This is a genomic window from Microbacterium sp. bgisy203 (assembly GCF_057706945.1).
Genome location: NZ_JBYIPF010000007.1, coordinates 57163 through 111815, shown reverse-complemented (window position 1 = coordinate 111815; position 54653 = coordinate 57163). Strand labels below are relative to the sequence as shown.

Genomic DNA, 54653 nt, shown 5'->3' with positions numbered 1-54653 from the left:
AGCACCACGACGGCGGCGACCGTTTCGGGATCGAGCAGCTCGGCGAGCTCCTCGATGTCTTCGTCGCCCGCCATTCCGGGCGAGTGGAGCTCGAGCTCGCCGTCGTACTCGGCGGTCGTGTACGACCCGTCGGCGGCGGTCCGGACGATCACGAAGTCGAGCACCCGCACGGTCCCCGACGCGACGTCGTCGGCGAGCGCTTCGAGCACCGCCGCGGGCGGCCCGTCGTCCGGAAGGGTGACGAGGTAGAACTCGACGGGTCCGTACTCGAAGGCGCTCATGGCGTTCCTCTCGGTGGTGGGGCTCGGTGCTGATCCGACGCCCTCTGTCGCCAGGCTAGACCTTGCTGCGGCGGCCCGCGGACACAGTGCGGCCGGGGAAATGCCGTGAAAAGGATGCCGCGCACAGCGCCCCCGTTCCGGGGTCGTCGCCGACCCCTCGGGTAGACTCGGGGCGGTCCGACGCACCCGTCGGCGACGCCGCACAGATAGGCAGCCACCCACCTGTGACTCCCCCCGCGCATGAGCCGCTGACGATCGTCATGGCGGCCGACACGTTCGCCCCCGACGTCAACGGCGCCGCCCGTTTCGCCGAGCGGCTCTCCGCCGGTCTCGCCGCCCGCGGTCACGATGTCCACGTCGTCACCCCGAGCGTGGGCCACCGCAACCACGGCGTGTTCACCGAGAACATCGAAGGTCAAGACATCACCGTCCACCGGCTGCCCGGCGTCCGCTGGCCTCCGCACGACTGGCTGCGCTTCGTGTGGCCATGGCGCGCCAAGCACTACGCCCGGAAGATCCTCACCGACGTCCAGCCCGACGTCGTGCACAGCCAGTCGCACATCGTGATCGGGCGGGGACTCACCCGGATCGCCCGACAGCGCGGCATTCCCGTCGTCGCCACGAACCACGTGATGGCCGAGAACATCATCGACTTCACGACCCTGCCGCCTCTGCTCGACAAGGTCGTCGTCAAGCTCGCCTGGGACGACGCGAAGCGCACCTTCGACATGTCGCGCGCCGTGACGACGCCGACGCGGAAAGCGGCGGAGTTCCTCGAGCAGACGATCGACATCGACGGCGTCATCCCGATCAGCTGCGGCATCGACAAGGGCAACTACACCCCCGACCTCACGCCGCGGGAGCATCACCGCGTGCTGTTCGTCGGCCGCCTCACGACCGAGAAGCACGTCGAGGTGACCCTCGCGGCCGTCGCGAAGCTCGCGCCCGAGCTGCCGGCGATCACGTTCGACATCGTGGGCGGCGGCGACCAGCGCAAGAGCCTCGAGCAGGTCGTGCAGCGCCTCGGCATCCAGGACCGGGTCACCTTCCACGGGCGCGTCTCCGAAGAAGAGCTGCGCGCCGCCTACACCCGGGCCGACGTCTTCGCGATCGCCTCGATCGCCGAGCTTCAGTCGATCGCGACGATGGAGGCCATGGCGTCGGGCCTGCCCGTCGTCGGCGCGAACGCCGTCGCGCTGCCGCACCTCGTGAACGACGGGGTGAACGGCTATCTCTTCGAGCCGGGCGATGTCGACGACCTCGCCGACAAGCTCCGTCGCGTCCTCACCGCGTCGCCCGAGGAGTACCTCCGCATGCAGCAGGCATCTCTCGACGGCGTCGACATCCACGACATCGAGAAGACGCTCGACACGTTCGAGAAGCTCTACCGCGGCGAACCGCTCGAGCCGTGAGCGCGCACATGCGGCTGCTGTTCGACGCGCGCTACATCCGCACCGACTTCCACGACGGCATCAGTCGCTACTCGACCGAGCTCGCCGCCGCCGTCGCGGCGGAGGCACCGGCGCGCGGGGTCGATGTGGTGTTCCTCATCCACGACGAGGCGCAGAGGGCGCATCTGCCCGAGGGTGCGCGTGCTCTCCGCATCCACGCACCGACCTCCGTGCTCGAACCGTTCGCGGCCCTCCGCCTCAACCGGTACCGGCCCGACGCGGTGTTCTCGCCGATGCAGACCCTCGGCTCGCTCGGGCGCCGCTACGCGCTCGTGCTGACCCTCCACGACATGATCTACTACCGACACCGCACACCCCCGCGCGACCTCCCTGCGCCGATCCGCCTCGGGTGGCGCCTGTTCCACCTTTCCTACGTGCCGCAGCGCGTGACTCTGAACGGCGCCGACGTCGTCGCGACGGTGAGCGAGACGAGCGCCGCCGACTTCGCTCGGGTGAAGCTGACGAAGCGGCCCGTCGTCGTCGTGCCGAACGCGCCGCAACGGCTCGCGGCGCTGCTGCCGGAGGCGGACGGCGCCGGCGGTGTCGTCCCGGGAGCCGAGAACCTCGTCTACATGGGGTCGTTCATGCCCTACAAGAACGTCGAGACGCTCATCCGCGCCGTGGCCGAGCTGCCCGGGCGGACCCTCCACCTGCTGTCGCGCATCTCACCGGCGCGCCGCACCGAGCTCGAGGCGCTGATCGACCCCGCGGGTGGGCGCGTCGTGTTCCACGGCGGGGTGACGGATGCCGAGTACGCCGCGCTCCTCGCCGATCGGGCGGTGCTCGTCTCGGCCTCGCTCGACGAGGGGTACGGCCTTCCGCTCGCGGAGGCGCTCGAGCTCGGGGTGCCCGCCGTCGTCACCGACATGCCGATCTTCCGCGAGGTCGCGGGCCCCGGCGCCCTGTACGCCCCCGGAAAGGATGCCGCCGCATTCGCCGCCGGCATCCGCTCGCTCGACGATCCCGACGCCCGCGCCGCGCTCGTCGCTGCGGGGGAGGAGCACATCGCGCGGTTCGCCTGGGCGCGCTCGGCGGGTGCGCTGCTCGATGCGCTGGAGACGCTGCCGCGGCGTCAGAGGTAGCCGACCACCGAGAACATCAGCGAGATGAGCGTCGAGACGGTGGCCGCGATCCCGAGCCCGATGCCGATTCCGCCGAGCAGCGGCTGCTCGCGACGCGCCAACGCGCCGCAGACGATCGCGCCGACGCCGACCGCGGCGGAGAGGATGTCCGAGATCCAGTACGCCACCTGGTAGGCCTCGTAGCTCCCCGACAGGCGGATTGCGCGGAACACGAAGAACATGAAGAGGCTGAGGATGAGCGGGATGGACCCGAGGATGATCGACGTGATCGCGAGTCCCCGCCCGGTCGTCGACGTGCTGGAGGATGCGGCGGGCGGCGGCGGGTTCCAGCCTGCAGGCGCGTAGGAGGCGGCCGGATAGCCGGCCGGAGGCGGAGCGGCAGCGCCGTACGGCGTGGGCTGGCCCGGCGGCGGGTTGGTCGGCTGCGGGTTCGGCGTGGTCATGGCGCGCTCCTCATTGCGGGGGTGGCCCCACTCTAAGGGGACGAGGACTCTCGGGGCGAGGGTGCTCTGCGGGGCGAGGGCGCTCTGCGCGGCGAGGGTGCTCTGCGGGACGCGGGTGCTCTGTGGGGCGCACCCGTCACGGCAAGCGCGACCGATCGGTGGGGACGCGGCGGTAGCCGTCGTCGCGCAACGCGCGGGCGGTGCCGAAGGCGGCGATGACGGACAGGAGACCGAAGACGATGATGACGGTGAACATGGCAGAAACGCTACGACCGGCATCCTTCTGCCACGAGTGGCAGGACGGACGGCATGTGTATGATTTCTGCCATGAAGACCGTCGCCTGCGTCGTCCAGCCCGGATTCTCGCCGTTCGAGTTCGGCCTCGCGTGCGAGGCCTTCGGCCTCGACCGGTCGGACGACGGCATCCCGAACTTCGACTTCCGCATCGTCACCCCTGAGCCGGGCGCCGTGCCGAGCAACCTGGGCTTCTCGATCAACGTCGACAGTGACCTCTCCTTCGCCGACGAGGCCGATCTCGTCGTCATCACCCCGATCCCGCGCAGCGCGTGGGAGAGCGTCGACGAGCGCGTCTGCGAAGTCGTGCGGCGCGCGGTCGATCGGAATGCCTGGGTGCTGACGGTCTGCAGCGGGTCGTTCGTCGTCGCGGCATCCGGCGTCCTGTCCGGAAAGCGCGCGACGACCCACTGGCGCTACGCCGACACGATGTCGCGGATGTACCCCGACATCGAGGTCGACCCGAACGTCCTCTACGTCCAGGACGGCCGGATCATCACGAGCGCGGGCACGGCGGCGGGGCTGGATGCCTGCCTGCACCTGCTGCGGATCGAGCTCGGCGCCGAGATGACCAACACGATCGCGCGCCGCATGGTCGTGCCGCCGCAGCGCGACGGCGGGCAGGCGCAGTTCATCGCAGCGCCGCTGCCCGTGTCGACGTCGCTGTCGCTCGCGCCGGTCACCGACTGGGTGCTCGAACACCTCAGCCTCGACCTGTCGGTCGATCAGCTCGCGGCCCGCGCGCACATGTCGCCGCGCACGTTCGCGCGGAGGTTCAAGGCCGACTACGGCACGACGCCCGCAGCGTGGCTTGCGCGCCAGCGCCTCATCCACGCGCAGCGTCTGCTCGAGCAGACCGACCTCGGCCTCGACGCCATCGCCTTCGAAGCCGGCTTCGGGTCGGCGGCGGTCCTCCGTCAGAACTTCACGCGGATGCTGGGCCTCAGCCCCACGGCGTACCGGGCGCGGTTCGCGTGCCCGGGTGACGCGAGCGCGATGCGCGGCGAGGCCATGCCCGCCGCCTGATCGGAGCGCGGATGTCGGAATCTCTGGAGCACGTTGTGTGCGCCACCTAGTGACCGGGCCGCGGCGCTTCGCTACGGTGTGAACGTGTGGCCCGTGCGGCTTCCGCCGCGTGCCGCCGCGTAGTAAAGCCGCGTAGTAAAGTTGAGCGTAGACAACTCAACTTTGTGGACATCGCCGATTTCAGGGAGAACGCATGAACGCGCAGCCCCAGCCCGGGCAAGAAGAGCAGCAGAGCCCGCTCGAGCAGTTCGGGATCAACCTCACCGAGCGCGCACGGCAGGGGAAGCTCGACCCGGTCATCGGGCGGGACTCCGAGATCCGTCGCGTCAGCCAGGTGCTCACCCGCCGCACGAAGAACAACCCGGTGCTCATCGGCGAGCCCGGCGTCGGCAAGACCGCCGTCGTCGAGGGCCTCGCCCAGCGGATCGTCGCCGGCGACGTCGCCGAGTCGCTCAAGGACAAGGAGCTCATCTCCCTCGACATCTCCGCCCTCGTCGCCGGAGCCATGTATCGCGGCCAGTTCGAGGAGCGCCTGAAGAGCGTCCTCAAAGAGATCACCGAGTCGGATGGTCGCGTCATCACCTTCATCGATGAGTTGCACACCCTGATGGGCGCGGGCGGCGGCGAGGGATCGGTCGCGGCCTCCAACATGCTGAAGCCGATGCTCGCCCGCGGGGAGCTGCGCCTCATCGGCGCGACGACCCTCGACGAGTACCGCGAGTTCATCGAGAAGGATGCCGCGCTCGAGCGCCGCTTCCAGCAGGTGTACGTCGGCGAGCCGTCGGTCGAAGACACCGTCGCGATCCTTCGCGGACTCAAGGAGCGGTACGAGGCCCACCACAAGGTCGCGATCGCCGACGGCGCGCTCGTGGCCGCGGCATCCTTGTCCAACCGCTACATTCCGAGCCGCCAACTGCCCGACAAGGCGATCGACCTGATCGACGAGGCCGCGTCGCGCCTGCGCATGGAGATCGACTCGGCACCGCTCGAGATCGACGAGCTGCGCCGACACGTCGACCGGCTGAAGCTCGAAGAGCTGGCGCTCAAGCGCGAGAAGGACGCCGCGTCGAAGGAGCGGCTCGCGACCCTCCGCGAGACCCTGGAGCTCGAGCAGGGCAAGCTCGACGAGCTGCAGGCCCGGTGGGAGCGCGAGCGCGCCTCGCTCAACGCCGTCGGCGACCTGAAGACCAAGCTCGACCAGGCGCGCAGCGACGCCGAGCGCGCCCAGCGCGAGGGCAACCTCGAGAAGGCGTCGCGGCTGTACTACGCCGAGATCCCCGCGCTCGAGCGGCAGCTCGCCGAAGCCGAGCACGCCGAAGAGGGCGGCGCGCGCATGGTCAACGACCACGTCACCGACGAGGACATCGCCGGCGTCATCGCCGCCTGGACCGGCATCCCCGTGGGGCGCCTGCTGCAGGGCGAGAGCGAGAAGCTCGTGAACCTCGAGTCGGAGCTCGGCAAGCGGCTCATCGGGCAGAAGGATGCCGTGAAGGCCGTGTCCGACGCGGTGCGCCGCTCGCGCGCCGGCATCAGCGACCCGAACCGCCCCGTCGGCTCGTTCCTCTTCCTCGGTCCGACCGGCGTCGGCAAGACCGAGCTCGCGAAGGCGCTCGCCGAGTTCCTCTTCGACGACGAGCGCGCGCTCGTGCGCATCGACATGTCGGAGTACGGCGAGAAGCACTCGGTCGCCCGGCTCGTCGGCGCCCCTCCCGGATACATCGGCTACGAAGAGGGCGGCCAGCTCACCGAGGCCGTGCGTCGCCGCCCGTACTCGGTCGTCCTCCTCGACGAGGTCGAAAAGGCGCACCCCGAGGTCTTCGACATCCTGCTGCAGGTGCTCGACGACGGCCGCCTCACCGACGGGCAGGGCCGGACGGTCGACTTCACGAACACCATCCTGATCCTCACCTCGAACCTCGGGTCGCCGATCCTCATCGATCCGACGCTCACCGTGGAGGAGAAGCGCGAGCAGGTCATGGCCCTCGTGCGCACGGCGTTCCGCCCCGAGTTTCTCAACCGGCTCGACGACATCGTCATGTTCACGGCGCTCTCCGAGGCCGACCTCGCCCAGATCGTCGAGCTGTCGGTGGATGCCTTGCAGCGGCGCCTGCGCGACCGGCGCCTCACCCTCGCCGTCACCCCCGACGCGCGCGCGTGGCTCGCCGAGCGCGGCTACGACCCGATCTTCGGCGCGCGTCCGCTGCGGCGCCTCATCCAGTCGGAGATCCAGGACCGCCTCGCGATGGCGCTCCTCTCCGGCGGCGTGCACGACGGCGATCTCGTCAAGGTCGACCTCGCGGCCGACGGTTCGCAGCTGGTGCTGACGAGCTCGGGCCCCTCGCCCGTCGAGACGCCGGGGGCTTCGGCATCCGGCGCCGCCCCGGGCGACGCCGACGATGACGACGTCATCGAGGCGGAGCTGCTCGAGGACTGACGCACACCACCCCGCGAGACCGCGCAAATGTCACGATCCCGCGCCGGGAACGTGACATTTGCGCGGTCTCGCGGGCCGGTGGCGGTCTCGCGGGGCGGGGGTCGGGTGGGTCAGGCGCGCGCAGCGGGGAGGTCGCGCGTGCGCCAGAACGGTCCGAACGCGAGAGGGAGCGTCGCGAGCAGTCCGCCGAGCGCGCCGATCCACAGGGTCGGGATCGTGCCGAGCCATGAGCCGAGCCAACCCGCCGCGAGCGCCGCGAGGGGCATGACGCCCCACACGCAGAAGCGGATCGACGCGTTCATGCGCCCGAGGAGGCGCGACGGGGTGATGCGCTGGCGGAACGTCACCTGCGTGATGTTGTAGACGACGACGCCGATGCTCATCGTGAAGGTCTGCACGACGAGGAGCGTGAACGCCCATGCCTGCGGCAGCGCGGCGGCGAGCGGTAGCGGCACCATCGCGACGGCGAACGCGATCGCGCTCACCGGAATCGCCCGCGCCTCGCCGATGCGGCGTGAAATGCGCGCGGCGAGCATGGCGCCCAGCAGGCCTCCGACGGCGCCGAGCGACAGCAGCAGCCCCATCGTCGCGGGTGAGAAGCCGAGGATTCGCAGATAGAAGATCGGCACGAGGGTGAAGACGATCGTCGAGAAGAAGTTCGAGATCGACGTGGTCGCCACGATGCGCTTCAGATACGGGTTGCCGAATACCCAACGCAGCCCCTCGGCGATCTCGCGGTGGAGGGGCGCGTGATCGGTGGCCTCGCGCCGGACCTCGTGGTCGCGAGTGAAGATCAGCGCGACCATCGAGGCGAGGTAGGTGGCGACGGTCACGACGATCGCGACGGGTGCCGACACCAGGGCGACGAGTCCGCCGCCGACCGCGGGACCGGCGAGCGAGGCGAGCTGATGCGTCGACTCGAGCTTGCCGTTCGCCTCGGCGATCTGGTCGGGCTCGACGAGCGAGGGGATGATGCTCTGGTACGACACGTCGAAGAACACGGTCGCGATGCCGACGACGAGCGCCGCGACGTACAGGTGCCACATCTCCAGGCGCCCGGCGAGGTAGAGCAGCGGCAGGGCGGCGAGAGCGAGGGCGCGGATGCCGTCGGCCACGATCATCACCCGGCGCTTGCGCATCCGATCGATCCAGGCGCCGGCGGGAAGTCCCACGACGAGGAACGCCGCCGTGGCCGCGGCGGTCAGATAGCCGACCTGCGCCTCCGTCGCGTGCAGCAGGAGCACCGCGAGCACCGGCAGGGCGAGCTCGAAGATCTGCGCGCCGAACTGGCTGAACGCCTGCCCTGACCACATCGTGAGGAAGTTCCGGTCGTGCCACAGCGACCGTCCCGGGGGCGACGCCACGGCGTCGGTGGGGTGAGAGGGGTCGGGTGATTCAGGCACGGGGATAGCGTGCGGTAGCGATTGAGAATTGTCAATCAGTCGCATAGTCTCGGCGTGTGACCCACGCTCGAGATGTGGCCAGCGCGGCACGGAATGCCGACGCAGCGGAGAACGCCCGCGCGGCGGAGAGCGCCCGCGCAGCGGCGAACGCGGCAGAGAACGCGCGGGCGGGGGATGCCGATGCGGAGGCCGTCGCGCGTGCGCTGAGCTCGCCGCTCCGGCTGCGCATCCTGCGCCTGTGCGCCTTCGACGCGCGCACGAACAAGGAACTCGCGGAGCTGCTCGACGTGAACCCCGGCACGATGCTGCACCACGTCCGCACTCTCGCCGACGCGGGGCTCCTCGCGGCCGACCCGGTGCGCCGCGGGACGCGTGGAGCGCGCGAGGTGCCCTACCGCGCGACCGGGCTGTCGTGGAATGCGCCCGTTCCCGCGGCATCCGTGCTCATCCTCGACACGATGCGCGAGCAGCTCGTCGGCGTCGATCCGGAGGATGTCGACGTCACCTGGATGGGACTGCGCCTGAACCCGGTGCACCTCGACGAGCTGCGCGAGCGGCTCGGGGCGCTCTTCGAGGAGTTCACGTCTCGCGGCCCCGACGCGGACGGCGAGGCCTACTCTCTCGTGAGCGTGCTCCACCCCGACCTGAACCCGCCCGCGGCGTAGCGCGAGCGCGGGTCCGGCGGGTCAGGCCGAGCGAGGCGACGCTCAGGCGTCGACGACGACCGAGTCGGCGATCGGGCGGCGGGTGCGAGGCGTGCTCTCGCGGTCGCGCAGAGACGCCGGGGCGGCGTCCACGTCGCCGAGCGCGCCGACGGCCATCACGGTCATCGCGACAAGCGCATCGCCGAAGCCGAACGCCTCGCCGATGCGGTCGCGGTCGAAGCCGCCCATCTGGTGGGTGTGCAGGCCCGACGCGTGCGCCTGCACCGTGAAGTGCGCGGCGGCCTGGCCGGTGTCGTACGCGGCCCAGGCGAGGGGTGCGCCGTCGAGCGAGGTGACCGTCGCGAAGACGATGAGCGCACCGGCATCCGCCGCCCAGGCCTGGTTGAAGCCCATGAGCGCATCGACGATCGCGGCGTGCGCCTCCGACCCGCGGCGCGCGACGACGAAGCGCCACGGCTGCGTGTTGTTGGCCGACGGCGCCCAGCGGGCGGCCTCGAGCGCGCTCGCGAGCGCGTCTTCGTCGATCGGCGCGGCGTTGTCGAAGATGCGGGTGCTCCAGCGCTCGGCGAGGACGTCGAGGATGGGGGCTTCGGTGACGGCGGGGCTCATGTTCTCTCCGATGATGTCTGGGGGTGCGTGCAGAGGGACATCATCGGCCCGATCCATCCAACCGTATGCACCGCGGATGTGTTCCCACTGAACATGACGCCGTGAGAACACCGCCACGAACACCGGGGGACGTTTGCGCTCGTCGGAAGGTCGGGGGATCTTTCCGCACGGATGCCGAGGGTCGCCGCGCCGACCGGCGATAACGTGGGCCCATGACGACGATCGCGACGGCCGACCTGTACGACGAGCGCGGCGAGGAGCTCGATTCCCTCGCCCTGCAGTTCCAGAACATCGGCGGCAACATCGCGTTCGACGGCCCGGTCCGCACGATCCGCTGCCACCGCGACAACGCTCTCGTGAAGGCGACGCTCGCGGCCCCCGGAGACGGCGCGGTGCTCGTCGTCGACGGCGGCGGGTCGCTCGAGTCGGCGCTGGTGGGCGACCTCATCGCGGCATCCGCCGTCGAGAACGGCTGGGCCGGCGTCATCGTGCACGGGGCGATCCGCGACCGCGAGGCGATCGGCGAGCTGCCGCTCGGCGTCAAGGCGCTCGGCTCGAACCCGCGCAAGAGCGCGAAGGACGGCGTCGGCGAGGTCGACGTGCCCGTCGAGATCGCGGGGGTCGTCTTCCGTCCCGGCGCGCACGTGTGGGCGGATGCCGACGGGGTGCTCGTCGAGCGCTGACGCTGCGGCGGCGACCGGAAGCCTCGGTCACCGCCGCCTCGAGTCGTGTCGGTCAGCCGGCGAGGGCCTCCGACAGCTTGACTCGCGCGCCCATCCGGAGGATGGAGTTCTCGTAGATCTTCGCGCCGACCCAGATCGCCGCGGCGCACGTGGCGAGCATGATCGCGAGCGAGAGGAGCGGCTCCCACCACTGCGCCGTGCCGAGGAAGATGCGCACGGGCATCGCGACGGGCGCCGAGAACGGCACGTACGACATGATCGTCATCACGAGCTCGTTGTCGTTGAAGAACACCACGAGGAAGTACGGCGCCATCACGAGGAAGGTCAGCGGCGTCGTGGTCGATCCGATGTCTTCCTGCCTCGAGACCATCGCGCCCGCCGCCGCGAAGAGTGCGGCCAGCAGCACGAAGCCGAAGAGGAAGAACACCGCGAACCACGCGATCGGCGCGCCGAGTCCCGACAGCAGCGCCGATTGTCCCGTGACCGTGAGGCCGATCACGGCGATTGCGGCGAGTCCGATGATCTGCCCCATCGCGAGGATGGTGTTCCCGACGACCTTCCCCGCGAGGAGCGCCCGCACCGGGATCGCCGAGATCAGCAGCTCGACGACGCGCGTCGCCTTCTCCTCGACGACGGACTGGGCGATCGTCGATCCGAAGGTGAGCGCCGCCATGAAGAACACCAGCCCGAACCCGAGCGCGACGATGTAGCGGGCGAACCCGTCGGTGGGGTCGGCGTTCAGGAGCTCGACCGGCGGGGTGAGGCTCAGCATCTGCATGAGCCCCGCCGGCGGCGACGAATCGGCGACGATCGTGTAGCCGAACGGCTCGGCGCCGCCGGGGACGATCGCCGCGTCGACGGTGCCGTCGGCGACGAGGCCCCGCGCCTCGTCGGCATCCGACACCTGCGTCACGTCCACGCTGTCGCCGAGCGAGGCGACGACGGGGGCGGTCTGCGACGTGACGGCGACGGGGGTCGCGCTCTGCGACTGCGCGGCGAACCCGCCCCAGACGACGCTCACGAGCGCGATGAGGAAGAGGATGCCGGTGGAGATCAGGAACGCCTTGCTGCGCAGTTTCGAGCCGATCTCGCGCTCGGCGACGAGCCACACGCTCTGGGCGAAGGTGGGGGTGTGCGCGGTCACTGGATGACCTCCTTGAAGATCTGGGCGAGGGAGGGATGCCGGGGTGCGAAGCTCGCGACGTCGCCGACGGCGACCGCGCGGCGGAGCACCCGCTGGGCGGTCTCGTCGTCGTCGACGTCGAAGAGGGCGTAGCCGCCGTCGAACTCGACGACGTCGACGCCCTGCTCCTCGCGGAGCCATCCGGCATCCGCGGCGGAGACGAGTTCGAAGCGGTGGCCGGCGAACCGCTCGCGCAGCCCGTCGCGGGTGCCGGCGGCGCGGATCGTGCCCCCGGCGATGATGACGAGGTCGTCGCACAGGCGCTCGACGACGTCGAGCTGGTGCGACGAGAACAGCACCGCGGCGCCGGCGGCCGCGCGCGTCTGGAGGACGCCGGCGACGACCTCGACCGCCAGCGGGTCGAGTCCCGAGAACGGCTCGTCGAGGATGAGCACCTTCGGGTCGTGGACGAGGGCCGCGGCGATCTGCGCACGCTGCTGGTTGCCGAGCGAGAGCGTCTCGATGTCGTCCTGCAGGCGCTCGCCGAGACCGAGCTCGACGAGGAGCGCCTCGGCGCGGGTCGTCGCCTCGGCCTTGTCGAAGCCGTGCAGGCGCGCGAGGTAGACGATGTGGTCGAGGACCCGCATCTTCGGGTAGAGGCCTCGCTCTTCGGGCATGTAGCCGAAGCTCCGGCGGTCGGCGGCGGTCACGGGGGCGCCGTCGAGCGTCACCTCGCCGGCGTCGCGGGAGAGCACCCCGAGGGTGATCCGCATCGTGGTGGTCTTGCCGGCGCCGTTGCCGCCGACGAAACCGGTGAGCCGGCCCGGAGCGACGGTGAAGCTCACATCGTCGAGCACGCGATGCGTGCCGTAGTTCTTGGTGATCCCGCTCAGTTCGAGCATGCGTCCTCCCGGGGGTGGCGTGTCATACCCCGGTTCTCGGGGATGATGTCGACGCTACGGCGCGACGGCTGCGCTCACCTCCCCCGGCGGGGGGAACTTCGGCATCCCACGGGCGGGGGACGTGGAGGGAGGGCGGGGATGCCGAGGGAGGACGGGGATGCCGATACAGCCGATTCACAGAGAATGGCAATCTCGCATCCACCCACCGGACACCGAGCCTCAATAGGCTCCGGACGTGACGAGTCTCGCGGAACGTGTCCGGCGGATGAACGCACCGAGCGGGACGGTCGGGCGTCTCCGAGAGCTCGGCATGACCCGAAGGGGTCTGCTGACGGGGTTCGCGGTGCTCCACGTCGTCTACGCGCTGAGCATCGTCCATGTCATCGTGTCAGGCGGCACCGAGGGGGATCTGCCGCTGTACCGTCTCTGGGCGCAGCAGGCGATCCACGGCTACTGGCCGGTGTTCGACTTCCCGTGGGTGTACCCCGCCGGGGCGCTCGCGCCGATCATGCTGTCGATCGCCGCAGGCCCGTACCTCTTCCAGGCGCTCTGGCTGATCCTCATGGCCGCGGGGAACTTCGCCGCGATCGCCGCGCTCACCGGCGGATTCCGCCGGATCGCCGACTACCCGGCGGCTTGGTACTGGCTGCTCATCCAGGTGCTGCTCGCGCCGGTGTCGATGCTGCGCCTTGAGGGTGCCGCCGCACCTCTCGCGATCGCCGGCCTGGTGCTGCTCGCTCGGCGACCCGCCGTCGCGGGTGCGCTCATCGCGGCCGCCACGTGGATCAAGGTCTGGCCGATCGCGATCGCCGCCGCAGCGGTCACCGTCCTGCGCACGCGGTGGCGGGTCGTCGCGGGAGGGCTGGCCCTGACCGCAGGCGTCGTCGCCGCGGTCGCGGTGGGCGGCGGCATCCGGAACCTGTTCAGCTTCGCGACCATTCAGTCCGACCGGGCGCTGCAGCTCGAGGCCCCCATCGCGACACCGTGGGTGTGGGGAGCGGTGCTGCGCGTGCCGGGTGCGGCGATCCGCCAGAACTACGAACTGGCGACACGAGAGGTCTCCGGCCCCGGCGTCTACGCGGCCGGTGAGTTCGTGACGCTGCTCATGCCGGTCGTGTTCCTCGGGATCGTCGCGCTCCTGTGGATGGCGCGATCCCGCGCGGCGCGCGAACGGCGGCTGACGCCCGCGCTCGAGCAGCGGCTCGTCCTGCGCGGCTCGTTCGCGCTCGCCGCGACCCTCATCGTCTTCAACAAGGTCGGGTCGCCGCAGTACATGCTCTGGATCGCGCCGATCGTCGCGGTGGGGGTGATGGTCGACCCGCGCGGGTGGCGTCGCATCGCGATCGCGGTGGCCGTCGCGAGCGTCCTCACGAGTCTCGTCTTCCCGATCCTCTACATGCCGCTCGTCGATGCGCAGCCCGTACCGGCGTTCGTGCTCCTCCTGCGGAACCTGATCGTCGTGGCCCTGTTCGTCGAGAGCGTCGTGTGGCTGTGGCGTGCGGCCGCGGCGCGCGTGCCCGTGCCGGTCGGTGTCGGTGCTCCCGCGACAGCGGTCGTTCCGGCATCCGACTGATGACCGCCGCGTGCCCGACTCAGGCCAGCCCGTGCCGGTGCGCGAACACGACCGCGGCCACGCGGTCGCGGGCGCCGAGCTTCTGCAGCACGTTCGACACGTGCGTCTTCACGGTGGCCTCGCCGATGTAGAGCGCCGCGGCGATCTCAGCGTTGCTCCGCGCGTCGGCGAGCAGGCGCAGCACCTCGGTCTCCCGCTCGGTGAGGTCGACCGCGATGCGCGGCTCGTCACGCCGGTCCGGCTCGCGCGACCCCTCGCGCGGCGTCGCGACCGGTCCGCTCGGGGGCGCGGCCGCGAAGCGCTCGATGACGCGCTTGGTCACCTCGGGGGCGAGGAGCGCGTCGCCGGCGGCCGCGACCCGCACCGCCGCGACGAGGTCTTCGGGCCCCGCGTTCTTCAGGAGGAAGCCGCTCGCGCCCGCCGCGAGCGCCCGGAACAGGTAGTCGTCGCGGTCGAAGGTCGTGACGACCACGACGGCGGGGCCACCCGGTCCCGACTCTTCGACGATCCGCGCGGTCGCGTCCAGGCCGTCCATGCCGGGCATCTGCACGTCCATGCAGATGACATCCGGCGAGAGGGCGGATGCCTGGGCCACCGCGCCCTCGCCGTCGCCGGCCTCGCCGACGACGATGATGTCGTCCTGGGCCTCGAGGATCATCCGGAACCCCGCGCGCATGACGGCGTGGTCGTCGACGAGGAGCACGCGGATCGGGGCGCTCATCGGGTGCCCTCCGTCGCGGCGATGTCGAGAGGGACCGACACGCGCACGAGGAAGCCGCCGCGCGGACGCGGGCCGGTCTCGATCGTGCCGCCGGAAGCCGTGGCGCGCTCGCGCATGCCGACGAGCCCGAGGCCCGGACGGGCGGCGGCGAGCACGCGACCCGTGTTGGTCACCTCGAGTTCGACGGCCGGCGCGCCCACGCCGGCGTAGCGGAGGCGCACGTCGGCGGAGGCATCCGGCCCCGCGTGCCGGCGGGCGTTCGTCAGTGCCTCCTGCGCGATGCGGTACAGGTTCACCTGCACGACCTCGGGCACCGGATGCGCGGCGCCGATGACGGCGTACGTCGTCGGCAGGCCGTTCTGCTCCGCGTGCGCGACGAGATCGGGGAGGGCGGCGAGGCTCAGGGTCGAGTCGCTCGGGGCCCCGGCATCCGGTGTGCGCAGTGTGTCCAGGAGCTGACGCAGCTCGGTCAGGGCGCTGCGCGCCGACTCCTCGACCGACCCCAGTGACGCGCGGGCGGCCGCCGGGTCGCGGTCGAGCACGGCTCGCGCGGCGCCCGCCTGCACACCCATCGCCGAGACGTGGTGGGCGACGACGTCGTGCAGCTCGCGCGCGATGCGCACGCGGTCGAGGGCCACCGCCTGGGCCGCCGTGATCTCGCGTTCGCGTTCGAGCTCGGCGGTGCGCTCCTCGAGCACGGCGCGCGCCTGCGCTTGCGCCCACGCGCGGTCGCCGAAGTACCACGCGCCGCCGAAGTAGGCGACGTTCACGAGGAACTGGATGATCATGAACGCCGCGAACGGCGAGAAGAGCCCGGCCCGAGAGAGCCCATCGTCATCGGGCGAGATCGCCGCCTGGAACGTCGTGACGATCAGCCAGACGAACATCCCGATCACGACCACCAGTCGCACGCCGTTCGCTCGCTGGCGATCCGCGACCCACGCGCCCACGGTGTACATCGCGATGAACATCGCGACGTTTCCGACGTAGACCTCGGGAATGCGGAACGTCACACCCAGGAAGAACGCGACGGCGACGAGTACGACCGTGAGCTCGGGGAAGCGGCGCCGGAACGCGAGGGGGATCGTCAGCGCGGCGGCGAACACGAGAGCCCAGCTGAACGCCGGCCCGTCCGTGCCGTAGATGCCGGCGACCTGGCCGAGCCAGGCGCTCAGGATCGCCGCGACGAACAGCGCCGCGGCGAGCCACACATCGGCGCGGAGCTCGTCGGACGTGACCGTGCGCACGAGCGCCGGTCGGAGCCGTGCAGCCCGGGAGCGGAGGGAGACGCGCATGGGATCCAACGTACGGGGGAGCGGATGCCGCGGCATCCCCCCTGCGACGGATCGCATCGGTGCGCGAGGATGGAGGAACGACCCCGAGGAGGATCCATGACCGCGTACACCGTCGGCGTCATCGTCGGCTCCGTCTCCGTCCCGTCGCTCAATCGTCGCTTCGCCGAGGCGCTCGGAAAGCTGGCACCCGAGGCCGAGCTGACCTTCACCGACATCGCGATCGGCGAGCTGCCGTTCTACGGCTCGCAGTACGACAAGGACTTCCCGCCCGTCGGCACCGCGTTCAAGGAGGCGCTCGGCGGCGTCGACGCTCTCCTGTTCGTGACGCCGGAATACAACCGCTCGATCCCCGGCGTCCTGAAGAACGCGATCGACTGGGCGACCCGCCCGTTCGGCACCAGCGCGATCGCCGACCGGCCCGTCGCGGTCATCGGCGCGAGCGGCAGCGCGGTGTCGACCGCGGTCGCGCAGAACCACCTGAAGGCGATCCTGTCGTCGCAGGGCGCGGCGCTCCTCGGCCGACCTGAGGCGTACATCCGCACCGGCCCCGACTTCTTCACCGAGGACGGCGCCGTCGCGAACGAAGGGACGCGCGAGTTCCTGCTGACGTTCCTCCGCGCCTTCCACACCCACATCGCCCGCTACGAGAGCTGACGGGCGACCGGCTAGAAGATCATCGGACGGTCGTCGTCGTCCGGGCCGTCGAGGTCGAGATCGACCGAGACGGGGACGTGGTCGCTCGGGATCTCACCCTTCCGCTCGTCGCGGTGGATGCCGGCGCCCACCACGGCGTCGGCGAACGCGTGCGATCCGAGGACGAAGTCGATGCGCATGCCCTCGTTCCGCGGGAAGCGCAGCTGCTGGTAGTCCCAATAGGTGTAGCCCGAGGGGATGAGTGGGCGCACGGTGTCGGAGAGTCCGGCATCCAGCAGCGCCTGGAACGCTTCGCGCTCGGGCGGTGACACGTGCGTCGAGCGGCCCTCGACGACCGTCGGGTCGCCGTTGTCGTCGGGGGTGGGGGCGATGTTGAAGTCGCCGGTGAGGGCGAGGGGGAGGTCGGGGTTCGCGCGCAGGGCGTCGGCCGTGTAGCCGCGGAGCGCTTCGAGCCACGCGAGCTTGTAGGCGTAATGCGGGTCGTCGAGCGCCCGCCCATTCGGGACGTAGAGGCTCCACAGCTCGACGCCGTTGATGGTGGCGCCGATCGCGCGCGCCTCCTGCGGGGCATCCGGTCCGTCATGGCCCTTCGCGAAACCGGGCATGCCGGGGAAGCCGATCTGCAGATCTTCGATGGGATGCCTGCTCGCGATCGCGACCCCGTTCCACTGGTTCAGGCCGTGCGCCTCGACGGTGTAGCCGGCGTCTTCGAACGGTCCGTAGGGGAACTGCTCGGGCTTGCACTTGATCTCCTGCATGAGCAGCACGTCGACGTCGTCGCGGACGCAGAACTCGACCGTGCGGACGACGCGGGCGCGGATCGAGTTGACGTTCCAGGTGGCGATGCGCATGGCATCCACCCTACTTTCGCCCGCCGACACCCCCGCCCCTCCCTCCTGCCCCCTCCTGCGCCCCACCCCGCGCTCGCGAATCACCGCTCTCTGCGCGAATCACCGCCGCATTCACGCGAAACAAGCGGTGATTCGCGAAACCGGTGGTGATTCGCGAGCCGGGAGGGGGGTGGAGAGGGGGTCAGCCGGCGGGGTCAGAGGTCGGAGATGATGTCGACGACGCGGTCCTTCGCGTCGCCGAAGAGCATCTGGGTGTTGTCGCGGAAGAAGAGGGGGTTCTGGACGCCCGCGTAGCCCGAGGCCATCGAGCGCTTGAAGACGACGACCTCCTTCGCCTCCCAGACGTGCAGCACCGGCATGCCGGCGATGGGCGAGCCCGGGTCCTCGGCCGCGGCGGGGTTGACGGTGTCGTTCGCGCCGATGACGAGAACGACGTCGGTCTGCGCGAAGTCGTCGTTGATCTCGTCGAGCTCGAGCACGATGTCGTAGGGCACCTTCGCTTCGGCCAGCAGCACGTTCATGTGGCCCGGCAGGCGCCCCGCGACGGGATGGATGCCGAAGCGCACGTCCACACCCCGGGCGCGCAGCTTCTCGGTGAGCTCCGCGACGGGGTACTGGGCCTGTGCGACGGCCATGCCGTAGCCCGGGGTGATGATGACCGAGGATGCCTCGCGCAGCAGATCGGCGACCGAACCGGGATCCGTCTCGTGCGCCTCTCCCTCCTCTTCGGCGTCGGCGCGCGGAGCCTCGATGCCGAAGCCGCCCGCGATGACCGACAGGAACGAGCGGTTCATCGCTTTGCACATGATGTACGAGAGGTACGCACCCGACGATCCGACGAGGGCGCCCGTGACGATGAGGAGGTCATTGTTCAGCAGGAAACCGGCCGCGGCCGCCGCCCACCCGGAGTAGCTGTTGAGCATCGACACGACGACCGGCATGTCACCGCCGCCGATCGAGGCGACGAGGTGCCAGCCGAGCGCGAGCGCGAGTGCGGTGACGGCGACGAGCAGCCAGATCGACGGGGTGATGACGTACAGCACCGTCAGGATGACGAAGAGGACGAGTGCGCCGACGTTGAGGTAGTTCTTCCCCGGCAGCATGAGCGGCTTCGACGACATGCGCCCCGACAGCTTCAGGAACGCCACGATCGACCCGGTGAAGGTGACCGCGCCGATGAAGACCCCGATGAACACTTCGGCGTGGTGTATGCCGACGAGCTCCGGCGCGATGCCCGCGGCGTACAGGTGCCCGTTCCAGCCGACGAGGACAGCGGCCAGGCCGACGAAGGAGTGGAGGAGCGCGATGAGCTCCGGCATCCCCGTCATCTCGACGACGCGGGCGCGCCAGAGTCCGATCGCCGCGCCGATCGCGATCGCGACGATCATCAGACCGATGCCGAGGTACAGCGCGCCCTGGTTCCCCAGCGCCACGCCGCTCGCGAGCACGAGGAGGAAGGTCGCCACGAGCGCGATCGCCATGCCCGTGATGCCGTAGACGACGCCGCGACGGGCGCTCTCCTGCTTGCTGAGACCGGCGAGCGCGAGGATGAACAGGAGCGCGGCGACGATATATGCCGCAACCGCGATGGACTGCGCGAGGAGGAGGCCGGCGGCGTCGCCGACGAGTGAATCGGTCACTTCTGGTCGCCCTTCTGGAACATGGCGAGCATGCGGCGGGTAACGGCGAATCCGCCGAAGATGTTGATGGAGGCCACGAGCACGGCGATCGCTGCGAGGACCTGTACGAGCGGGATCGGCGTGATGATCTGCGTCATCGCACCGACGATGATGATGCCGCTGATGGCATTCGTGATGCTCATGAGCGGAGTGTGCAGCGAGTGCGCGACCTTGCCGATGACGTAGAACCCGATGACGACCGACAACGTGAGCACGAGGAAGTGCTGCGGCAGCGGCGGGGGCGAGACGGCGCACACGAGGAAGAGCGCCGCGATGCCCGCGATCGTGAGTCCGGTCTTCGCCGAGCGCGACAGGCCCTTCTTCGGCTCCGGAGCGTGCGCGGGCGCGGCCTGGGGCTTCGCCGGCGCCGCCGATACCTGCACGGGCGGCGGCGGCCACGTCACGCTCCCCGCCTCGGTCACGGTCACGGCGCGCTGCACGACGTCGGTCTCGTCGATCGTGAGGGCGCCGTCCTTGCCGGGGGTCATGAGGGTGAGGAGGTTCAGCAGGTTGGTTCCGTACAGCTGGGATGCCTGCTGGGGGAGGCGTCCGGCGAGATCGGTGTAGCCCAGGATCACGACGCCGTTCTCGGTCACGACGCGCTCGCCCGCGACCGACCCCTCGACATTCCCGCCCTGGCCGGCGGCCATGTCGACGACGACGCTGCCGGGGCGCATCGAGGCGACGTCGGCCGCCGTGATGAGGCGCGGGGCCGCGCGGCCCGGGATGAGCGCCGTCGTGATGATGATGTCGACGTCGGCCGCCTGGTCGCTGTAGAGCTGCGCGGCGGCCGCGTCGTACGCGGCGGAGGTCGCCTTCGCGTACCCGTCGGAGGAGACCTCCTTGGCCTCGTCGGGCACGACGACCTCGAGGTAGGTGCCGCCGATCGAGGCGACCTGGTCGGCGACCTCGGGGCGAGGGTCGGTTGCCCGCACGATCGCGCCGAGGCTCGACGCGGCGCCGATCGCGGCGAGCCCCGCGACGCCCGCGCCGGCGACGAGGACCTTCGCCGGGGGCACCTTGCCGGCGGCGGTGACCTGACCGGTGAAGAAGCGACCGAACTCGTTCGCCGCCTCGACGACCGCGCGGTAGCCCGAGATGTTCGCCATCGAGGAGAGCACGTCCATCGACTGCGCGCGCGAGATGCGCGGCACCGCGTCCATCGCGAGCGCCGTCACCCCGCGGGAGGCGAGGCGCTCGAGCAGCTCGGGCCGGAGCGCGGGGCTCAGGATGCCGATGAGCACCGAACCCTCGTGGAGGAGGGCGATCTCGGCATCCGTGGGCGCGTTCACCTTCAGGACGATGTCGGCGGCCCAGGCATCCTCGCGCGTGACGATGGCGGCGCCCGCGTCGACGTAGGCGTCGTCGGGGAACGACGAGCGGATGCCCGCGCCGCGCTCGACGACGACGTCGTAGCCGAGGCCGCGCAGCTTCGTGAGGGTCATGGGGGATGCCGCGACGCGGTTCTCCCCGGGTTGTTCGGCGACGATACCGATCCGCGACATGGTGGTGCTCCCGTGTAGGTCCTGCTCCCGTGTGTTCCGTCCCCGACTATAGGGGCGGGGTTTCGGGCTCCCTCGCCGCTACGCCGGTGAAAAGTCGGCGTTCTTATCGTTTCCGTAGACTCATCCCCATGACCGCTGCCTCCACTCCCGCGCTCGAATCCGACCGTCAGGCGCTCATCGCCCTGATCGGCGACGAGGCCGTCTTCCACGGTGATTTCACCCTGTCGAGCGGCAAGAAGGCCACCTACTACGTCGACATGCGCAAGCTCACGCTCGACCACCGCGCCGCCCCCGCGATCGGGCGGCTCGTGCTCGACGCGGTGCGCGACCTCGACGTCGACGCCGTCGGCGGGCTGACCCTCGGCGCCGACCCGATCGCGAACGCGGTGCTGCACGCGTCGGTCGCGGCGGGTTCCCCGGTGGATGCCTTCGTCGTCCGCAAGGAGCCGAAGGACCACGGCCGCGGACGCCAGATCGAGGGCGCAGAGGTCGCAGGCAAGCGGGTCGTGATCGTGGAGGACACCTCGACGACGGGCGGCTCCCCGCTGAAGGCCGCCGAGGTCGCCGCGGCGGCGGGCGCCGAGGTCGTCGCCGTCGTCACGGTCGTCGACCGCAAGACGGGCGCGCAGGCCGTGATCGAGGATGCCGGCTACGAATGGCGCTCGATCATCGACCTCGACGACCTGGGCCTCGCGCCCCAGTAGGGGGTCGCGCCGTTTCGACGCGCTGCGCGAGGAGCGCAGCGACGAGTCGAAACGCGCCGCTCACCGACGAGGCGTCAGCGGACGACGGCGGTGACGGTCACGAGGCGCGAGAGGACCTCCTGGCTGATCGAGCCGAGCAGGAAGCGCGCGATCGCGCCGCGCCCGTGGGTGCCGACGACGGCGAGACGCGCCGTCCGCGCGTACTCGGTGATCACCTGCGACGGGAACCCGCGTGCGACGACCCGCTCGACGACGAGGTCGGGGTAGTCCGACGCGAGGCCGGCGAGCGCGAGGGCGAGCACCTCTTCGGTCGAGGCCTGCATGTTCGTCAGGTACAGGTCGGGGTACACGGCGAGGCCGTTCCGCGGCGCCTCCAGGGGCGTCCAGACGCTCACCGCGACGAGCTTCTCGCCGAGTCGGTCGGCCTCTGCCGCCGCGAACCGCAGTGCGTCCTCGCTGACCTCCGAGCCGTCGATACCGACGACGACGCCCGACCGCTCCGGCGCGTCGAGGTCGTCGATGTCGGGCACGACGACGACGGGGCAGTGCGCGCCGGCCGCGATGCGGACCCCGTGCGCCCCGCGCGCGGGGCCCGAGCCGGGACCCCGGTAGTCGCTGCCGATCACCAGCAGAGCGGCCTTCGCGGATGCCTCGATCAGCACGGCGACGGGGTTTCCGGCATCCACTCGGGTGGTCACCTTCACGCCGGGGGCCGTGCGCCGGATCTCGGCCGCCTCGTCGTCGAGGAGGTGCTGCGCCGCGGTCAGCGCCCGGTCGATGACATCCCCCTCGCCGACGGCGCCGATCGCTCCGCCGACGACCGAGACGAGCTCGATGCTCTGGTCACGGGCGGCCGCGCGGGCGGAAGCCCAGGCGACGACTCTGCGGGTCACGGGTGCGCCGGTCACGCCGACGACGATCGTGTCGTTCATGGTCCATCCCTTCGTCGGGAACAGCATGTGCCTCCAGCGTAGGACGCGCGGCGGCGGCCGGGCGAGGGCAGCGCCGTGAGAATCCCGCCCACCGCGAGCGGGACGAGCGGCCCGTCAGTGCGAGCGGGACGAGCGGCCCGTCAGCTCTGGAAGAACGGCAGCTGCGAGGCGAGCGCGAAGATGAGTCCCGCGAAGGTGAGGAGCATGATGCCGCGACCGTTCGGCAGGGGCGTGCCCTGCGGGGCATCCTTCCGCCCGCGGAGGAACAGGACGAGCGCCATGATCAGCAGGGCGAACGCCGTGACGATGAGGACGATCGCCATCAGTCGTCCTTTCCGCGGTTCCGCAGGAACTGCACGACGAACACGACCAATGTCCCCAGCAGGATGACGGTCGTCGTCGCGAACAGCAGGTTCTGCTCGAACTCGTTCACAGCGGTGTGTCCAGCCCTTCGGGGTTCTCCGACTCGATCGGGGTCGTCGAGACCAGGTCGGCAACCGAGTCGAGGACCTCATCGGGCCGGAAGGGGTAGCGCTCGATCTCGGCGTCGTCGGAGATGCCCGTCCGGACGAGCACCGTGTGCAGGCCCGCCTCGATTCCCGCGACGACGTCGGTGTCCATCCGGTCGCCGATCATCCCCGTGTTCTCGGAGTGCGCGCCGATGCGGTTCATCGCGGAGCGGAACATCATCGGGTTCGGTTTGCCGACGACGTACGGGTCCTTGCCCGTCGCGTGGGTGATGAGCGCCGCGAAAGACCCGGTCGCCGGCACGACGCCGTCGGCGGTCGGGCCCGTGGCATCCGGATTCGTGATGATGAACCGGGCGCCCGCGTTGATGAAGCGGATCGCCTGCGTGATGCGGCCGAACGAGTAGTTGCGGGTCTCGCCGACGACGACGTAGTCGGGCCTGCTCTCGGTCATGATGTAGCCGGCCTCGTGGAGGGCGGTCGTGAGCCCCGCCTCGCCGATGACGAACGCCGTGCCCCCGGGGTGCTGCGAGCGCAGGAACTCGGCGGTCGCCAGGGCGGAGGTCCAGATGCGGTCCTCGGGCACGTCGAGACCCGAGATCTTCAACCGTGCGCTCAGATCGCGCGGCGTGTAGAAGGGATTGTTCGTGAGGACCAGGAACGGAGTGCCGGTGTCGCGCCACTGCGTGAGCAGTTCTGCGGCCCCCGGGATCGGCACGTTCTCGTGGACGAGGACCCCGTCCATGTCGGTCAGCCAGCATTCGATATCGGCCCGTGTCCGCATGCGGCCAGCCTAGTGGCGGCGATCGTCGTAGTCTCATCCCGTGGCCAAGGATCCGCGGGGACGAGACGACTGGGATCCTGAGCGCCTTCCCGACCTCGCGGGGCGGCGTTACCTGGTGACCGGTTCGACCGCCGGGCTCGGCTTCTTTTCGTCGATGCAGCTCGCCGAGGCGGGAGCGCACGTCATCATGACGGGGCGGAACCCGAACCGGCTCCGGGCGGCGCGCTCCGCGGTGACCCGCCAGGTACCGGATGCCGACATCTCCACCCTCCTGCTCGACACGAGCAACCTGGGTTCGGTGCGGGCCGCCGCCGCCACCGTCCGGGGTCGCGCGGGGCTGCACGGGCTGCTGCTGAACGCCGGTATCGTGCACCCACCGCCCCGGCGCGACACGACACCCGACGGGCACGAGATCGTCTTCGCGACGAACGCCCTCGGGCACTACGCGCTCGCCGGCGAGCTGCTGCTGCCGCTCGCCGCGGGGCGCGGACGCATGGTGTGGGTGGGATCGATGTCGACGTCGCTCTGGCGCTACGACCCGATCGACCCCGAGCTCGAGAACGGCTATACGCCGTGGCGCGCATACGTGCAGTCGAAGGTCGCGACGACGGCGCTCGGCCTCGAGGCCGACCGGCGCCTCCGGGCGGCGAACGTCCCCGTCGCGAGCGTCGTGGCGCACCCGGGATATGCGATCAGCGGGCGGACCCGGGGCATCCTGGGCGTCAACGAGCCCTCGCGCACGAAACGCTTCTTCGACAACCTGCAGGCGCCGATCACCCAGTCGAAGGAGCACGGCGCGCGCCCGCTCGTGCGCGCGCTCGTCGATCCCGAGGTCGAGGGTGGCCAGTTCTGGGGTCCGTCGCGCGTCGTGAGCGGGGCGCCGCGGCTCGCGACTCCCGCGGCGATCGCCCGCGACGAGACGGTCGGCGCCCGCTTGTGGAACTACGCCGAGCACGCGACCGGGGTGCAGTGGAAGTACCTCTCCGCGCGGAGGCGCGCGCGATGACCGAACCCGCGCACCCCGCCGATGCGGCCGCCGGTGCCGTCGCCCTTCCCTCGCGCTGGCACCGGCTGCGCACGGCGCTGACGGATGCCGGGAGCTTCCGCGGCTGGCTCATCGATGCCAATGACGGGATCGTCGCGACCGCGAGTGTGCTCCAGGGCTTCGCGGGCGCCGGCGCCGGCGACCGGCTGCTGCTGTTCGCCGCGACGGCCGCGACGATCGCGGGAGCGCTGTCGACGGGCGGCGCCAAATGGGCGGAGGAGGCCGCGGAGCGCGAGGCCGAGCAACGGATCGTCGACGAGGAGTCGCGCGAGCTCGCCCTCGACCCGGTCGGGGAGATCGACGAGCTTGCGGCGCTCTGGGAGGAACGCGGACTCACCCCCGAGACGGCGCGGAAGGTCGCCGAAGAGCTCACGGCGCACGACGCGCTCGGCGCGCAGCTCGATGCGGAGTACGGCATTGACGAGCTCATGGCCGCTGCGGCGCCGATCTGGTCGGGGATCGCCGCCGCGCTCGCGTTCGTCGTCGGTGCGGCGATTCCGCTGCTGGTCACGTGGCTCGTGCCCGGGCAGATCGAAGACACGGTCATCGTGATCGCGGTCGTCGTCTCACTCACGGTGACCTCGGTCGTTGCGGCGCAGGCAGGGCACCTGAGCGTCGTCAAGGTGCTCGCGCGAAGCCTCTTCGTCGGCGTCGGGACGATGGCCGTCAGCTACGTCGCGGGCCTCGCGCTGTTCTGAGGTCGCTCTTCGGGTCGCGCGTTCTTCGGAGATCGCGGCTTCTTCGGAGGGAACTCGCCGAAACGACCGAAGAACAGCGGATCTCCGAAGAACCGCGGCGCGCTTCGGGGGCTCAGGCGGTGAGCCAGACGGCGGATGCCGCGGCATCCGGCAGCTCGATCGTCTCTCCCGCGTCGACCTGTACCGCGCCGCGCCCGGTGACCGTCACGGTATGGCCGACGTCGACACCGGCGCTCTCGAGCGCGCGCAGCAGCGCCGGATCGCGGTCGCTCACCCGCAGCACGCGGCCGGTGTGGCCGAGGTGCGCCTCGGCGAGGAGGACGAACGGCTCCCGGTCGACGCGGCCGTCCGCATCGGGGATCGCGTCGCCGTGCGGGTCGCGCGTCGGATGCCCGAGCCGCGCCGAGATCCCCTCGAGAAGCCGGTCGCTGATCGCGTGCTCGAGGACCTCGGCCTCGTCGTGCACCTCGTCCCACGCGTAGCCGAACTCGCGCACGAGCCAGGTCTCGATGAGGCGGTGGCGGCGGATGATCGCGGCGGCGCGGAGCTCTCCGGCATCCGTCAGCGACACCGGCCCGTAGGGCCGATGCGACACGAGTCCCTGCGCGGCGAGCTTCTGCACCATCTCGGTCACCGTCGACGGCGCGAGTCCGAGCTCGCCCGCCAGCTGCGACGGGGTGACCGGAGCGCTCTGCCACTCGGTGTGGTGGTAGATCGTCTTCAGGTAGTCGTCGATCGCGGCGGAGGTGGGCACGCTCCAGGGTATCCGGCCGGATCCCTGCACGGTCCGGCGCCGGGTCAGACGCCGGTCAGCACGAGCCAGAGCAGGAGCGCGTTCAGCGCGACGAGCAGGACGGCGGCGATCGCTCCGGCGACGGTCGTCCACCAGCGATTGCGGTGCGCGCCCAGCACGTCGCGGCGCGCGGTGAGCCGCACGAGGGGGATGAGCGCGAACGGGATGCCGAAGCTCAGGACGACCTGGCTGAGGACGAGGGCCCACGTGGGGTCGACGCCGGCGGCGAGGATCACGATCGCGGGCACGAGCGTCACGAGGCGGCGGACGAGGAGCGGCACCCGAACCCGGAGGAGGCCCTGCATGATCTCGGCGCCCGCGTACGCGCCGACCGCGGTGCTCGCGAGTCCGCTGGCGAGGAGGCCGACCGCGAAGAGCGTCGCGACGCCGACGCCGAGCCCGGTCTTCAGGGCCGCGTATGCGCCTTCGAGGCTGTCGGTGCCCGGGACGCCCGCGAGGTTCGCGGCGGCGAGCAGCAGGATGCAGAGGTTGACCGTCCCGGCGATGACGAGGGCGATCGTCACATCCCAGCGCGTCGCGCGGAGGACGCGGGTGACCCCCGCGGCGCGGTCCTCGGGGCGTGCGCCCGGCGCCGTGAAGCGGTCGCGCGCGAGGGCGGAGTGCGCGTAGATCGCGTGCGGCATGATCGTGGCCCCGAGGATCGAGGCGGCCAGGAGCACCGACTCTGTGCCCTCGAAGCGCGGGACGAGCCCCGACACGACGCCCCCGGCATCCGGTGGGGCGGCGAACACGCCGTACGTGAAGCCGAGCGCGATGAGGGCGAGCAGGCCGATGATGACGAACTCGAAGCTCCGCGCGCCGCGGCGCTGCTGGACGAAGAGGAGCCCGATCGAGACCGCTCCGGTCGCGAGACCGCCGATCGGCAGCGGCACGCCGAACAGGAGCCAGAGGGCGACGGCGCCGCCGATCACCTCGGCGATGTCGGTCGCCATCGCGACGAGCTCGGCCTGCAGCCAGTACAGGCGTCGTGCCCACGGGTTGCGGATGCGGTCGCCGAGGGTCTCGGCGAGGCTCCGGCCCGTCACGATCCCGAGCTTCGCGGAGAGGTACTGGATGAGCCAGGCCATCGCGTTGCCGAGCACCACGACCCAGACGAGCAGGTAGCCGAACCGCGCGCCCGCGGTCATGTTGCTCGCGACGTTGCCGGGGTCGAGGTACGCGACGCCCGCGACGAGCGCGGGGCCGAGGAGCCACGCCGCCCGGCCCGGGCGTGCCGGGCGGGCGGGGACCTGTGTGGCCTCCGGATCGCGCGCAGTTTTCGACATGCCGAAAAGATAGCAGGAGATTTCGGGACGCCGAAAAATTGATGGTCTCGAGTCGTGTGATCACATAACTCAGGCAGAACGCCGCGCCGGGCGCGTGCCGGGGCGTGAAAGGGCGGTTTTGCCTGAGTTGTGTCGCGCCGGCGCACACCCCGCTGATCGAGTGTCCGCGTGGGCCGGGCCCTGCACCTCGCTGATCGAGTGTCCGCGCGGAGCGCGGGAGTACCGAGATCACCGCACGCGGGCCGGGCTAGCCTGGTCGGGTGGATGAGACGGGGCCCGCCGAGGCCGAAGCCGACGCCGCAGCGGGGGCCGAACCCGCGGTCGAGCCGCAGCTCCCCGTCGGCGTCGGCCCGTGGCCCGGCGGCCCCGAGGCGTGGCCCGACGACCCGCGCTACGACCGGGCCCTCCTCGCCGACGGCGACCGCCGGAACGTCATCGACCGCTACCGGTACTGGACCATGGACGCGATCGTCGCCGATCTCGACGCCCGCCGGCACGCCTTCCACGTCGCGATCGAGAACTGGCAGCACGACATGAACATCGGCTCGATCGTGCGTAGCGCCAACGCGTTCGCCGCCGCCGAGGTCCACATCATCGGCCGGCGTCGCTGGAACCGGCGCGGCGCGATGGTCACCGACCGCTACCAGCACGTGCGCCATCACCCCGACGTCGCGTCGTTCGCCGCGTGGGCGCAGGATGCCGGCATCCCGATCGTCGCGGTCGACAACGTCGCCGGGTCGGTGCCGGTCGACCGAGCCGAGCTCCCCGAGCGGTGCGCGCTGCTGTTCGGTCAGGAAGGGCCGGGACTCTCGCCGGAGGCGCTCGCCGCTGCGGACAGCGCGGTCGAGATCACCCAGTACGGCTCGACCCGCTCGATCAACGCGAGCGCCGCCGCCGCGGTCGTCATGTATGAGTGGTGCCGCCGCTGGGCGTGAGCCCCGCGCACCGGCGGCGACGGCTGGGCACCTGAATCCTCCGAAGGTGCCATCTTCGTCGCCCAGAACGGCACCCGCGGCGGATGTGCGCGCGCGAGGCCGTCCGTAGCGTCGAGGGCATGATCACTGCGGAGCACCTCACCAAGCGATACGGCGCCCACACGGCCGTCGACGACGTCTCTTTCACCGTGCGCCCCGGCATCGTCACGGGGTTTCTTGGACCCAACGGCGCCGGCAAGTCGACGACGATGCGGATGATCGTCGGCCTCGACCGCCCCTCGGCGGGACGCGCGCAGGTCGACGGCGCCGAGTACCGTCGCCTCCCGGCGCCGCTGCGGTCGGTCGGCGTCCTCCTCGACGCGAAGGCCGTCCACTCCGGCCGGACCGCGCGCAATCACCTTCGGGCGATGGCCGCGACCCACGGCATCCCCTCGTCCCGCGTCGACGAGGTGATCGAGCTCACCGGGCTCACGACCGTCGCGAACAAGCGCGCCGGCTCTTTCTCGCTCGGCATGGGCCAGCGTCTCGGCATCGCCTCGGCGCTGCTCGGCGACCCGCAGACGCTCATCCTCGACGAGCCGGTGAACGGGCTCGATCCCGAGGGCGTGCGCTGGGTGCGCGGCTTCGTGCGGCACCTCGCCGCCGAAGGGCGCACCGTGCTGCTGTCGAGCCACCTCATGAGCGAGATGGCGCAGACCGCCGATCACGTCATCGTGCTCGGCCGCGGGAAGGTCTTGGCGGATGCCGCGCTGAGCGAGCTCGTTCAGGCGTGGACCTCGACACGCGTGACCGTGCGGAGCCCGCGTCTGTCCGAGCTCGTCTCGCTGATCGCCGGTCCTGAGGTCTCCATCGCCTCCTCGGGCCCGGGCCTCGTCGAGGTGTCGGGCGCGACGCCCCAGCGCATCGGCGATGCCGCGGCCGCGGCCGGCATCCCGCTTCACGAACTGACTCCGACCGCCGGGTCGCTGGAAGACGCCTACCTCGCGCTCACCGGCGAGGCAGTCGAGTACCGCTCCCCGGCGCTGCCCGCGACCGGCGCACACCACGACGACACACGAATCGAGAAGCTCTCATGACCACCGCCGCCCTCACCCGCCCCTCGCTCGCAACCCCCGCCGACGACGAGCGCCTCACTTTCGGGCGGGCCGTCCGCAGCGAGGCGATCAAGTTCTCGACGCTGCGCTCGACGTGGTGGTCGATCGGACTCACCGCGCTCGTGACGATCGGGGTGGGGGCACTGATCGCCGGCTCGATGAACGTGCCGGGGTTCACCGGCATCCACACGGTCGTCTCGCCTGTGCAGTTCACGATGCTCCTGGCCGGCATTCTCGGCGCGATCACCGTGACCGGCGAGTACGGCACGGGGATGATCCGCTCGACCCTGACCGCGGTGCCGGTGCGCGGTGCCGTGCTGCTCGCGAAGGCGATCGTGGTCGCGTCGGCGATGTTCCTCGCCTCGCTCGCGATCTTCGTAGCCGCGGCCGTCGCGGTGACCCCGCTGCTCAGCGACGACACCGCGATCGACTGGGCGTCCTTCGGAGACACGTGGATGCCGCTGATCGCCGCGTCGCTGTCGATGTCGGTCTTCGCGCTGATCGGGCTGTCGTTCGGCTTCCTGCTCCGCAGCGGCGCCGGGGCGATCGCGGCGACCGTCGGTGTGCTGTTCGTCCTCCCGATCGTCGTGAGCCTCTTCGCAACGCCGGATCCCGACTGGGCGTGGGTCGCGGAAGTCGCACACTACCTCCCGATGTACGCCTCGAGCACGGTGATCTTCGCGACGATCACGGTGTCTTCCGACCCCGCCCCTGCAGCTCCGGCGGCGGCCGCGCTCGCCGCCTGGGCCGCCGGCGGCCTCCTGCTCGCCTGGGGCGTGTTCCGAAGCCGTGACGCCTGAGCGGCGTCTCGGCATAGAGTCCCTTTCATGTCGTCCCGCCGCAGCAGCAGGCCCGTCCCGGCCCCGGCCGAGGACGACCTGCTGCTGCCGCGCGCGCCGGGGGTCTTCCGCCGCTTCTGGGCGCGGCATCCGCTGCTGAGCGACATCCTCATCGCGATCGTGTGCCTTCTTCTGTCGACTGTTCCGGTCGCCTCCACGGGAGGATCCGGCGGCTCCGGGGTGAACGGCGGCGGCTCGTCCGTGTCGGGTGCGCCGTGGGTCGCGTGGCCGTGGCTCGTGGTCGCGACCTGCGTGCTGTTCGTGTGGCGGCGTCGGTGGCCGCTCGCCGTCTTCGCGGCGACCATCGTCGCCTCCGCCGCGGCGATGGTGGCACAGAGTCCGGTCACCGGCGTGCTCGTCATGGTCGCCGCCTACACGGTGGCGGTGTACCGCTCGGCGCGCGCCTGCACGATCGCGCTCGCCAGCGGGATCGGCGCGCTCGCCGTCTTCGGGACGACGCTGGCGGCGCTCGGCCCCACCGACCTCCGCATCGCCCTCAACGTGCTGTTCGCCGACGCCGTGATGGGACTCATCGGCGCACTCGTCGGCGTCAACGTCGGCAACCGCAAACGCTACGTCGAGGCCATCATCGCGCGATCGCGTCAGCTGCTGCTCGAACGCGACCAGCAGGCGCAGCTCGCTGCGGCGTCCGAACGCGAGCGCATTGCGCGAGAGATGCACGACGTCGTCGCGCACTCTCTGACCGTCGTCGTCGCGCTCACTGAAGGAGCGGCGGCGACCGGCGACGGCGACCGGGCGCGTGAGGCGTCGTCGGCGGCCGCCGAGGTCGCCCGGGGCGCGCTGACCGAGATGCGCGGGATGCTCGGCGTGCTGCGCGGCGACGATCCGGACGCGCCGCTGGCACCGACGACGCCCGCCGACCCGGTGGAGACGGTCGCCTCGGCGCAGCGGGCAGGCTACCCGGTGACCCTCGCGACGACGGGGCCGCCGGTCCCGCCCGGACCGGTCGCCTTCGCCGTGGGCCGCATCGTGCAGGAGGGACTGACGAACGCGATGCGGCACGCGCCTCACGCGATCGCTGCGACGGTCCGGATCGGCACGGACGACGACGCGGTCGCCGTCGAGATCGTCAACGACGCCTCGCCCGCGTCGCCGGCACACGGCGGCGGATTCGGGTTGCGCGGGATCGCGGAGCGCGCCGCGCACGTGGGCGGCACCGTGGTCTCGGCGCCCGACGGAGCCGGGAGGTGGGTGCTGCGCGCGCGACTGCCGATTCCGCGCACCGACGGCGCGCTGCCGGCGGCGGATCCGGGCAGGCGGGATGCGGCACCCGGACGGCGGGTCGCCGGCGTGCGGGAGGAGGCGGCGGATGCCGGAGGCCGCTGAGCCGATTGCCGGACCGGCGCCCATTCGGGTGCTGCTCGCCGACGACCAGGCGCTCATCCGCGTCGGCTTCCGTCTCGTCATCGAGGCCGAGCCCGACATGATCTTGGTGGGCGAGGCATCCGACGGCCTCGAAGCGGTCGACGAGGTGCGGCGCACCGCCCCCGATGTCGTCGTGATGGACGTGCGGATGCCGCGCCTCGACGGCATCGGGGCGACCGCGGAGATCGTGCGCACGGCGCCGGAGACGAGGGTGCTCGTCCTCACGACGTTCGATCTCGACGAGTACGCGTTCGGCGCGATCCAGGCGGGCGCCAGCGGGTTCCTGCTGAAGGACGCGCAGCGCGCCGAGCTGACGGCCGCGATCCGCGCCGTCCGCCGGGGCGATGCGGTGCTCTCGCCCCGGGTCACCCGGCGCCTGCTCGAGCACGTCGCGCTACCCGCCCCGGAAGTCCCCGCCCCGGGGGCAGCGAGCCCGGTCGCGCCTCGGACCGACCCCGCCTCGGGGCTGACCGAGCGGGAACGCGACGTCTACCTCGCCGTCGCCCGCGGGCTCAGCAACGCCGAGATCGCGGCGGAGCTCTTCCTCGCCGAATCGACGGTGAAAACCCACGTCGGGCGAGTGCTCGCGAAGCTGGGAGCGCGCGATCGCGTCCACGCCGTCATCCTCGCGCACCGCCTCGGGCACGTGGCTCCGGGCGACGACCCTACGCCCCCGCCGTGACCCACTCCGGCCGCCGGACGCGCCAGCCGAGCGTCGCGAGCCGGGCGAGCATGTAGACGCCGAAGAAGCAGACCGACAGCCACGCGAGGCCCGCGGCTCCCGTCGGGTGGAGCACCGCCACGAGGACGAGCGCCGGGAAGTACGGCACGAGGTTCAGCGCGCCCGCGAGCGCGAGGTAGCGGACGTCGCCCGCGCCCATGAGCACCCCGTCGAGAACGAACACGACGCCGCACACCGGCTGCGCGACGGCGAGCACGAGGAGAGCGGGCTGGATGAGCGCCGCGAGGTCCGCCGAGCCCGTGAAGAGGAGCCCGATCACCCCCGACAGTGCGGCGATCACCGCGCCGACGACGACGCCGAACCACAGGCCCCACGCGATGGTGCGTCCGAGCACGCGCCGCACGAACGGCTCGTCGTCGGCGCCGAGCCCTCGGCCGATGAGCGCCTGGGCGGCGATGGCCAAGGCATCCAGCGCGAAGGCGGCGGTGGAGAAGATCGTGAACGCGACCTGCCAGCCGGCCAGCTCGTCGGTGCCGAGACCGGTCGCGACGAAGACGGTCGCGAGGAACGCGATGCGCAGCGACAGCGTGCGCAGGAACAGCCAGCCCCCCGAACGGGCCGAGCCGCGCAGTCCCTCGCGCTGCGGGCGCAGGGATGCCGCATGCCGCTGCGCCAGGCGCCCCACCACGACCGCGTAGGCGCCCACCATCGCCCACTGCGCGACGACGGTCCCCGCGGCCGACCCGGCGATGCCCCAGCCGAACCCGTAGATGAACAGGGCGTTGAGGAGCGCGTTGAGGGTGAAGCCGAGCCCCGCGATCCACAGCGGCGTGACGGTGTTCTGCATGCCGCGGAGAAGGCCCGTCGCCGCGAAGACGATGAGCATCGCGGGCAGGCCCCACATCGACAGCTGCAGGTAGATGACCGCCTGCTCCGAGACGGCCTCGGTCGCGCCGAACGCCCCCACGAGCGCGGGCGTGAGCGCCGATCCGAGGACGGCGAGGACCACCCCGAGGCCGAGCGCGAGCCAGAGGCCGTCGATCCCGGCGCGGACGGCGTCGGAGTGCTGCCCCGCACCGAACCGCCGTGCGACGGCGGGGGTCGTCGAGTAGGCGAGGAAGACCATGAGGCCGACGATCGTCTGCAGGATCGCCGACGCGATGCCGAGGCCCGCGAGCGGGACGACCCCGAGGTGCCCGACGAGGGCCGCGTCGACGATGAGGAACATCGGCTCGGCGATGAGCGCCCCGAGCGCGGGGACCGCCAGCCGCAGGATCTCGCGGTTGAGGGTCGGGGCGGGCACGCCCTCGAGCCTACGACCTCCCGCAGACACGACTGGGAACATGATCGGGGGATGGTGCGGAGCGCAACCCCCTCCGCGTTCACCGCTCTCCCACCGGAGGGTCTCGTACGCTGTGACGATGGCACGCACCGGCATCGTGAGTCGCCTCGCGGTCGCGCGCTTCCTGCGGAAGACGCCCGTGTGGCTGCGCATCGCGTTCGCCGTCGCGTCGATCGCCCTCGGTGCGGTCGTGTTCCTGCGTCCGACGACGGCGCTCGACGCGCTCGCCATCCTCGTCGGTGCCGGCATGGTGCTCACCGGGATCATCGACCTCATCGAGATGCCCGACATCTCGGGGCTCTCGAAGCCGCGCCGCATCGCGCGCCTCGCGTTACCGGTCGGCTGGATCGTGCTCGGCATCGTCGTCTTCGCGTGGCCGGGCCTGACGGTCCGCGCGCTCGCTGTGATCACCGGCATCCTTCTGATCGTCAACGGCGCCGCGGGGCTCGGATCGGCCCTGCTCCCGAACCGCGCGTGGGACGAACGCGTGTCGGATGCCGCATTCGGCCTCACCGGCATCATCTTCGGCATCCTCGCCCTGGGCTGGCCGGACATCACGCTCCTCGTCGTCGCAATCGTCTTCGGGGCGTGGCTGATCATCCGCGGCCTCACCGAGCTGTGGAAGAGTGTCCGCGCTCTGATGCGCCGCGGCGCGACGAGCGACGACGAGCGCGAAGACCGTCCTCACCGCGTGCGCTGGGGGCGGCTCGTCGGCGCCGGCCTGTCGGTCGCGGTCGCCGTCGCCGCGGTGATCGTCACGGCGCCGCTGCGCGAGAGCGTGACGTCGGTCGGCGAGTTCTACACGGCGCCGCGCTCGGTGCCGAATGAACCGGGGCAGCTGCTGCGTGCCGAGCCGTTCACCCGCGAAGTGCCGCAGGATGCCGAGGGCTGGCGCATCCTCTACACGACGACGGGTCTCGACGGGAAGATCCGCGTCGCGAGCGGTCTCGTCGTCGTCCCGACCGGCGGCGACCCCGACCGCCCGTGGCCGGTGATCGACTGGGACCACGGGACGACGGGCTACGCCCGCCACTGCGCGCCGTCGGCGCAGGAGCGCCCGTTCTGGTCGGGAGGCCTGTACCCCGTCAAGAAGCTCATCGCCGAGGGGTGGGCGATCGTCGCGACCGACTACATCGGCCTCGGCACCGAGGGTCCGCACCCGTACCTGTTGGGCCCCGCGAGCGCGTACGCCTCGCTCGACGCGGTCCGCGCGGCGCGGCAGCTCGACGAGGCGAACCTCGGCCCGAGCACCGTCGTCTGGGGGCACTCGCAGGGCGGCGGCGCGGCGCTGTGGACGGGGGCCCTCGCGCGTGAGTACGCCCCCGATGTGTGGATCCGCGGCGTTGCGGCCTTCGCCGCGGCGAGCGACCCGCCGGCGCTCGTCGACCACGTCTCGGACGTGACGGGCGGGCTCGTCTTCGCGTCGTACGCGTTCGAGGCGTTCTCCGACATCTACCCCGACATCACCTACGCCCGGTACATCCGTCCCGGCCTGCAACCCGTCATGCGGGCGATGTCCGAACGGTGCCTCACCGATCCCGACATGGCGCTGTCGATCCTCGCCGTGGTGGGGACGAGCATCGACCCCGAGCTCTTCTCCACCGACCCCTCGTACGGACCCCTCGGCACGCATCTGCGCGAGAACGTCGCGCCCACCACGATCGGCCCGCCGCTGTTCCTCGGGCAGGGTGGGGGCGACTCGATCATCCCGATCGCGACGCAGGATGCCTACGCACAGCGCGTCTGCGACGCGGGACAGCGCATCGATTACCGCCGCTACGCGGGGTACGAGCACGCGGAGGTGATGGAGAACTACTCGCCGATGGTGAAGGACGCGATCGAGTGGACGAAGGCCCGGTTCGCGGGCGAGTACGAGGCATCCGCCCCGCGGTGCTCCACGACCGACGTGCCGCGCTGAGGCGGGACGCGCTCACTGCGGCGGGAAGGTGGGCCGAGCCTGCGTCGTCGGGGGACGCTTCTTCAGCGACGTCAGGTTCTTCAGCGCCTCGGGGGAGAGTGTGACGTCGGGTTCGATCGTCAGCTGCATCTCGCGGGCGAGCTTCTCACGCCCCGCTCGGTCGAGCGCGCTGTACAGGAGTCCCCGCACTCCGCCCGAGTGGCGCGCGATGTACTCTTCGACCGACCCGCGCCCGTTCCCCGGCCACGGCAGCAGTGCGTCCGGCGGCACGTAGGACAGGAACATCGAGGTCGCGTCGCCTGCGGAGACCCTGCCGTCCGCCGTCCTGTCCACTCCGATCAACTCTGTCGATCGGGTCGTGGCGTAGACGCCCGACTGCCCATCCGACTTGCCGTAGCCGATCCACGGAGACGCGGTGAGAAACCGACCCCCGGCCGTCTCGTAGCTGAAGTGCTCGCCGGTGGGCGCCACCTCCGTCCAGATGGTCGCCGGGTCGTCGTGTCGCAGCATGCGGCAACTGCTCGACCATCGGGACGGGTCGGCGGGCGATCCCAGGTAGCCCCCGTGCGCGAGGTTCCGCAGACGGACGCGATGGTCGTCGACGACCTCTCTCAGCCAGATGGTCTCGCGCCCGATCCCCTCACCGTCGAAATCGGCGATCGACCCGCCCGTGCAACGGAGGTAGGAGGTGCTCGACACGGCGAGCGCGATGTATCGCATCATGGCAGGGTCCTCTCTGTCCGCGAGCACGCGGGTCGTCCGTGAGCACTCAGGCGCGATCGACCGTCACGGCGCCGGCGCGCAGTGTGTCCCACTGCGTCGGCCGAGTCCGAAGCGGGATTTCGCGGTCGCGTGGACCAGATCGTTGGCGACGGTCCCGGAGACGACGTGGAGGTCTCGCCCGCAGCGTGTGCCCGCGGCGCCCCAATACAGACCGGATCCGAGTCTTTGCGACCCCGTCCATGTCCGGCCGTCGAAGGATGCGATGGAGAGGTTCTCGTCGCTGTCGAGCAGGAGCAGTCGCAGATCGCTCGGTCCCGCCGCGAACAGCGCGAACCGCGTCGCCGTGTGGTCGATACGCGTCCATGCGCTCCACCCACTGTCGAACCACTTGTGCACGAGGGTGCCTTGCAGAGTGCGGGCCACGAGGTCGATCCTGCCGAACCTCGTGGACGCCGCGGTGGGGTCATAGATCTGGGTGCTGTCGAGTTCGCCCCACCCGCTCCACCCTCCGTCGAAGTACTTCTGCCCGAGGGTGCCGGCATCGGTGCGGATGAACACGTCGAGTCGGCCCGGTCCCCAACTGCACAGCGCCGGAGCGTTGCCGGTCGCCCCGCCGAGCGACTCCCACGGCTGCCACTGGTTCTCGAACCACAGGTGACGCACGGATCGATCCTCGCCGAGCGCGACGATGTCGATCCGTCCCGGGCCCCACGAAGCGGCGGCCGGTTCTGACGCGAGGCGTTCACCGAGGTTCTCCCACCGGTGCCACTGCGCGCCGTCTTTCGCGCGATGCTGCAGCGCCCCATCCTTCCCGCGCGAAAAGACGTCGAGACGTCCCGCTCCCCATGAGCAGACGGAGGGTGCGCTCGTCGTCGTCCTGTCCAGGCTCTCCCAACCGGCTCTGCCTTCACGGCTGACGTACCCCTCGATGAGATAGTCCTGCGAGTCCTGCCTGTGCCTTTCGATGAGCGATCCGTCGGCGAGGCGCGGGAATCCCGTCCCCCCGATGCCCTCGCCGACAGCGGCGTAGACGTGCACGGAAAGACCGGTCAGATCGTCCACGTCGCCCCAGGAGGAGAGAAGGATCCCCACCTTCTCGCTCACGCTGGGAATCACGGCCGCCGATACGCGGGCGACGGCCTCCGCCACCTTCTTCTTGAGTTCTTCCGGGTCGGCGCCCACCGTGATGTTCTCGACGAGTGCGGCGACTTCGGTCTCGAGCTGAGCTGCCACCCGATCGAGCAACATCTTCATGTCGCCGGAGGGGGTGGCATCCTGTTCGAGGCTGACGAAGACGACCCCGATGATCTCAGGCAGCCCGTCTGCGAGCGTGCGTACCCGGACCACATCCGGAAAGCGAACGCACCCCTGACGAGGCGGGATCGAGCGCTCGGTGGAGCTTTTGGAGTTCTCCGCCCACGAGCCGTCGATGATTCGCGACCAGGCCACCCTCGTCGACCCTCTCGTCATGAGCCGGGAGCGGAAGCCGATCGTGGCGAAGTACGGCTCGTCGCCCGAACTCTCCTGAGCTTTGACGATGCGAAGCCGCTGGAAGTCGATGCGCCACGTCTCTCGGAGCGGTCCGATCAGGTGGCCGACCTTCTTCACGTCGATCGTGATGTCGACACCACTCATGGGGGTTCCTCCGTCTGTCGTCGCAGCGTGCGAGTCAAGGATCCCCGCCGGGGCGGACGTCCGGTATCCCAGATCAGGGGGATTTCTTCGCGACGGTTCGACGTGGCTCCCTCACGCGGGGAGCGAAGGCGCTTCGGTGGACGCGTGGCTCAGCGCGGCGACGAGCTGCCGGCGGGAGGGGAGACCGGTCTTGCGGAAGACGGCTTTCAGATGATCCTGAACCGTGTAGGGAGAGAGGCGGAGCTGCGCGGCGATCTGCTGGGTCGTCATCCCGCGCAAAACGTGCTCCACGACATCGCGCTCGCGCGCGGACAGTCCCGCGAGGTCCGCCCACGCCCCTCCGCTCCCCCGGGCGGACATTGCAGGACAATGATGGCACCGCCGCGCACGCGCGTCGAGGGTGACGGCGCCGATCCGGACGACGCCCGAGCGGCCGCGGATTATGGTGGATGCATGACCGAGAACCCTCCCCGCTCGGGTATCGAGCTGTCCGAGTTGAGCGCCCAGATCCGCCCCCAGGACGACCTCTTCCGGCACGTCAACGGTGCCTGGCTGGAGCGCACCGAGATCCCCGAGGACAAAGCGCGGTGGGGGTCGTTCCACCTCATCGCCGAGCAGGCCGAGAAGGATGTCCGCGCGATCGTCGAGGAGTCGACGACCGCGGAGCCCGGCACCGAGGCGCGGAAGATCGGCGACCTCTACACGAGCTTCATGGACACGGAGCGGATCGAGGCGCTCGGGGCGGCGCCGCTGCGCGACCAGCTGGCGCGGGTCGACGCGATCGACTCGATCCCGACGCTCCTGCGCACCGTCGGCGAGCTGGAGCGCGAGGGCGTCGGCGGCATGATCGGCACCTACATCGAGCCCGATCCCGGCAACCCGGAGCGGTACGTCGTCTTCTTCGTGCAGTCGGGCCTGTCGCTGCCCGACGAGAGCTACTACCGGCTGGAGAACTTCGACGCCACCCGCACCGCGTTCCGCGAGTACGCGACCACCGTGCTCGGCCTCGCCGGGGTCGCGGAGCCCGCGGCGCAGGCCGACAGGATCCTCGCTCTCGAGACCGAGATCGCCAGCCATCACTGGGACAACGTCCGCACCCGCGACGCCGTCGCGACCTACAACCTCATGACGTGGGACGATGTCGAAGCCCTCGTCGGGGTCGATCTCGACCCGTGGTTGGATGCCGTCGCGCCCGGCCACCAGACGGGATTCGCCGAGATCAACGTCAACCAGCCGAGCGCGCTCGCCGGCCTCGGCGGGCTTCTCGTCGATGAGCGCCTCGACGACTGGAAGGCGTGGCTGCGGCTGCACCTCACTCGCGCGTCGGCGGCGTTCCTGTCGAGCGACTTCGTCGACGCGAACTTCGCGTTCTACGGCACGGAGCTCTCCGGCGTGCCCGTCAACCGCGAGCGGTGGAAGCGCGGGGTGAGTTTCGTCGAGGCGGCGATGGGCGAGGCCGTCGGCAAGGTCTACGTCGAGCAGCACTTCCCGCCCGCCGCGAAGGACGAGATGGACGAGCTCGTCGCCAATCTCATCGAGGCCTACCGGCAGTCGATCTCCACGCTCGAGTGGATGACCCCCGAGACCCGCGAGCGCGCCCTCGAGAAGCTCGCGGCGTTCACCCCGAAGGTCGGTTTTCCGACGACTTGGAAGGACTACTCGGCGCTCGAGGTCGACGCCGCCGACCTCATCGGCAACGTCCTGCGCGCGAACGCGTGGGAGCACGACCGCCAGCTCGCCAAGCTCGGCGGCCCGATCGACCGCGACGAGTGGTACATGACGCCGCAGACCGTCAACGCGTACTACAACCCGCTCATGAACGAGATCGTCTTCCCCGCGGCGATCCTGCAGTACCCGTTCTTCGAGACCGAGCGCGATGCCGCCGCGAACTACGGCGGCATCGGCGCCGTCATCGGCCACGAGATCGGCCACGGGTTCGACGATCAGGGGTCGGCCTTCGACGGCACCGGGGCGCTTCGCGACTGGTGGACCGACGATGACCGCGCCGCGTTCGAGGAGCGCACGAGCGCCCTCATCGCGCAGTACGACGCGCTCGTCCCCCAGGGCCTGTCGGAGGACCACCACGTCAACGGTGCCCTCACGATCGGCGAGAACATCGGCGACCTCGGCGGGCTCGGCATCGCGATCAAGGCCTACCGCCTGCACCTCGCCGCGACGGGTGAGGAGGGCGACGGGCCCGTGATCGACGGGTTCACCGGCATCCAGCGCCTGCTGCTGAGCTGGGCGCAGATCTGGCAGCAGAAGGGACGGGATGCCGAGACCATCCGCCTCCTCACGATCGACCCGCACTCGCCGAACGAGTTCCGCTGCAACCAGATCGTGCGCAACATCGACGAGTTCTACGACGCGTTCGAGGTCGGTGAAGGCGACGCGCTCTGGCTCGACGCCGATCAGCGTGTGACGATCTGGTGACCGAGAGTCCTCGGACCCGTCGCGGCGCGGCGGGGGAGCAGCGCGATCCCGCCGGTGGTGCGGCGTCGGGTGGTTCTGGTGGTGCGGCGTCGGGTGGTTCGGCAGCTGCGGCGGCGGATGGTTCGCCGCGGCGCGCGGCGCGCGAGGCGGCCGCGTCGGCGGCATCCGCCCCCACGACGCGCCGAGCGGCAGCCGGCGAGCGGACACTGCCGCGGCGGGCATCGCTACGTCAGCGCTCGTTCATCGGCACGCTGAAGGCGCTCGATGTGCTGTCGGCGGCCGGTGCGCAGGTGTCGGTGCAGGTCACCGACCTCGACAGTGGCGAAGAGGTGCTGAGCGGCGACGAGCACCTGACGCTGCCGGTCGGCGGCATCGGCGTCGTGCCGCTGCTCATCGAGGTCGCCGCGCAGATCGAGTTCGGCCAGCTCGACCCGTTCGAGATCCTCGACCGGGGGTCGGTCGAGCCGGTCGCGGTCGGGGGACTGTGGCAGCATCTGAAGGCTCCGGCGCTTCCGGTGGTGGACCTGGCGGTGCTGGCGGCTGCGGCGTCCGACGCCGCGGCCGCGAACGCGCTCGTGCGCCGCGTCGGGCTCGACGCCGTGCGTTCGCGGATGGATGACATCGGGCTCGAGAAGACGGCGATGCTCGACCGGTTCCGCGATGTGCGCGGGCCCGACGACGCCCCGCAGGTCGCGATCTCGTCGGCGGGGGAACTCGCCGCGCTCTTCGCCGCGCTCGTGAACGCGCGGGTCGTGTCTCCCGCCGTGAGCGCGCAGGTCGGCGAGTGGTTGAACCTCAACCAGGACCTCGCCCTCGTCGGCGCTGCGACCGCACTCGATCCGTTCGCGCACGAAGACGACCGGCACCGGATGCTCTTCGTCAACAAGACCGGCCGCGCCGACGGCATCCGTGCCGAGGCGGGCGTGCTCGCCGGCCCGCGCGGCGGCGCTGCCTACGCCCTGCTCGTCGGCTTCGACGACCTGTCGATCGCGCACCGTCTGCGCGCGCACGATGCCTTCCGCGCCCTGGGCTCGGACCTCATGGAGTACGTGTTCTGACCCGCCGCCGCGCGCCCGCGCGCGCGACCGCGCCCGCGCCCCCCCGCGCGCGCCCGCGGCGTGGCGCGCCGTCAGCCATCCCCCGAGACCCTGTCTTCTCGACGAGACCGGGTGTCGTTTGGGCGGGTTTCGTCGAGAACGCGCGGTCTCGCGGGGGGATGCGGCGCGCGACCCGGCGGCGCTGAGAAGACGGGCGCTTAGAAGACGATGGTGTGGTTGCCGTGGCGGATGACGCGGTCTTCGGCGTGCCACAGCACGGCCCGCGAGAGCACCTGGCGCTCGACGTCGGCGCCGCGGCGGGCGAGCTCGGCGGCGGACTCGGCGTGGGTGACGCGCACGGTGTCCTGCTCGATGATCGGCCCCTCGTCGAGGTCGCCGGTGACGTAGTGCGAGGTCGCACCGATGAGCTTCACCCCGCGCTCCTTCGCCTTCTTGTACGGCTCGGCGCCGATGAACGCGGGCAGGAACGAGTGGTGGATGTTGATGACCGGAACCCCGAGGCGGTCGAGGAACTCGGGCGAGAGGATCTGCATGTAGCGCGCCAGCACCACGAAGTCGACGTTGCCGACGAGCAGCTTCAGGATCTCCTCCTCGGATGCCGACTTGTCGGGCCCCGCGACCGACGGCACGTGGAAGAACGGGACGCCGAAGCTCCGCACGTCCTCGGCGGTGGTGGTGTGGTTCGAGATCACCATCGGGATCGTCACGGGCAGATCGCCGCGGCGGTGCCGCCAGAGGAGGTCGAGCAGGCAGTGGTCCTGCTTCGACGCGAGGATCGCCATGCGCTTGGGCACCGACTGGTCGGTGAGCTCCCACTCGAGCTCGAAGTCGGCGAGCGTCCGCCCGATCTCCGCCTCGATGCTCGGCCGGTCCGCGGCGAAGTCGGGGCGGTGGAACACGACGCGCTGGAAGTACGCGCCGCCGCGGTGGTCGTCGGAGAACTGGTCGAACGCCACGATGTTTCCGCCGATGCGGGTGATCATCGCCGAGACGGCGGCGACGATCCCGGGCTTGTCGCTGCCGTGCACGATGAGGCACGCGTGGTCGGCGGGAAGCTGAGGGTGATGGACCGGGGTCATCCTTCGATTCTGCCCCAGCGCGCGCCCGGTCACGGCATCCGCCGTCCGCCGGTTACGACCTTTCGCGGGGTGGCGAGGGGAGGTTGAGGCGTGGTGGGGGCGAGGTTGAGGGGAGGTGAGAAAGGGGGAGGGCGGACAGAGCGCGCGTCAGACGCGGCGGGCGCCCTCGCCCAGGGCCTCGAGCTTCGCCCACGCGATGTCGGGGTGGATGCGCCCGCCGAGGCCGCAGTCGGTCGAGCCGACCACGCGGTCCGCTCCGACGATGTCGACGTAGCGGCGCAGACGCTGAGCGACCAGCTCGGGATGCTCGACGACGTTGGTCGCGTGGCTGACGACACCGGGCACCAGGACGACGTCGTCGGGCAGGATGCCGGAGGCCGCGGCATCCGCCCACGCCCCCGCTTCGTGTTCGTGACGGACGTTTCCCGCTTCGAACGAGATCGCCCCGACATTCGCGGTCAGCACGACCGGCAGGATGTCGGCGAGCGCCACATCGGTCGTGTGCGGGCCGTGCCACGATCCCCAGCACACGTGCAGGCGGATCTGATCCTTCGGCAGTCCTGCGATCGCGTGGTTGATCGCGTCGACCCGGATCTTGGTGAACGCCTGGTAGTCGGCGATCGAGGGCTCGGGGCTGATCTGGTCGAAGTTCTCGGCGAGCGACGGGTCGTCGAGCTGCAGGATGAGTCCCGCCTCGACGATCGCCCGGTACTCTTCGCGGAGCGCGTCGGCCCACGCGAAGATGTGCTCCTCGTCGCTCGCGTAGTAGTCGTTGCGCACACGCGAGGCGGAACCCGGGGCGATCGCGGTGAGGAAGCCCTGCTCTCCCGGCTTCAGCGCAGCCTGCAGGTTGCGGATGTCGGAGGCCACGGCATCCTGCCCGCGGTACACGAGCGGGCCGGTCGTCGTCGGAAACGCGGTCGCCCCCGTGCCGGTCTCGACCGCCTCGGCATAGACGGCGGGGAAGCGTTGTCGGTCGCGGCGGTCGAGGAAGCTCGTCAGGCGCACGTCGCCGGGAGAGGACGCCACGGGCGGCTCTGTGAACGCGTTGACCTCGGTGAGCGAGAGCCCGCCGACCCGCTGGAACGAGTAGCCCCACCAGGCGCCGTAGTCGACCGGGTTCGACATCGCCTTGCCGAACTCGCCGTCGCCGACGAGGGTGATCCCGGCATCCCGCTGCCGCTGTACGACATCGGCCACCGCGGTCGTCGTCAGCGCGTCCACCCCGGGGGTCGACAGCAGCGTGAAGCCGTCGTCGGCGACGGGCCGTGCGGCGTTCGCCTCGATGAGCGCGGGGGTGCGCGGGAGGCTCCCCGAGGTGGTGGTGGCGATGGGCATGACTCTCCTTCGACGGACACGACTTGGACGGACGCGACGGGCGCGTTCAGCCTACGACCGCGCCCCTCGCGGCTCACGTCGTATGACGCTCCGCGACGGTCAGCGCACGCCGCGCATGAGCTTCAGCACCGGCTTCACCGACACGAGCAGCAGGATGCCGATGACGATCGCGACGGCACCGAGGGTGAGGAAGTACGGCACCTCGTTGTCGGGGTCGTACACCTTCGACAGCTCTCCGGCGATCGCCGTGCCGAGCGACACGGAGAGGAAGAAGAGCGCCACCATCTGCGTGTGGAAGACGTCGGGCGCGAGCTTCGTCGTGACCGAGAGCCCGACCGGCGAGAGGAGCAGCTCGGCGACGGTGAAGACGAACAGGATGCCGACGATCGCAATCAGCGGCGTCGAGTTCTCGCCGCCGCCGGCGAAGGGCAGGAACAGGAGGAACGCGACGCCCATGACGATCGTCGCCAATCCGAACTTCACCGGCGTCGAGGGCTGGCGAGTGCCGAGCTTCGTCCAGATCGCGGCGAAGACGCCCGAGAGGATGATGATGAAGATCGGGTTGATGGAGTTCACCCACGACACCGGCATCTCCCAGCCGAAGAGGTTCCGGTCGAGGCGCTTGTCGGAGTAGACGGTGAGCACCGTGAACTGCTGCTGATACAGCGACCAGAAGGCGACCGACGTGATGAACAGCGGCAGGAAGCCCCAGACGCGGCTCCGCTCGACGCCGGTGATGCGGCGGCTCGAGAGGATGACGACGAAGTACGCGATCGCCGCGGCGATGACGACGACGATGACGACGATCGCGAGGTTGTCGGCGCGGATGACGCCGATCGCGATGAGCAGCACGATGACCGCGATCCCCGCCACCGCGACCCCGGTCATCAGGGGATAGCGGCTCTTCGGGAGCGGGTTGGGCACGTGGGATGCCTCGGCCGGCAGGTTCTTCCGTCCGAACGCGTACTGGGTGAGACCGAGGGCCATGCCGACCGCGGCGAGCCCGAAGCCCCAGTGGAACCCGAGGGTCGACTGCAGGAGGCCCGTCAGAAGCGGGCCGGCGAACGCGCCGAGGTTGATGCCGAGGTAGAAGAGCGAGAATCCGGCATCCCTGCGCGGATCGTCGGCGGAATAGAGCATGCCGACGAGGCTCGTCGCCGTGGCCTTGAGACCACCGGATCCCACCGCGACGAGGACGAGACCGACGCCGACGCCGAGAAATCCGGGGAGGAGGGCGAGCGCGATGTGGCCGCACATGATGACGATCGCGCTGGAGAACAGCACCTTCTCGGGGCCGAGGATGCGGTCGGCGACCCATGCGCCGAGGATCGTCGAAAGATAGACCGCGCCGCCGTAGGCGCCGACGATGCCGCCGGCGATGCCGCGGTCCATGCCGAGGCCGCCGTCGGTCACCGAGTAGTACAGGTAGATGAGCAGGATCCCCTGCATGCCGTAGAAGCTGAAGCGCTCCCACATCTCGACGCCGAAGATGTTGGCGAGTGCGCGGGGCTGCCCGAAGAATCGGGTGTCGCTGTCGCCCTCGGATTCAGGGGTGGGTGCCACGGGATTGCGGGAACTCATGCCGACGAGAGTACTCGCGCCCGCGCTCGGGCATGCGTGTTCGGCGCCGCGGATGGACGGGGCCTAGGGTGGCGCTATGGCCGACGACGACGTGCAGACCCCGATCGGAGTCACGATCCGCCCCCTCGAGACCGTCGAGGAGGTCTTCGCCGCTGCGGCGGTCCTCGACGACGTGTGGGGCGAGCGGGGTGGGATGCCGCCGAACCTCATCCGCGCGCTCGCGCACTCGGGCAACTACGCGGTCGGCCTCTACGCCGCCGATGCCGCGGGCGGCGAGGAGCGGATGATCGGGGCATCCGTCGCCTTCTTCGCCGAACCTGCCCAACGGTCCATGCACTCGCACGTGACCGGGGTGCTGGCGGGTCACCGCTCGCAGGGACTCGGGCGACTGCTCAAGCAGCATCAGCGCGACTGGGCGTTCGCGCGGTCGGTGGGGCACATCACGTGGACGTTCGATCCGCTCGTCGCCCGCAACGCGCACTTCAATCTGCGGGTGCTGGGCGCGCGCGTCACCGAGTATCTGGTCGATCAGTACGGACCGATGGACGACGCCGTCAATCGCGGCGATGAGACCGACCGGCTGATGGTCTCGTGGGCGCTCGCCGCCCCCGCGCGCTCACCTCGCGAAGAGGACGTCGTGACCACGGTCGCCGTGCCGCCCGACATCGAGACCCTGCGCCTGACCGACCCCGCAGAAGCGCTCGAGTGGCGCTACCGGGTGCGCGATGCGTTCCTCGGGCTGCACGAGGACGGGTTCGCCGTCGTCGGGTTCGACGATGCGCGCGGGTACCTCTTCGGGAGGCGCTGAGCGCGGAGCGCCGGCCGCGACCCTAGGCTGACCCCGTGACCGCACCTCTTTCCGTCGTCGACCTCAGCCACCCGATCCGCGCCGGGCTCGTGACGTACCCCGGGCTCCCGGCCCCCGAGATCACGCCGTTCCTCACGCGCGAGAATTCTCGCGCGACGTACGCGCCCGGCACCGAGTTCGCGATGGACGTCATCACGATGATCGGCAACACCGGCACGTACCTCGACTCCCCCTTCCACCGCTACCTCGACGGGCCCGACCTCGCCGGGCTCGACCTCTCGACGCTCGTCGGACTGCGGGCGGAGGTGTTCCACCTGACCGAGGCCTGGACCGCCGAGCGCCGCGGCATCGGGCCCGAGGCGTTCGCGGACCGCGACCTCCAGGGCGCCGCTGTGCTGATCCACACGGGGTGGGACCGACACTTCGGCGCCCCGGAGTACGGCCGCGGCGCGCCGTTCCTCACAGCCGAGGGCGCCCGGCGACTGATCGATGACGGCGCGACGCTCGTGGGCATCGACTCCGTGAACATCGACGACACCGAGTCGGGCGGCGAACGTCCCGCGCACACGCTGCTGCTCGGCGCCGGCGTGCATGTGGTCGAGCACCTCACCCGGCTCGGCGACCTGCCCGCCTCGGGCGCTCTGTTCACCGCCGCCCCGCCCGCCGTCGAAGGCTTCGGGACGTTCCCGGTGCGGGCGTTCGCGCAGGTGCCGTGAGCGCGGCGGGTGGGACCCTCGACGGCGCGACGCCGCACCGGCGGGGAGACGGTGAGCTCGTCGGCTGGATCCTGCCCGACGGCGAGCGGTGGCGGGCGCTCGACCTGCTCGGACGCGAGGTCGTGGCGGATGCCGAATGGCTGGATGCCGAAGACGCGATCGAGCGCCGCGGTCTCGCGTACCTCGCCGACCCGTGGGTGCTCGAGCGCGAGGGCGCGGTGCCCCTCCGCGTGCGGCTGCTCGAGGTGACACCCGAGCGCATCGTCGTCAAGGCCGAGGATTTCGGCGACGTCAGCCGTCCGACCGAGCGGGTCACGCTGCCGTGGCCGCTTCCGGCGGCGCTGCGCGCGCCCCGGCCCGACGACCCCGACGCGTACGCACTCTGAGACGCGCATCGGAAAGGTTGTGCGCAATTCAATTGCGTGCAACCATGAAGTCATGACCTCGGAGATCGACGATTACGTCTGCTTCGCGATGTATACCGCCTCGCACGCGACGACGCAGGCGTACCGCGAGGTGCTGAAGCCGTGGGGCCTCACCTACCCGCAGTACCTCGCGATGGTCGTCTTGGCCGCGGACGATGCCGGCGGTCGCACCGTGTCGGATCTCGGCGACGAGATGCACCTCGACTCCGGGACGCTCTCGCCGCTGTTGCGCCGCCTCGAGGCGCGCGGATTCGCTTCCCGCCGCCGCGACACTGTCGACGAGCGCGTCGTCCGGGTCGCGCTTACGAGTGAGGGTCGTGCGACGCTCGCCGCCGTGCGCGAGGCCGCCGGATGCCTCGTGCGCGCCTTTCTCGACGGAACGGGCCACCCCCGCGACCTGCTCGAGCGTCTCGGCGCCATCACCGAGAACATGCGCGCGCTCGCCGCGCAGCTGCGCACGGCCGCCTGAGCCGCGGCATCCTGCTGCCGCACACCGCGGGCGGCCAGGTCGCCGTCGAAAGTCCCCCATCGAAAGGAATCATCCCCATGGACATCGTCTACACCGCCGAAGCACTCGCCACCGGAGACGGCCGCAACGGCCACGTCCGCACGGCGGACGGCATCCTCGACACGGACGTGCGCGTACCCAAGGAGATGGGCGGCGCCGGGGGCGCCCCGAACCCGGAGCTGCTGTTCGCCGCCGGCTACGCCGCGTGCTTCCACAGCGCACTCCAGGCCGTCGCCCGCGCGCAGAAGGTCGCCATCGACGGATCGACCGTCGGTTCGCGCGTCGGCATCGGGTCGAACGGTCAGGGCGGATTCGGGCTCGCCGTGGAGCTCGAGGTCAACATCCCCGAGGTCGACCCCGCCGTCGCGCAGCAGCTCGCCGACGCGGCGCACCAGGTGTGCCCCTACTCGAACGCGACGCGCGGCAACATCGACGTCACGGTCACCGTCGTCGACGACTGACGAGCGTCGTAACGCCGCGACTCCCGGCGTAGCCTGACCCCATGCCGATCGCCCGCCCCGCCGCCCCGGTCCGCCTCGAGGCGGTCGAGTTGCGCGTCCTGCACCTTCCGCTCGTCTCGCCGTTCACGACATCGTTCGGCACCGAGACCGAGCGCGAGGTGATCGTCGTCCGCGCGCGAACGGCGGGCGGCGACGGCTGGGGCGAGATCGTCACCCAGCAGGCACCGCTGTACTCGAGCGAGTACACGCAGGGCGCGTGGGACGTCGCGCAGCGCTTTCTCGTGCCGGCGCTGCTGAATGCCGGGAGTCCGGATGCCGGGACCCTCGCGCCGGAGGACGTCTCCGGCATCCTGGAGCCCTTCGTCGGGCACCGGATGGTCAAGGCCGGACTCGAGCTCGCCGTGCTCGACGCCGCGCTCCGCGCCGAGGGGCGGCCGCTCGGGGAGTATCTCGGCGTCGTACGTGACCGCATCCCGAGCGGCGTGTCGGTCGGCATCCAGCGCGATCCGGCGGCGCTCGTCGAGGCGGTCGGCCGCTACCTGGAGGAGGGGTACGTCCGCATCAAGATCAAGATCAAACCCGGGCGGGACGTCGTCGACACGGCGGCGGTGCGGGATGCCTTCGGCGCGATTCCCCTGCAGGTCGATGCCAATTCCGCGTACTCCCTCGCCGACGTCGAGATCCTCGCCGAGCTCGACCGGTTCGACCTCCTTCTCATCGAGCAGCCGCTCCAAGAGGACGACATCGTCGACCACGCGACCCTCGCGGCGCGCCTGCACACGCCCGTGTGTCTGGACGAGTCGATCGTGTCGGCGAAGGCGGCCGCCGACGCCCTGGCGCTTCGCGCGGCATCCGTGATCAACATCAAAGCCGGCCGGGTCGGCGGCTACCTCGAGGCCGTGCGCGTCCATGATCTGTGCCGCGACGCCGGTGTACCGGTCTGGTGCGGCGGAATGCTCGAGACCGGTATCGGCCGCGCGGCGAACGCGGCACTCGCCGCGCTCCCGGGGTTCACGCTGCCGGGCGACGTGTCGGCGTCGAACAGGTTCTACACGCGCGACGTCGTGACCGAGCCGATCGTCCTCGAGGACGGGCACGTGCGGGTGCCGACCGGGCCCGGCATCGGCGTCGAGATCGACCCCGTCGCGCTCGATGATGCGACCGTCGCGCGCGTCGAGCTGCGCCGCTGAGCGGCGCTGAGCGGGGCTGAGCGGCGGTGCACATGCCGGTCTGGCGAGCGGAGCGGAACACAACTCAGGCAGAACGGCGTCGTCCGCCGTTTCGGGGGCTCGGGCGGGCGACTCTGCCTGAATTGTGTCCCACCGCGGGCGGTGCCGGCGAGCTGGTGTTGCGTATTCAGTCCGGGAGACAGCGTGCAGGCCGACAACCGCCGATATCGGGGGTGCTACGTCCCGGGGGACTGAAGACGGCTCGCGCACTCGGGGTGGCGCTCGTCGCGATGATGCTCGCAGGGTGCGCTGCGGACGCGCCCGCGCCGGTGCCGACCGCCGCCGACGGCGCGCTGCCGCAGGGCATCACCGTCGCGGTGACCCAGCTCCGGTCGGACGTCGCGGAGCGGCAGGCGCAGGTCCAGATCCGGAACGGCACCGACGGCACAATCCGCATCGGCGCGGTGCGCCTTGACGACCCGCGGTTCGCGGGGTCGGCGACGCGCGTCATCGAGCGCACGTCGACCGTCGCGGCGGGCGCGACCCTGAACGTGCGGGTGCAGCTGCCGGATGCCGCGTGCGGGAGCGACAGCGATGCCTCGGCGACCAACGCCCCGCGCTCGACCGTCACGGTCGACTACGAAATCGATGGGCGCGCGGGCACGGCATCGGCCCCGGCCGCGGAGGTGTTCCCGTTCCTCGATGCGCTCCACGCGCGAGACTGTGCCGCGGCCCGGGTCGCTGAGATGGCGGACGTCGGGTTCGGCGCCTTCACCCCGTCTGCCGCGGGTCAGCCCGCCGAGCTCCAGCTCTCCGTCGTCCCCCGATCAGAGGAGGGCGCGCTCGAGGTCACCGGCATCCGCGAGACGAACCTCTTGAGCTTCATCGGGGTGGATGCCGGGCTCCTGGCGCTCGATATCGACATCGCCGGCGATGCCCGCCCGGCGGCCACGGTCACGCTGCCGCTCGTGCCGGCGCGGTGCGATCCGCACGCCGTGCAGAGGACAAGCGCGGCACCGTCTTCACCCTCGACGTCACCGTCGACGGGACGCCAGGTCAGGTGACGCTCGCGGCACCGCCCGACCTGAAGGCCCGGTTGCTGACGTGGGTGACGGCGTGGTGCGGGTACGGGTGAGGTGTCGTCAGGCGCTCGGCGGCGGAGTGGTCGGTCGCTCGGCTGCCGCCGCGAACGCGTCGGCGGCGTCGGTCGCCTGCGCGTCACCCGCATCGCCTCGCGCCGCGGAGCCGGCGGCATCCTCGCGGATGCCCTGCGCGATTCCGCGCCCCGTCGCCTGACCCTGGATGACCTGGCGCAGGTCGATGCCCGTCGCCGCCTCGATCGCGTCGAACGACGCGCGCATGCTCGACGCCGACTCGGCCGCCATGTGCGACGACGCGCCCTCGCCGCCGAGGACGGTGATCGAGCCGACCTTGTCGAAGCCACGCGCGAACTCGGTCATCATCGGCACGAGCGCCTCGAGCGCGCGCTGCGCGAGGAGAGCTTCCTGGTTGCGCGAGAGCGCCTCGGCCTCGGCCTCGATCGCCGCGGCCCGCGCCTCACCGACGAGGCGCACCGACTCGGCTTCGGCCTGCGCGCGCAGGCGGGTGGCCTCGGCCTCCTGCGCCGCGATCTGGGCGCGCGCCTCGGCCGCCTTGACCTCGCTGTAGGCCGCGGCATCCGCCGCCCGCTGCCGCTCGTAGAGCGACGCGTCGGCGACCTTCTTGATGTCGGCGTCGAGCTGAGCCTGCTTGTTCTCGGCGCCCTGGAGCAGAACGGCCTGCTCGCGCTCGGCGCGGGCGAGCGCTTCGGCCTGCTCGGCCTCGGCGCGGGCGCGACCGACCTCGGCGGCGGCTGCGGCGGAGTTCTTGTCGAACGCGGTCTGCTCGACGAGGTTCTGCTCGTCGGTCGCGATCTGGCGGGCGCGCACCTCGCGGGCCGCGTTGATGCGGGCGACGTCGGCCTCGCGGCGCACCCGCTCGACCTCGGTCGCGCCCAGCGCGTCGATGTAGCCGTTCTTGTCGGTGATGCCCTGGATCTGGAACGAGTCGAGGATGAGGCCCTGCGCAAGCAGGTCGCTCTTGATGCCCTCGGCGATCTGGTCCGACAGCTTCTGCCGGTCCTTCATGAGCTGCTCGACGGTCAGGGTCGCGACGACGCCGCGCAGCGCGCCCTCGAGCTGTTCGGTCGTGAACTGCTCGATCGCACCGTCCTGCGACAGGAAGCGCTCGGCCGCGCGACGGACGAACTCGGGGTCGGAGCCGATCTTCACGAGCGCGACGCCCGACACGTTCACCGTGACGCCGTTGGATGCCTGGGCCGTCGGCTCCATCTTGATCTGCCGCGCGCGCAGCGAGATCATCTCGGCGCGCTGCGTCAGCGGGTTGACGAGGGCGCCGCCCCCGGTGATGACGGAGATGCGCGAGGACTCTCCCGAGGCGTTCTTCTGGTTGCGACCGACGACGACGAGCGCCTGGTCGGCCTTGGCCACCTTGTACCAGGCCCGCACCATGATGAGCAGGAAGATCAGCAGGATGATGGCGGCGACCACGGCGATCGAGACGATCACGATGGTGCCCCCGGCGGCGAAGACGTCCACGGGGCTCCTTTGTCGAGGGGTCGAGCTTTGTCGAGGGGTCGAGCTTTGTCGAGGGGTCGAGCTGTGTCGAGGGGGATCGAGCTGTCCTTCGACCCTATCGAGGTTCCCCGACACGCGCCCGGCCGGTGCCCCCGCATCCCCGTAGGCTGGGTGCCATGACCAACCCGCCGTATCCTCCGCAGCCTCCGTACGGCGCAGCCCCGGGGCCGCAGCCGATGAATCCCGCCGACGAGCGGATGTGGGCGACACTCGTGCACGTCGGCGGCATCTTCCTCGGCTTCTGGTCGGCGCTGATCGGCTACCTCGTCTTCAAGGACCGCGGTCCGTTCGTGCGCGCACACACCGCGACGGCGCTCAACTTCCAGCTCACGCTGCTCATCGCCAGCATCGTGGCAGGCATCCTGACGATCGTCGTCATCGGATTCTTCCTGCTCGCCGCGATCTGGGTGCTCAACATCGTCTTCTCGATCATCGCGGCGCTGAAAGCCAACAAGGGCGAGTGGTACCGCTACCCCGCGACCATCACGTTCGTCAGCTGACGCCGGGCCCCTCGGCACCTGTCGCGGCATCCGTCGCCTGCGGCCAGCCCGCCGTCTCGGCGCCCGCCCGGTACGTCGCCTCGAGGAACGCCAGGAGTAGCGCGTCGGGGTCGTCCGCCTCGCGCACCGCGCGATAGGGGAGGACGAACTCGCCGAGCGCGGTGTCGAAGTACGCTCCCTCGACCCCGAGATCGCGCTCGCGGAAGCCCTCGGGCTCGGGGTAGGTGTACGAGTAGAACGCGCCCTCGTCGGCGCCGCCCGGCCAGTAGCCGGCGCTGGAGACCTCGGCGTCGTACGCCTCGTACATGACCCAGTCGGGGCAGTTCGGGACGCCGCCCGGGTGCTGCGGCGCGGGGCGGCCGCTGAAGCGCGAGACCGCGAGGTCGAACGCGCCCCAGAAGAAGTGGACGGGGCTGCCCTTGCCGTCCCACTCGGCGCGGAAGTCGTTCATGACCTCGGATGCCGTGATCAGCGTCCGCCAGAACCGCGTCACCGCCGCGGGATCGTAGGAGGCGTGGGTCTCGTCGTCGGCGAACGGGATCGCCACGGCGAGTTCGACCGGCACGGGGTAGATGGTCGCGGGCACCTCGAGCGCGGCGAGCGCCTCCACGAACTCCCCGTAGAAGTCGGCGACCGTGCGGGGGCGCAGGGCGATGGTGCGCGTCGCGCCGTCGGTGCGCTCGAAGACGAGCTCGTGGCCGCCCGACTCCGTGCGACCGGAGAAGTCGAAGCGCACCTCGAGCCCGTGGGCGCCGCACGGCATGAGCGAGGTGGTCAGACCCCGGGCATCCACGTACAGCGGCACGTTCCACCAGTGGTTGACCTTCGGGGTGAGCTCCAGTCGGAGCTTGCCGACCATCTGCGTCCACAACTGCAGCGTGTCGCGCGTGTCCTCCCAGTCGGCGACGGGGGCGGCGGGCCAGCGAACCTCACGTGCATCCATGCCCTTCACCCTGACACGGGGGCGCCCGGACCGCGAGGGGCCTCGACCGCACCGGCGCGCGCGATTAGAGTCGACGGATGCCTGCCGTCACCACCGTCCCCCTCGGCCCCACCGCCTCCACCGTCCCGAACGTCGTCCTCGGGCTCATGCGCATCGCCGAGTCGAGCGACGACGAGGTGCGCACGCTCGTCGGCGCCGCGCGCGACGCCGGCATCGACTTCTTCGACCACGCCGACATCTACGGGCCGCAGCTGCACGCGTGCGAGCGCCGGTTCGCCGAAGCAATGCGGCTGAGCCCGTCCGAGCGTGCCGAGATCACGATCCAGTCGAAGACCGGCATCGTCAAGGACGGCCCGTACTACGACTTCTCGTACGACCACATCGTGCGCTCCGTCCAGGGCTCGCTTCAGGCGCTCGACACCGACTACCTCGACATCCTGCTGCTGCACCGGCCCGATCCGCTCATCGAGCCCGACGAGGTCGCGCGCGCGTTCGACGACCTCGAACAGAGCGGCAAGGTACGCGCCTTCGGCGTCTCCAACCACACGCCGCGCCAGATCGATCTGCTGCGGACGGCGGTGCGCCAGCCGATCGTCGCGAACCAGCTGCAGCTGTCGATCCCGCACTCGCCGATCATCGCGCAGGGCGTAGCGGCGAACATGTCCGGGTTCGCGCAGGCGGTCACCGAGGACGGCGGCGGCATCGTCGACTACTGCCGCGTGAACAGCATCACGATCCAGGCGTGGTCGCCGCTGCAGTCGGGGACGGATGCCGGGGTGTTCCTCGGTTCGCCGGCCTACGCCGACCTGAACGCCGTCATCGACCGCCTGGCGGCGCAATACGCCGTGACGCCCCTCGCGATCGCGACCGCCTGGATCACCCGGCATCCCGCGGGCATGCAGGTGGTGCTCGGAACCACGACCCCCGAACGGGTCACAGAAGCGGCCGCGGGGTCGGACCTCCCGCTCACCCGCCCGGAGTGGTACGAGCTCTTCCGCGCCGCGGGGCACCGCATCCCCTGATCTGGCACCCCGTCATCTGGGACCCGCCGCGGAGCGCGG

General features: G+C 70.9%; 53 protein-coding genes (1 of these 53 running past the window's edge). 28 read left to right on the top strand and 25 right to left on the bottom strand.

Annotated elements, in window-relative coordinates; all coding sequences use genetic code 11:
* Positions 1-281, bottom strand: partial view of a DUF6325 family protein gene (locus tag AC3ENQ_RS11460; RefSeq protein ID WP_431804702.1) — the 5' portion only. The gene continues 127 nt to the left of window position 1, outside the view; the window shows 281 of its 408 coding nt (coding positions 1-281); it begins with the start codon at positions 279-281; the stop codon falls past the left edge of the window.
* Positions 282-541: 260 nt separating this feature from the next.
* Between AC3ENQ_RS11460 and AC3ENQ_RS11455 the strand changes: the two genes are divergently transcribed.
* Both AC3ENQ_RS11455 and AC3ENQ_RS11450 read left to right on the top strand, forming a co-directional pair.
* Positions 542-1693, top strand: coding sequence for a glycosyltransferase (locus AC3ENQ_RS11455; RefSeq protein ID WP_431804739.1), 1152 nt, complete (start codon positions 542-544; stop codon positions 1691-1693).
* An 8-nt stretch (positions 1694-1701) separates the two neighbouring features.
* Complete coding sequence (locus AC3ENQ_RS11450) at positions 1702-2814, top strand: glycosyltransferase family 4 protein (RefSeq protein WP_431804737.1); 1113 nt, start codon at positions 1702-1704, stop codon at positions 2812-2814.
* Here the strand turns inward: AC3ENQ_RS11450 and AC3ENQ_RS11445 are convergent.
* Positions 2805-3257 carry a hypothetical protein gene (locus AC3ENQ_RS11445; RefSeq protein WP_431804700.1) on the bottom strand — a complete coding sequence of 151 codons (453 nt, stop codon included), beginning with the start codon at positions 3255-3257 and terminating at the stop codon, positions 2805-2807. The genes AC3ENQ_RS11450 and AC3ENQ_RS11445 overlap by 10 nt on opposite strands.
* A gap of 327 nt (positions 3258-3584) precedes the next feature.
* Between AC3ENQ_RS11445 and AC3ENQ_RS11440 the strand changes: the two genes are divergently transcribed.
* Both AC3ENQ_RS11440 and AC3ENQ_RS11435 read left to right on the top strand, forming a co-directional pair.
* Positions 3585-4577, top strand: a complete 993-nt coding sequence (locus tag AC3ENQ_RS11440; protein WP_431804698.1) for a helix-turn-helix domain-containing protein — start codon at positions 3585-3587, stop codon at positions 4575-4577.
* Between the two features lie 193 nt (positions 4578-4770).
* Positions 4771-7011: an ATP-dependent Clp protease ATP-binding subunit gene (locus AC3ENQ_RS11435; protein ID WP_431804696.1), complete on the top strand. Its 2241-nt coding sequence runs from the start codon at positions 4771-4773 to the stop codon at positions 7009-7011.
* Between the two features lie 110 nt (positions 7012-7121).
* Here AC3ENQ_RS11435 and AC3ENQ_RS11430 read toward each other — a convergent pair whose 3' ends face one another.
* Positions 7122-8414 (bottom strand): MFS transporter, encoded by a 1293-nt coding sequence (locus tag AC3ENQ_RS11430; protein WP_431804694.1) that lies wholly within the window; start codon positions 8412-8414, stop codon positions 7122-7124.
* Positions 8415-8470: 56 nt separating this feature from the next.
* Between AC3ENQ_RS11430 and AC3ENQ_RS11425 the strand changes: the two genes are divergently transcribed.
* Entirely contained in the window at positions 8471-9079 is a 609-nt protein-coding gene (locus AC3ENQ_RS11425) for an ArsR/SmtB family transcription factor (RefSeq protein WP_431804692.1), read from the top strand.
* Between the two features lie 42 nt (positions 9080-9121).
* On the opposite strand, the gene AC3ENQ_RS11420 is transcribed toward AC3ENQ_RS11425, so the two are convergent.
* Complete coding sequence (locus AC3ENQ_RS11420; RefSeq protein WP_431804691.1) at positions 9122-9688, bottom strand: nitroreductase family protein; 567 nt, start codon at positions 9686-9688, stop codon at positions 9122-9124.
* A gap of 212 nt (positions 9689-9900) precedes the next feature.
* On the opposite strand from AC3ENQ_RS11420, the gene rraA reads away from it, so the two are divergent.
* A complete protein-coding gene (gene rraA, locus AC3ENQ_RS11415) occupies positions 9901-10371 on the top strand; it encodes a ribonuclease E activity regulator RraA (protein WP_431804689.1) in 471 nt (156 codons plus the stop codon).
* A gap of 52 nt (positions 10372-10423) precedes the next feature.
* Here the strand turns inward: rraA and AC3ENQ_RS11410 are convergent, their stop codons facing one another.
* Together AC3ENQ_RS11410 and AC3ENQ_RS11405 are read right to left on the bottom strand one after the other, a co-directional pair.
* Positions 10424-11515 (bottom strand): ABC transporter permease, encoded by a 1092-nt coding sequence (locus AC3ENQ_RS11410; protein WP_431804687.1) that lies wholly within the window; start codon positions 11513-11515, stop codon positions 10424-10426.
* Positions 11512-12396, bottom strand: coding sequence for an ABC transporter ATP-binding protein (locus tag AC3ENQ_RS11405; protein WP_431804685.1), 885 nt, complete (start codon positions 12394-12396; stop codon positions 11512-11514). Before AC3ENQ_RS11405 ends, AC3ENQ_RS11410 begins: the two co-directional genes overlap by 4 nt.
* A gap of 235 nt (positions 12397-12631) precedes the next feature.
* On the opposite strand from AC3ENQ_RS11405, the gene AC3ENQ_RS11400 reads away from it, so the two are divergent.
* Positions 12632-13969, top strand: a complete 1338-nt coding sequence (locus tag AC3ENQ_RS11400) for a hypothetical protein (RefSeq protein ID WP_431804683.1) — start codon at positions 12632-12634, stop codon at positions 13967-13969.
* A gap of 19 nt (positions 13970-13988) precedes the next feature.
* Here AC3ENQ_RS11400 and AC3ENQ_RS11395 read toward each other — a convergent pair whose 3' ends face one another.
* Positions 13989-14690 (bottom strand): response regulator, encoded by a 702-nt coding sequence (locus AC3ENQ_RS11395; RefSeq protein ID WP_431804681.1) that lies wholly within the window; start codon positions 14688-14690, stop codon positions 13989-13991.
* Positions 14687-15985 (bottom strand): sensor histidine kinase, encoded by a 1299-nt coding sequence (locus tag AC3ENQ_RS11390; protein ID WP_431804679.1) that lies wholly within the window; start codon positions 15983-15985, stop codon positions 14687-14689. Before AC3ENQ_RS11390 ends, AC3ENQ_RS11395 begins: the two co-directional genes overlap by 4 nt.
* Positions 15986-16081: 96 nt before the next feature.
* Between AC3ENQ_RS11390 and AC3ENQ_RS11385 the strand changes: the two genes are divergently transcribed.
* Positions 16082-16639 carry an NADPH-dependent FMN reductase gene (locus AC3ENQ_RS11385; RefSeq protein WP_431804677.1) on the top strand — a complete coding sequence of 186 codons (558 nt, stop codon included), beginning with the start codon at positions 16082-16084 and terminating at the stop codon, positions 16637-16639.
* A gap of 11 nt (positions 16640-16650) precedes the next feature.
* Here AC3ENQ_RS11385 and AC3ENQ_RS11380 read toward each other — a convergent pair whose 3' ends face one another.
* From AC3ENQ_RS11380 to AC3ENQ_RS11370, 3 genes are all read right to left on the bottom strand, one after another.
* The gene (locus AC3ENQ_RS11380; RefSeq protein WP_431804675.1) at positions 16651-17490 is read right to left on the bottom strand and encodes an exodeoxyribonuclease III; all 840 of its coding nucleotides are present in this window, start codon (positions 17488-17490) and stop codon (positions 16651-16653) included.
* Positions 17491-17684: 194 nt separating this feature from the next.
* The gene (gene pntB, locus AC3ENQ_RS11375) at positions 17685-19130 is read right to left on the bottom strand and encodes a Re/Si-specific NAD(P)(+) transhydrogenase subunit beta (protein ID WP_431804673.1); all 1446 of its coding nucleotides are present in this window, start codon (positions 19128-19130) and stop codon (positions 17685-17687) included.
* The gene (locus tag AC3ENQ_RS11370; RefSeq protein ID WP_431804671.1) at positions 19127-20674 is read right to left on the bottom strand and encodes a Re/Si-specific NAD(P)(+) transhydrogenase subunit alpha; all 1548 of its coding nucleotides are present in this window, start codon (positions 20672-20674) and stop codon (positions 19127-19129) included. Before AC3ENQ_RS11370 ends, pntB begins: the two co-directional genes overlap by 4 nt.
* Positions 20675-20802: 128 nt before the next feature.
* Between AC3ENQ_RS11370 and pyrE the strand changes: the two genes are divergently transcribed.
* A complete protein-coding gene (gene pyrE / locus AC3ENQ_RS11365; protein WP_431804669.1) occupies positions 20803-21378 on the top strand; it encodes an orotate phosphoribosyltransferase in 576 nt (191 codons plus the stop codon).
* Positions 21379-21452: 74 nt separating this feature from the next.
* Here the strand turns inward: pyrE and AC3ENQ_RS11360 are convergent, their stop codons facing one another.
* The 3 genes from AC3ENQ_RS11360 to AC3ENQ_RS11350 all read right to left on the bottom strand — a co-directional run bounded on the left by AC3ENQ_RS11360 (position 21453) and on the right by AC3ENQ_RS11350 (position 23561).
* Positions 21453-22310: a universal stress protein gene (locus AC3ENQ_RS11360; RefSeq protein WP_431804667.1), complete on the bottom strand. Its 858-nt coding sequence runs from the start codon at positions 22308-22310 to the stop codon at positions 21453-21455.
* Between the two features lie 140 nt (positions 22311-22450).
* Entirely contained in the window at positions 22451-22633 is a 183-nt protein-coding gene (locus tag AC3ENQ_RS11355) for a hypothetical protein (protein ID WP_431804666.1), read from the bottom strand.
* A 106-nt stretch (positions 22634-22739) separates the two neighbouring features.
* Entirely contained in the window at positions 22740-23561 is an 822-nt protein-coding gene (locus tag AC3ENQ_RS11350; protein ID WP_431804664.1) for an HAD-IIA family hydrolase, read from the bottom strand.
* 40 nt (positions 23562-23601) lie between these two features.
* Here AC3ENQ_RS11350 and AC3ENQ_RS11345 point away from each other — a divergent pair, with 40 nt between their 5' ends.
* Positions 23602-24567 carry an SDR family NAD(P)-dependent oxidoreductase gene (locus AC3ENQ_RS11345; RefSeq protein ID WP_431804662.1) on the top strand — a complete coding sequence of 322 codons (966 nt, stop codon included), beginning with the start codon at positions 23602-23604 and terminating at the stop codon, positions 24565-24567.
* Positions 24564-25304 (top strand): VIT1/CCC1 transporter family protein, encoded by a 741-nt coding sequence (locus AC3ENQ_RS11340; protein WP_431804661.1) that lies wholly within the window; start codon positions 24564-24566, stop codon positions 25302-25304. Before AC3ENQ_RS11345 ends, AC3ENQ_RS11340 begins: the two co-directional genes overlap by 4 nt.
* Before the next feature lie 112 nt (positions 25305-25416).
* Here the strand turns inward: AC3ENQ_RS11340 and AC3ENQ_RS11335 are convergent, their stop codons facing one another.
* Both AC3ENQ_RS11335 and AC3ENQ_RS11330 read right to left on the bottom strand, forming a co-directional pair.
* Positions 25417-26058, bottom strand: a complete 642-nt coding sequence (locus AC3ENQ_RS11335) for a metal-dependent transcriptional regulator (protein ID WP_431804659.1) — start codon at positions 26056-26058, stop codon at positions 25417-25419.
* A gap of 44 nt (positions 26059-26102) precedes the next feature.
* On the bottom strand, positions 26103-27383 hold the full coding sequence (locus tag AC3ENQ_RS11330; RefSeq protein WP_431804657.1) for an Nramp family divalent metal transporter: 1281 nt from the start codon (positions 27381-27383) through the stop codon (positions 26103-26105).
* A gap of 260 nt (positions 27384-27643) precedes the next feature.
* Between AC3ENQ_RS11330 and AC3ENQ_RS11325 the strand changes: the two genes are divergently transcribed.
* The 5 genes from AC3ENQ_RS11325 (at position 27644) to AC3ENQ_RS11305 (ending at position 32319) form a co-directional block, all read left to right on the top strand.
* Positions 27644-28318 carry a TrmH family RNA methyltransferase gene (locus AC3ENQ_RS11325; protein ID WP_431804655.1) on the top strand — a complete coding sequence of 225 codons (675 nt, stop codon included), beginning with the start codon at positions 27644-27646 and terminating at the stop codon, positions 28316-28318.
* A 119-nt stretch (positions 28319-28437) separates the two neighbouring features.
* Entirely contained in the window at positions 28438-29394 is a 957-nt protein-coding gene (locus tag AC3ENQ_RS11320; protein WP_431804653.1) for an ABC transporter ATP-binding protein, read from the top strand.
* Complete coding sequence (locus tag AC3ENQ_RS11315) at positions 29391-30212, top strand: ABC transporter permease (RefSeq protein ID WP_431804652.1); 822 nt, start codon at positions 29391-29393, stop codon at positions 30210-30212. The genes AC3ENQ_RS11320 and AC3ENQ_RS11315 overlap by 4 nt, the downstream gene beginning before the upstream one ends.
* A 27-nt stretch (positions 30213-30239) precedes the next feature.
* Positions 30240-31598: a sensor histidine kinase gene (locus AC3ENQ_RS11310; protein WP_431804650.1), complete on the top strand. Its 1359-nt coding sequence runs from the start codon at positions 30240-30242 to the stop codon at positions 31596-31598.
* Positions 31582-32319: a response regulator gene (locus AC3ENQ_RS11305; protein WP_431804648.1), complete on the top strand. Its 738-nt coding sequence runs from the start codon at positions 31582-31584 to the stop codon at positions 32317-32319. Before AC3ENQ_RS11310 ends, AC3ENQ_RS11305 begins: the two co-directional genes overlap by 17 nt.
* Here the strand turns inward: AC3ENQ_RS11305 and AC3ENQ_RS11300 are convergent.
* Positions 32303-33622 (bottom strand): MATE family efflux transporter, encoded by a 1320-nt coding sequence (locus AC3ENQ_RS11300; RefSeq protein WP_431804647.1) that lies wholly within the window; start codon positions 33620-33622, stop codon positions 32303-32305. The two genes, AC3ENQ_RS11305 and AC3ENQ_RS11300, sit on opposite strands and share 17 nt — an antisense overlap.
* A 118-nt stretch (positions 33623-33740) precedes the next feature.
* Between AC3ENQ_RS11300 and AC3ENQ_RS11295 the strand changes: the two genes are divergently transcribed.
* The gene (locus AC3ENQ_RS11295) at positions 33741-35579 is read left to right on the top strand and encodes a lipase family protein (protein WP_431804645.1); all 1839 of its coding nucleotides are present in this window, start codon (positions 33741-33743) and stop codon (positions 35577-35579) included.
* Between the two features lie 12 nt (positions 35580-35591).
* Here the strand turns inward: AC3ENQ_RS11295 and AC3ENQ_RS11290 are convergent, their stop codons facing one another.
* The 3 genes from AC3ENQ_RS11290 to AC3ENQ_RS11280 form a co-directional block, all read right to left on the bottom strand.
* A complete protein-coding gene (locus AC3ENQ_RS11290; protein ID WP_431804643.1) occupies positions 35592-36302 on the bottom strand; it encodes a hypothetical protein in 711 nt (236 codons plus the stop codon).
* Positions 36303-36365: 63 nt separating this feature from the next.
* On the bottom strand, positions 36366-37937 hold the full coding sequence (locus AC3ENQ_RS11285) for a DUF8189 domain-containing protein (protein WP_431804641.1): 1572 nt from the start codon (positions 37935-37937) through the stop codon (positions 36366-36368).
* A gap of 111 nt (positions 37938-38048) precedes the next feature.
* Positions 38049-38297 carry a response regulator transcription factor gene (locus tag AC3ENQ_RS11280; protein WP_431804639.1) on the bottom strand — a complete coding sequence of 83 codons (249 nt, stop codon included), beginning with the start codon at positions 38295-38297 and terminating at the stop codon, positions 38049-38051.
* 93 nt (positions 38298-38390) lie between these two features.
* Here AC3ENQ_RS11280 and AC3ENQ_RS11275 point away from each other — a divergent pair, with 93 nt between their 5' ends.
* Positions 38391-40370, top strand: a complete 1980-nt coding sequence (locus AC3ENQ_RS11275; RefSeq protein ID WP_431804637.1) for a M13 family metallopeptidase — start codon at positions 38391-38393, stop codon at positions 40368-40370.
* Positions 40367-41428 (top strand): serine hydrolase, encoded by a 1062-nt coding sequence (locus tag AC3ENQ_RS11270; RefSeq protein ID WP_431804635.1) that lies wholly within the window; start codon positions 40367-40369, stop codon positions 41426-41428. Before AC3ENQ_RS11275 ends, AC3ENQ_RS11270 begins: the two co-directional genes overlap by 4 nt.
* Positions 41429-41625: 197 nt before the next feature.
* On the opposite strand, the gene purU is transcribed toward AC3ENQ_RS11270, so the two are convergent.
* The 3 genes from purU to AC3ENQ_RS11255 form a co-directional block, all read right to left on the bottom strand.
* Entirely contained in the window at positions 41626-42507 is an 882-nt protein-coding gene (gene purU, locus AC3ENQ_RS11265; RefSeq protein ID WP_431804633.1) for a formyltetrahydrofolate deformylase, read from the bottom strand.
* 147 nt (positions 42508-42654) lie between these two features.
* Complete coding sequence (locus AC3ENQ_RS11260) at positions 42655-43845, bottom strand: cobalamin-independent methionine synthase II family protein (protein ID WP_431804631.1); 1191 nt, start codon at positions 43843-43845, stop codon at positions 42655-42657.
* A 99-nt stretch (positions 43846-43944) separates the two neighbouring features.
* The gene (locus AC3ENQ_RS11255; RefSeq protein WP_431804629.1) at positions 43945-45426 is read right to left on the bottom strand and encodes a peptide MFS transporter; all 1482 of its coding nucleotides are present in this window, start codon (positions 45424-45426) and stop codon (positions 43945-43947) included.
* A gap of 76 nt (positions 45427-45502) precedes the next feature.
* On the opposite strand from AC3ENQ_RS11255, the gene AC3ENQ_RS11250 reads away from it, so the two are divergent.
* The 7 genes from AC3ENQ_RS11250 (at position 45503) to AC3ENQ_RS11220 (ending at position 50577) form a co-directional block, all read left to right on the top strand.
* A complete protein-coding gene (locus AC3ENQ_RS11250; protein ID WP_431804627.1) occupies positions 45503-46234 on the top strand; it encodes a GNAT family N-acetyltransferase in 732 nt (243 codons plus the stop codon).
* Between the two features lie 35 nt (positions 46235-46269).
* A complete protein-coding gene (locus AC3ENQ_RS11245; RefSeq protein ID WP_431804625.1) occupies positions 46270-46950 on the top strand; it encodes a cyclase family protein in 681 nt (226 codons plus the stop codon).
* A complete protein-coding gene (locus tag AC3ENQ_RS11240) occupies positions 46947-47336 on the top strand; it encodes a hypothetical protein (RefSeq protein WP_431804624.1) in 390 nt (129 codons plus the stop codon). The genes AC3ENQ_RS11245 and AC3ENQ_RS11240 overlap by 4 nt, the downstream gene beginning before the upstream one ends.
* 52 nt (positions 47337-47388) lie before the next feature.
* Positions 47389-47844 (top strand): MarR family winged helix-turn-helix transcriptional regulator, encoded by a 456-nt coding sequence (locus AC3ENQ_RS11235; RefSeq protein ID WP_431804622.1) that lies wholly within the window; start codon positions 47389-47391, stop codon positions 47842-47844.
* Between the two features lie 77 nt (positions 47845-47921).
* Positions 47922-48344 (top strand): organic hydroperoxide resistance protein, encoded by a 423-nt coding sequence (locus tag AC3ENQ_RS11230; RefSeq protein WP_431804620.1) that lies wholly within the window; start codon positions 47922-47924, stop codon positions 48342-48344.
* A gap of 41 nt (positions 48345-48385) precedes the next feature.
* Complete coding sequence (menC, locus tag AC3ENQ_RS11225; protein ID WP_431804618.1) at positions 48386-49534, top strand: o-succinylbenzoate synthase; 1149 nt, start codon at positions 48386-48388, stop codon at positions 49532-49534.
* A 212-nt stretch (positions 49535-49746) separates the two neighbouring features.
* Positions 49747-50577: a putative periplasmic lipoprotein gene (locus tag AC3ENQ_RS11220; RefSeq protein WP_431804616.1), complete on the top strand. Its 831-nt coding sequence runs from the start codon at positions 49747-49749 to the stop codon at positions 50575-50577.
* 78 nt (positions 50578-50655) lie between these two features.
* On the opposite strand, the gene AC3ENQ_RS11215 is transcribed toward AC3ENQ_RS11220, so the two are convergent.
* Positions 50656-52110, bottom strand: a complete 1455-nt coding sequence (locus tag AC3ENQ_RS11215; protein WP_431804615.1) for an SPFH domain-containing protein — start codon at positions 52108-52110, stop codon at positions 50656-50658.
* A gap of 155 nt (positions 52111-52265) precedes the next feature.
* On the opposite strand from AC3ENQ_RS11215, the gene AC3ENQ_RS11210 reads away from it, so the two are divergent.
* Positions 52266-52649 (top strand): DUF4870 domain-containing protein, encoded by a 384-nt coding sequence (locus tag AC3ENQ_RS11210; RefSeq protein WP_431804614.1) that lies wholly within the window; start codon positions 52266-52268, stop codon positions 52647-52649.
* Here the strand turns inward: AC3ENQ_RS11210 and AC3ENQ_RS11205 are convergent.
* Positions 52642-53592: a DUF5996 family protein gene (locus AC3ENQ_RS11205; protein WP_431804612.1), complete on the bottom strand. Its 951-nt coding sequence runs from the start codon at positions 53590-53592 to the stop codon at positions 52642-52644. The two genes, AC3ENQ_RS11210 and AC3ENQ_RS11205, sit on opposite strands and share 8 nt — an antisense overlap.
* Before the next feature lie 77 nt (positions 53593-53669).
* On the opposite strand from AC3ENQ_RS11205, the gene AC3ENQ_RS11200 reads away from it, so the two are divergent.
* Positions 53670-54614 (top strand): aldo/keto reductase, encoded by a 945-nt coding sequence (locus AC3ENQ_RS11200; protein WP_431804610.1) that lies wholly within the window; start codon positions 53670-53672, stop codon positions 54612-54614.
* Positions 54615-54653: the final 39 nt, after the last annotated feature.

Excerpts from the sequence above, each read along its gene's own strand:
- AC3ENQ_RS11235 (WP_431804622.1), top strand. The coding sequence starts at position 47,389 with ATGACCTCGGAGATCGACGATTACGTCTGCTTCGCGATGTATACCGCC.
- AC3ENQ_RS11285 (WP_431804641.1), bottom strand. The coding sequence starts at position 37,937 with ATGAGTGGTGTCGACATCACGATCGACGTGAAGAAGGTCGGCCACCTG.
- AC3ENQ_RS11340 (WP_431804661.1), top strand. The coding sequence starts at position 24,564 with ATGACCGAACCCGCGCACCCCGCCGATGCGGCCGCCGGTGCCGTCGCC.
- AC3ENQ_RS11350 (WP_431804664.1), bottom strand. The coding sequence starts at position 23,561 with ATGCGGACACGGGCCGATATCGAATGCTGGCTGACCGACATGGACGGG.
- AC3ENQ_RS11380 (WP_431804675.1), bottom strand. The coding sequence starts at position 17,490 with ATGCGCATCGCCACCTGGAACGTCAACTCGATCCGCGCCCGCGTCGTC.
- AC3ENQ_RS11320 (WP_431804653.1), top strand. The coding sequence starts at position 28,438 with ATGATCACTGCGGAGCACCTCACCAAGCGATACGGCGCCCACACGGCC.
- AC3ENQ_RS11305 (WP_431804648.1), top strand. The coding sequence starts at position 31,582 with ATGCCGGAGGCCGCTGAGCCGATTGCCGGACCGGCGCCCATTCGGGTG.
- AC3ENQ_RS11370 (WP_431804671.1), bottom strand. The coding sequence starts at position 20,674 with ATGTCGCGGATCGGTATCGTCGCCGAACAACCCGGGGAGAACCGCGTC.
- AC3ENQ_RS11255 (WP_431804629.1), bottom strand. The coding sequence starts at position 45,426 with ATGAGTTCCCGCAATCCCGTGGCACCCACCCCTGAATCCGAGGGCGAC.
- AC3ENQ_RS11295 (WP_431804645.1), top strand. The coding sequence starts at position 33,741 with ATGGCACGCACCGGCATCGTGAGTCGCCTCGCGGTCGCGCGCTTCCTG.
- AC3ENQ_RS11290 (WP_431804643.1), bottom strand. The coding sequence starts at position 36,302 with ATGATGCGATACATCGCGCTCGCCGTGTCGAGCACCTCCTACCTCCGT.
- AC3ENQ_RS11250 (WP_431804627.1), top strand. The coding sequence starts at position 45,503 with ATGGCCGACGACGACGTGCAGACCCCGATCGGAGTCACGATCCGCCCC.
- AC3ENQ_RS11435 (WP_431804696.1), top strand. The coding sequence starts at position 4,771 with ATGAACGCGCAGCCCCAGCCCGGGCAAGAAGAGCAGCAGAGCCCGCTC.
- AC3ENQ_RS11205 (WP_431804612.1), bottom strand. The coding sequence starts at position 53,592 with ATGGATGCACGTGAGGTTCGCTGGCCCGCCGCCCCCGTCGCCGACTGG.
- AC3ENQ_RS11275 (WP_431804637.1), top strand. The coding sequence starts at position 38,391 with ATGACCGAGAACCCTCCCCGCTCGGGTATCGAGCTGTCCGAGTTGAGC.
- AC3ENQ_RS11450 (WP_431804737.1), top strand. The coding sequence starts at position 1,702 with ATGCGGCTGCTGTTCGACGCGCGCTACATCCGCACCGACTTCCACGAC.
- AC3ENQ_RS11445 (WP_431804700.1), bottom strand. The coding sequence starts at position 3,257 with ATGACCACGCCGAACCCGCAGCCGACCAACCCGCCGCCGGGCCAGCCC.
- AC3ENQ_RS11230 (WP_431804620.1), top strand. The coding sequence starts at position 47,922 with ATGGACATCGTCTACACCGCCGAAGCACTCGCCACCGGAGACGGCCGC.
- menC (WP_431804618.1), top strand. The coding sequence starts at position 48,386 with ATGCCGATCGCCCGCCCCGCCGCCCCGGTCCGCCTCGAGGCGGTCGAG.
- purU (WP_431804633.1), bottom strand. The coding sequence starts at position 42,507 with ATGACCCCGGTCCATCACCCTCAGCTTCCCGCCGACCACGCGTGCCTC.
- AC3ENQ_RS11390 (WP_431804679.1), bottom strand. The coding sequence starts at position 15,985 with ATGCGCGTCTCCCTCCGCTCCCGGGCTGCACGGCTCCGACCGGCGCTC.
- AC3ENQ_RS11330 (WP_431804657.1), bottom strand. The coding sequence starts at position 27,383 with ATGTCGAAAACTGCGCGCGATCCGGAGGCCACACAGGTCCCCGCCCGC.
- AC3ENQ_RS11395 (WP_431804681.1), bottom strand. The coding sequence starts at position 14,690 with ATGAGCGCCCCGATCCGCGTGCTCCTCGTCGACGACCACGCCGTCATG.
- AC3ENQ_RS11455 (WP_431804739.1), top strand. The coding sequence starts at position 542 with ATGGCGGCCGACACGTTCGCCCCCGACGTCAACGGCGCCGCCCGTTTC.
- AC3ENQ_RS11385 (WP_431804677.1), top strand. The coding sequence starts at position 16,082 with ATGACCGCGTACACCGTCGGCGTCATCGTCGGCTCCGTCTCCGTCCCG.
- AC3ENQ_RS11310 (WP_431804650.1), top strand. The coding sequence starts at position 30,240 with ATGTCGTCCCGCCGCAGCAGCAGGCCCGTCCCGGCCCCGGCCGAGGAC.
- AC3ENQ_RS11440 (WP_431804698.1), top strand. The coding sequence starts at position 3,585 with ATGAAGACCGTCGCCTGCGTCGTCCAGCCCGGATTCTCGCCGTTCGAG.
- pyrE (WP_431804669.1), top strand. The coding sequence starts at position 20,803 with ATGACCGCTGCCTCCACTCCCGCGCTCGAATCCGACCGTCAGGCGCTC.
- AC3ENQ_RS11280 (WP_431804639.1), bottom strand. The coding sequence starts at position 38,297 with ATGTCCGCCCGGGGGAGCGGAGGGGCGTGGGCGGACCTCGCGGGACTG.
- AC3ENQ_RS11210 (WP_431804614.1), top strand. The coding sequence starts at position 52,266 with ATGACCAACCCGCCGTATCCTCCGCAGCCTCCGTACGGCGCAGCCCCG.
- AC3ENQ_RS11260 (WP_431804631.1), bottom strand. The coding sequence starts at position 43,845 with ATGCCCATCGCCACCACCACCTCGGGGAGCCTCCCGCGCACCCCCGCG.
- AC3ENQ_RS11315 (WP_431804652.1), top strand. The coding sequence starts at position 29,391 with ATGACCACCGCCGCCCTCACCCGCCCCTCGCTCGCAACCCCCGCCGAC.
- AC3ENQ_RS11420 (WP_431804691.1), bottom strand. The coding sequence starts at position 9,688 with ATGAGCCCCGCCGTCACCGAAGCCCCCATCCTCGACGTCCTCGCCGAG.
- AC3ENQ_RS11200 (WP_431804610.1), top strand. The coding sequence starts at position 53,670 with ATGCCTGCCGTCACCACCGTCCCCCTCGGCCCCACCGCCTCCACCGTC.
- AC3ENQ_RS11355 (WP_431804666.1), bottom strand. The coding sequence starts at position 22,633 with ATGGCGATCGTCCTCATCGTCACGGCGTTCGCCCTGCTGATCATGGCG.
- AC3ENQ_RS11360 (WP_431804667.1), bottom strand. The coding sequence starts at position 22,310 with ATGAACGACACGATCGTCGTCGGCGTGACCGGCGCACCCGTGACCCGC.
- rraA (WP_431804689.1), top strand. The coding sequence starts at position 9,901 with ATGACGACGATCGCGACGGCCGACCTGTACGACGAGCGCGGCGAGGAG.
- AC3ENQ_RS11405 (WP_431804685.1), bottom strand. The coding sequence starts at position 12,396 with ATGCTCGAACTGAGCGGGATCACCAAGAACTACGGCACGCATCGCGTG.